This is a genomic window from Arthrobacter sp. Y3221048 (assembly GCF_059092685.1).
Window position 1 is genome coordinate 402422 of the sequence record NZ_JBNHHX010000003.1, and the last position, 57671, is coordinate 460092.

Here is a 57671-nt window from a genome sequence, read left to right on the forward strand (position 1 = left end):
CGGGGGAACCGCCACTGGTGTAGTCGGTTCCGGAATATCCGGCGCCTCGGCCTTGGACTGCACCGGAGCCTGTGACTGGGGCGCAGCGACTTCACCGCGGCGGTGCACCGTAATCCATTGCGCGATGGAGCCGAGCGGGTTGGCGGCGACCTCCGGCACGTCGGCGTTCACGGCTGCCTCCGCGTCGAGTACGCCGTAGCCGTAAATCGGATCATGGCCCGGGACACCGGCTTCCTTGGCCGTGCTGATGATGCGGTTGATGACCTGGGCCGCGCTCATGTCCGGGTATTTGGAGCGGATCAACGCCGCCACGCCCGAGACCAGCGGCGTGGCCCCCGATGTGCCGGACCAGTCGGCATAGAGGCCGCCGGGCAGTCCGCCGACGAGGTTCTCGGCCGGGGCCGCAACACCGATGACGATGCTCTGGGCCGAGGCCTCCTGGCTGGCCTCGCCATCGCGGTTCAATCCGGCCACGGTCAGCACGCCGGGGATGGTGGCCGGGGCGCCGGACTGTTCGGTGCCGCCGGCGCGGTTGCCCGCGGCGGCCACGACCACCACGTCATGCTGTTCGGCGTAGAGGAACGCCGCGTCCCAGCTCTCCGGCCAGGAGGTGCTGGAGCTGGTCAGTGACATGTTGATGACCTGTGCGCCATTGTCCACGGCCCAGCGGACGGCCGCCGGGATCTGCTCGTCGACGCCGATGCCCGAGGGGTTGGGTGTCCCGAGCCACGTTGAGGCCGTCAGGATCTGTGCCTTGGGCGCCACCCCGATCACGCCGTCCGTGCCGGCGCCGATGCCCTCGTCCTTGGGCTTCGACTTGGACTCTTTGTCGTTTTTCTTTTTGTCGTCCGTCTTGTCTTTTTCGGGTGCATGCCCGCGTCCGGCCAGCAGGGTCGCAACCAGAGTTCCGTGCTCAGGTGTTTGCCCGATGCCGCGCTGGCCGTCGGGGTCCCCGGAGCCGGAGACGTCCGTACCGCCAACCACGGCCCCCTTGAGGTCGGGGTGCGTTGCGTCTACGCCGCTGTCGATCACTGCTACCTTGACGCCCTCGCCCTGCGACTCGTCCCAGGCGGCCCGGATCCCGTAGGCGTCCAGCCAGTATTCCTTGCCGCGGGTGTCGTCTGCCTGGGCCGGGCCGGCGAGCACCAGCGAGGCGAGTACCGCGATCGCCGAACCCAGCGCGAAGACTTTCGACGCGCCCGCGCGTCCGGCCGGCCGTTCACTGTCGCGCTGGCGCATGGATGTCCCTTCGGTTGGCAAAGCGGTCTGATCCCCGAACCCGGGAAGCTCAGTGCGGCAGCCGGGTGGCCGCACTCAGGGCGATTCCGTCAAGAATATCGTGTTCGCTGGCGGTCGCGCCGTTCACGCGGCCACCGGTCAGTGCGGCCAGCCGTCGGGAAACGGTCCGCCAGATGAGTGCGCCGGCGCCAATGACATCCACCCGTCCCGGATGCATGTAGGGCAACGCAGCCCGCTGGTGCCGCGTCATCTCCAGAAGGGAGGAGCAGGCTGAATCCAACCGGGCACCGTCCAGGTGCGCCCCGTGGATGGCTTCCGGACGATACCGTGCCAGTTGCAGGGCGTGGGCCGTAACGGTGGTGACGGAACCCGCGACTCCGACCAACCGGTCGACGTCGGCCAGCGGCACCTCGGCGAGCACCCGTGCCAGATGTTCCTCGGCGTCCGCCACGGCGTGGGCAACCTCGGCGGCGGTCGGCGGATCCGAGAGCAGGTGCCGCTCGGTAAAGCGGACGCAGCCCATGTCGGTGCTGAGGGCAGCCAGCACCCCGTCGGCGGTTCCCAGCACGAACTCCGTGCTGCCACCGCCCAAGTCCATCACCAGCACTTTCTCCCCCGGCTCCGGCGCCAGGACGCTGGCGGCACCGGTGAAGGACAGCTCGGCCTCTTCCCGGCCGCTGATCACTTCCGGTTCCACGCCGAGGCGCTCGCGGATGCCATCGACGAAGACCTGGCGGTTGGCGGCGTCGCGGGTGGCGGAGGTGGCGACAAACCGCAGGGTCTCGGCGCCTTGGCTGCGCAGCTGGCCCGCATATTCCTCCGCCGCCGCGAAGGTCCGGTCCAACGCTTCCGGCGCCAGCGCCCCGGTTGCGTCGACGCCCTGCCCCAGCCGCACGACCTTCATCTCGCGGACTACGTCGGTGAGCCCGCCGTCCCGGACATCGGCAATCAGCAGGCGGATCGAGTTGGTCCCGCAGTCGATGGCTCCGACGCGTGCCACTAGGACTTCCCTCCGTCGGCGTGGCCGGAGGCGGAACCGCTGACGGTGCCGCCGTCGTCGTCCGCCGCATCCTTGCCGCCGGCACGCCGGGCCTTCTTCGCCGCCAGCTCTTCGGCCGTCAGCCCCTGGGTCCGGGTATGGCGGCTCAGGTCCCGGGCCGGAGCGGTGCCGTCAACATCCCAGGCTCCGGAGCAGTAGCAGCGGTCCACGGTCCACCATTCCGCGATCCGCTCAAGCGCTTCGTCGCCCAGCGGATTCACGCCCGGACCTGCGGCCAGCGAATGGCCCACCAGGACGTGCAGGCATTTGACCCGCGTGGGCATTCCGCCGGCCGAGACTCCCGCGATCTCGGGCACGTCGCCGATACCGGCCCGGCGGCCGACCCCGTCGCGGGCCGCCAGGTACTCCTCGTGGGCGCGGCGGTAGGCCGCGGCCAATTCCTGATCCCCCTCCAGCCGTTCGGTCATCTCCGTCATGACCCCTGCCGCTTCCAGCCGGGATACCGCGGACGTGATGACCGGGTGGGTCAGGTAGTACGTGGTCGGGAAGGGGATTCCATTCCCGAGCCGCGGCGCCGTGGTGGCGACCAGCGGATTTCCGCACACGCACCGTGCACCGATTTCCACGACATCGCGCACCGGCCTGCCGAGCTGGCGGCTCAGGGTGTCGAGATCGTCGGGGGTGGGGGTGCGCTGAGCGTCGTTCACGGCTCAGTCCTTTCCTGGTGCTGCGGCCCGTGGGGCAGGGCCGTGTAATCCGGCAGGCTGCCGGGAGGTCAGTCCGCTGCGGGCGGGTCTGTTGCCGCGCGGGTCACCGAGTTCCACAGGGCGTCGACCCACGGCAGGTCCTCGGGTGCGGTGGCGGAGGCATGTTTGTTGGACTCGCGCAGTCCTTCCGCGCCGGTGACCATGTACCGCTTCTCCCCCGGCATTACATAGAATATGCGATCCCGGGCCTGCTGCTTGATGTAGGCAGGATCGTCCCAGCGGGCCAGTTCCTTGGTCAACTGTTCGTTGGAGTCTTTCTTGGCGGCGATGTCCGCCTGAAGCGCGGAGAGTTCCGCCCGCTGTTCAATGAAAATCCGTACCGACGGGGCCAGCAGTACGGTGATCGATACCAGCACCACGGCCAGCGCCAGCAGGCGGCCGGAGAACGCTTTGGCCGGGACCGGCACGGCGTCGGCCGGGGTTTCCCTGGCCGGTGGCCGGGGCCTTGGATCCGCAGCCGGTGCGGCCGGCTGCCTGATGGCCTCGGACAGCTGCCGGCGTTCCGCCGCGCGGACTTCCGACGGCGAGGGCTTGGGTTTCACCGGCGGCTTCGGCTTTCGCGCGTGGCCTGCGTCCGGCACGCGGCGGGTGCGGGCATCCGGCTGGGGAGCCGAGCCGGACGGCGTCCGGCCGAAGTCGGCGCGAATCACCTGTCCGGTCTCCGGTTCCCGAGCGTCGGTGTCCTTCCCGTCCACGCCGCCCGACGCAGGCCCGCTGCCGGGCGGGCGGCCGGCCCGCGGCATGTTGGGGCGTCGGGTGGACATTCAGGCTCCTCACCGTGGAAGTCGTGCGGGGCCCGGCATCGGCTTTGCCGCCGGGCCCCGCTTAAGACATTACCGAGGGTCGGGCCGAACTACGCCGTGAAACGCGGGAAGGCGGCGCGACCGGCGTAGCGGGCCGCGTCGTCGAGCTCCTCTTCGATGCGCAGCAGTTGGTTGTACTTGGCCACGCGCTCCGAACGGGCCGGGGCGCCGGTCTTGATCTGGCCGGCGTTGGTGGCCACGGCGATGTCGGCGATGGTGGTGTCCTCGGTTTCGCCGGAGCGGTGCGAGGTGATCGTGGTGTAGCCGTTGCGCTGGGCCAGCGCCACGGCCTCCAGGGTTTCAGTCAGGGAACCGATCTGGTTGACCTTGACCAACAGGGAGTTGGCGGTCTTGGCATCGATGCCCTGCTGCAAACGCTCGGGGTTGGTGACGAACAGGTCGTCGCCCACCAGCTGCACCTTGTCGCCCAACTCGGCCGTCAGGGCGGCCCAGCCCTCCCAGTCGGATTCGTCCAGCGGATCCTCGATGGAGACCAGCGGGAAGTCGGCGACCAGCTGGGCGTAGTAGGCGCTCATCTCCGCCGCCGTCAGGGACTTGCCCTCGAACAGGTAGGCGCCGTCCTGGTAGAACTCGGAGGACGCCACGTCCAAGGCCAAGGCAATGTCCTTGCCCGGGGTGTAGCCGGCACGGGTGATCGCCTCGGTGATCAAATCCAGCGCCGCCCGGTTGCTGGGCAGGTTCGGGGCGAAGCCGCCCTCGTCGCCCAGGCCGGTGGAGAGGCCCTTCTCCTTCAGCACGGCCTTGAGGCTGTGGTAGACCTCCACGCCCCAGCGCAGCCCCTCGGAGAACGTGGCGGCGCCCAGCGGCACCACCATGAACTCCTGGATGTCCACGTCGGAATCGGCGTGCGAGCCGCCATTGAGGATATTCATCAGCGGGACCGGCAGCACGTGGGCATTCGGGCCGCCCAGGTACTTGTACAGCGGGAGGTTGGCGGATTCTGCGGCGGCCGAGGCCACGGCCAGCGAAACGCCGAGGATGGCGTTGGCGCCGAGGTCGGATTTATTGGAGGTGCCGTCCAGGTCCAGCATGGTCTGGTCGATCAGCCGCTGGTCGGTGGCGTCGAGGCCGGCCAGTGCCGGCTGGATGGTGTCCACCACGGCGGCCACGGCCTGGCCGACGCCCTTGCCCAGGTAGCGGTCCTGCTCGCCGTCGCGGCGTTCCACGGCCTCGAAGGCCCCGGTGGAGGCACCGGACGGAACCGCGGCCCGGCCCATCGAGCCGTCGGACAGCAGCACCTCAACTTCAACGGTGGGGTTGCCGCGGGAATCAAGGATTTCGCGCGCGTGGATGGCATCGATCAGCGCCATGGAGTAGCTCCTGTTCGTTGGAACGAAAAGTTGGAATGTCTGCAGGCGAGGCCGGAGCCGGCTGCAAGGTCCGGCTTAAGACTAATCGAGATCACCCGCTGCAGTTTTCTTCCGTTACGCGCTGCTGGAATCTGCGGACGGCGGTCCGCAGCGCCTGCTCGGGATCCACGCCGGCCTCCACTGCGCGGCGGACGACGGCGAACAGTTCCTCGCCGACGTCGTCTTCCGCCCGGCCTGCACCGCCGGCCGCAGTGCGCCCGGCCGTGCCGTCCTGGCTTAGGACCGCCGCCGACGGGCTGCCAGCCCGGCGGGCGCGGTCCAAAGATTTCGCCGCCAACGTCAGGGCCGGCAGCGAGTGCGGCAGGCCGTCGAACGGCGTGGTCCGCTCCGGTTTCTCCGCCGCCTTGACCGCGTCGTAACCGGCCACGATCTCTGCGATGGTGTCCGGAAACTTCTCCTGCAGGGACCCGTCCGGCCGGAAGACATGCCGGTTCCGCCGGATGAGCTTGGCTGTCAGTTCGGCGGCCACGGCGTCGAAATCAAAGTGTCCCCGTTCTTCCTGCAAACGGGCATGCAGCACCACCTGGTAGAGCACATCGGCCAGTTCGCCCTTGAGTTCGGCCACGTCGGCCCGGCCGGTGTGGCCGGTTTCGATGGCTTCGGCCAGTTCGTGGGCTTCCTCCACCAGGTACTCGACCAGCGACTCGTGGGTCAGCGCGGCCGTCCACAAGCAGTGCTCGCGCAGTTGAGCCACGACGTCCAGCAGCCTGGCAACGGCCCGGCCTCGGTCGGGCTCCGCCGTTGCGGCGTCCGGGAGCCGCCCCGGTTCGAAGGAGTGTCCCGCGTGGGGCATGGCCGCCGTCAGCCCGCCTGGCTGTTAAAGGCCTCGCCGATGAACTCGATGAGCGCCTCACGCTCTTCCAGCGGCAGGAAAGCGGCTTCGGCTGCGTTGAGCGTGATCTCCAGCAGGTCATCCAGGTCGTAGTCGAAGGTTTCCACCAGCAACTCGTATTCGTCGGAGAGCGTCACCCCGCTCATCAGCCGGTTGTCCGTGTTGATCGTGACCTTGAAACCGGTCTGGTAGAGCAGGTCGAACGGGTGTGAGTGGATGCCTTCGCCGAAGACGGCGATTGCGCCGGTCTGCAGGTTGGATGAGGGGCTGCACTCGAGCGGGATGCCGCGGTCGCGGACCCACGCGGCAACCCGGCCGAGGGTGACCATGCCAACCTCGTCGCCGTCGTCGCCGTCCGGGCCGAAGTCCACCTGGATGTCCTCGGCGATCCGCACGCCGTGGCCCAGCCGCAGCGCACGGCCGCTGACCAGCGCATCCACGATGCTGTCCACTCCGGCTGCCTCGCCGGCGTGGACCGTTACCGGGAACTGCTGTTCGGCCAGGTAGGTGAAGGCGTCCTTGAAGCGCGAGGGCGGGAAGCCGTCCTCCGCTCCGGCAATGTCGAATCCGACGACGCCCCGGTCACGGTGGCGGACAGCGAGCTCAGCGATCTCCTGCGAGCGGTCGGCATGCCGCATTGCGGTGATCAGTTGGCCCACCTGGATGGGGCGGCCACTGGCTTCCACGGCGGTCACGCCGGCTTCCAGGCCTGCCTGGACGGCTTCGACCGCCTCGTCCAAGGTCAGTCCCTTGGACAGGTGCTGTTCCGGCGCCCACCGGACCTCGCCGTAGACCACGCCGTCGTCGGCCAGATCCTCCACGAATTCCTGGGCCACGCGGAACAGGCCTTCCGTGGTTTGCATCACGGCGACGGTGTGGTCAAAGGTTTCCAGGTAGCGGACCAGCGAGCCGGAATCCGCCGACTCCCGGAACCACTCCCCGAGCGCCACCGGGTCGGTGGAGGGCAGCTCGTGGCCCTCGGCCGCGGCCAGCTCGATGATCGTGGCGGGACGCAGTCCGCCGTCCAGGTGGTCGTGCAGCGAAACCTTCGGCAGGCTGCGGATGTCGATGTCCAGGTCGGCTGCGGTGTTCTCGGAGTATTCAGGCTCAGTCACAGGCACCACCTTACGCGAGCACCCGGGCGGCAGGCGCGGAGGCCGGCGCCAGGTTCAGTCGTCGAGGCCCGCGGTGGAGTGGTTGCGGGAGGACACTGTCAGCGGGACGTACGGTTCGAAGCGGACCGTCCGCGAACCGGTTGGCGGCAGCTGGTCGGCGGGATCGCGGCGTGCAGCCGCTGCCGTGTCCGGGCTCTCGGCGGCGGCCGCGCCGCCGTTGCCTGCCGCCGTCGGCCCGGCCTCGGTTGCCGGCTCCGGGCCGCCGTGCCCGGCCGGGGCGGCGGCCCGCAGCCGCGCCGCGCGGCGCCGATTGGCCAGTTTCATGCCGTGGTCCAGCACGAGGCCCAGCAGCAGCGCCAGCACGATCGCCAGTCCCGCGGCCAGGAGGGTGTTGTCATGGAACCAGCGCCCGGCCAGTGCCCCGATGCCGACCGAGTACAAGGACCAGGAGATGCCGGCGACCACGGAAAACAGGACGAACTTGCGGTGGTTGTATCCGGTTGCGCCGGCGGTCATGTTGACGGCCACGCGGCCTACCGGAATGTAGCGTGCGCTCAGGATCAGCAGGGCGCCGCGCCGGTCCAGTTCCCGGCGGGCCCAGGCGAAGGCGGCGGCAACCCGGGGGCGCTGCATCCAGCGGAAGCGGTCTGCACCGATGCGGCGCCCGATCAGATACGCGATGTTGTCCCCCGCTATCGCGCCCGCTGCAGCAACTGCGGCCACCAGCCAGAGATTCGGAGCTCCGGCGGATACCGCGATGGCGGCCAAGGCCACGACCACCGATTCGCTGGGCACCGGCGGGAAAATCCCGTCGATCAGGCAGAGAGCCAGGAGCAGTGGGTATATCCACCATTGCGCTGCCGCGTCGATGATGAAGACGCTGAGCGCGTCCATAAAAGTCTGCACGAAGTGTTCCTGTCCGCTGGATATCTAGTCCAACGATGCCATGCCGCGTTTTGTGCCGCTATCGGGTAGATCCCTGACCGGGCCCCCATCGGTCAACACCGCAGACCCCGCGGTGCGCCGGGGCCTCCCCCGCTCCGGCCGCACCACATCATCGTAGCGGGGCCGCAGGAACGGCGGGAAGTGGTTGATCCGGGGATATATATCCGTGCTGCCCCAGTTGTTTACAGCTGGGGTCTTCCGTGCGTTACGCCACCCGGTCGATGATCAGCCGCCGGGTCGGCCGGCTGCCCTCCGGCGCAATGACGACGGCGTCGCGCAGCGCATCCCTGGCGCGGTCGAACCTCTCGGGGGTATCGGTCAAAAGTGTCATCAGCGGCTCGCCTGCGCGGACCACCGCCCCGGGCTTGGCGTGCATCCGCACGCCGGCCCCGGCCTGCACGGCGTCTTCCTTGCGGGCACGTCCGGCGCCCAGCCGCCAGGCGGCGACCCCGACAGCCAGGGCGTCCAGCTGCATCAGCACGCCGTCGGCCTCGGCGTAGACAATTTCGGACTCCCTGGCCACCGGCAGCTTGGCGTCGGGATCCCCGCCCTGGGCGCGGATCATGGATTTCCAGACGTCCATGGCGCGGCCGTCCCGCAGCGCGGCCGCGGGCTCGGCGTCCCTCACGCCGGCTGCCTGCAGCATCTCCTCGGCCAGCTTCACCGTCAGCTCCACGACATCCTCGGGGCCGCCGCCGGCCAGCACCTCCACCGATTCTTCGACCTCGATGGCGTTGCCGGCGGTCAGCCCGAGCGGCGTGCTCATATCGGTCAGCAGCGCCACCGTGTTCACGCCTGCGTCCTGGCCCAGGGCCACCATGGTTTCGGCCAGTTCCCGGGCGTTGCGCTCGTCCTTCATAAAGGCCCCGCTGCCGACCTTCACGTCCAGCACCAGCGAGCCGGTGCCTTCGGCGATCTTCTTGCTCATGATCGAGGAAGCAATCAGCGGGATCGCTTCCACGGTGCCGGTCACATCGCGCAGCGCGTAGAGCTTCTTGTCCGCAGGAGCCAAACCTGCCCCGGCCGCGCAGATGACGGCGCCGACGTCGGCCAACTGGCTCATCATCTCGTCATTGCTGAGCAGGGCACGCCAGCCCGGAATCGACTCGAGCTTGTCCAGGGTGCCGCCGGTGTGGCCCAGGCCGCGGCCGGAGAGCTGCGGCACCGCCACACCGAAGACGGCCACCAGCGGGGCCAGCGGGAGGGTGATCTTGTCCCCCACGCCGCCGGTGGAGTGCTTGTCCGCGGTCGGCTTGCCGAGCGAGGAGAAGTCCATCCGCTCGCCGGAGGCGATCATCGCCGTCGTCCAGTGCGCGATCTCCTCCCGGTCCATGCCGTTGAGCAGGATGGCCATGTTCAGCGCGGACATTTGCTCGTCGGCGATGGCCCCGCGGGTGTAGGCGTCGATGGTCCAGGCGATCTGCTCCGGGCTGAGCGTTCCCCTGTCCCGCTTGGTCCGGATGATGTCGACGGCGTCGAATGTTTCGGTCATGTCCTGCTCCTTACGTGTTGCGTTCCGGCCCTCAGGCCAGATGCTGCGGGCCGAAGGCGTCCGGCAGCACCTCGTCCATGGTCTTGAGGCCGGCCGGCGTCATCAGCAGCATGCCGGGCGCGCGGAACTCGTACAGCAGCTGCCGGCACCGGCCGCACGGCATCAGGGCGTTGCCCTCCCCGTCCACGCAGCTGAACGCGGCCAGTTTCCCCCCGCCCGTCATGTTCAGCTGGCTCACCAGCGAACATTCGGCGCACAGGGTCAGGCCGTAAGAGGCGTTTTCAACGTTGCAGCCGGAGACAATCCGGCCGTCGTCGGTGAGAGCGGCGGCGCCGACCGGGAAGCCCGAATACGGTACGTAGGCCAGCCGCATGGCGGCCTCCGCGGCCTGCTGGAGGGCGTGCCAGTCCACGGCTTGGGCCTTCGCTGGTTCCACGGTCAGCCCTTGATGTACGGCACGCCGCTGGCGGCCGGGGGTCGGGCGCGGCCCACCAGGCCGGCGACGGCGAAGATGGTCACCACGTAGGGCAGCATGGCCAGGAACTGGTTCGGCACCGTGGAGCCCAGGGCGCTGAGCACGTACTGGAGGTTGGTCGCGAAGCCGAAGAGCAGCGCCGCGAAGAACGCGTACAGCGGGTTCCAGCGGCCGAAGATCAGCGCCGCCAGGGCGATGTAGCCCTGGCCGGCGGTCATGTCGCGGCCGAAGCTGGAGACGCTGACCAGGGTGAAGAAGGCGCCGCCGAAACCGGCGACGACGCCGGCCAGCAGCACGTTCATGAACCGCATCCGGTTGACCTTCACGCCCAGGGTGTCCGCCGCCTTGGGGTGTTCCCCGACTGCACGGGTGCGCAGGCCCCACTTGGTGTGGAACAGGCCGAAGTAGATCACGGCCACCGCGACGTACATCAGGTAGCCGACCACCGACTGCTCGAACAGGATGGGGCCGATGATCGGGATGTCGGACAGCACCGGAATGCTGATGATCGGCAGCCGCGGCGGAGAGTTCCAGGTGGCCGAGTCGGCCGAGAGGACGGTGGAGAACAGGAAACCGGTCAGGCCGGAAACCAGCACGTTGAGCACCACCCCGACGATCACCTGGTTGACGATGTACTTGATGCTGAACACCGCCAGCACTGCCGAGACCAGCACGCCGCCGACGGCCGCGGCGGCCAGGCCGATGAACGCGTTGCCGGAGAGCGATCCGGCGACCGCGGCGGAGAAGGCACCGAACAGCAGCTGCCCTTCGATGGCGATGTTGACGACGCCGGAGCGTTCGCACAGCACGCCGGAGAGGGAACCGAAGATCAGCGGCACGGCCAGCGTGACCGAACCGGCCAGCAGGCCGTAGAGGGCCACGTTCGGGGTCCGGGCGCTGCCCACCACCCAGGTCAGGAATCCAACCACGAACAGTACGGCAAAGACGGCCACCAGCCAGCCGGGGACCTTTCGCCCGGACCGGACCAGCATGAACGACCAGACGGCGCCGGCCAGCATCAGGACGGCGGTGACCCAGCCGGTGACGACCGCCGAGAGCACCACCGAGGGCAGTACCACCGGGTCGTTGGGATCCGACAGCCGGAAGGTCACCGAGTTGTCCGGCGCCCCGATCGCGAAAACCAGGACGGACGCGAAAGCCAGGACGGCCAGGATGACCGGCGTCTTCCAGTTCCGCACGGTGTCCGCAGCGGTGGGGCTTTGCTGCGGGGCGGTGGCGGTAGCCGTGCTCATGCTGCACCTCCGGTGCTTGCGGTCTTACGGGGTTTTGCCGTCAGTTTGCCGGGCTCGGGGAGCCGGAAGATCGCGCGCACGAGCGGCGGAGCCGCGATGAACAGCACGATCATGGACTGGACCACCAGGACAATGTCAATGCCGGTGCCGGTGTTGGTCTGCATGGTCACCCCGCCGGCGCGGAAGGCGCCAAACAGCAGGCCGGCCGCAAACGTGCCCCACGGCGTCGAACGTCCCAGCAGTGCCACGGTGATGGCGTCGAACCCGAAACTGGCCGCGACGCCCGAGGTCAGCACGCGTTCGGTGCCGGCCACCTGCGCGACGCCGGCCAGGCCCGCCAGTGCGCCGGCCAGCACCATCACCACGACGTAGCCCTTGGTGACGCTGATGCCGGCGGTGCGGGCGGCGTGCGGATTGGAGCCGACCGCGCGCAGCTCGAAGCCGATGGTGGAGCGGTTGAGCAGCCACCAGCAAAAAACGGTGGCGAGGATGGCTACCACGAAGCCCCAGTGCAGCCGGAAGCTGTCGCCGAAGAGCGGCGGGTACATGGCCGTGGCGTCCAGCTGGGGGCTGATCGGGTTGGTGGAGCCGGGACGCTGGAACGCGGGCATGGTCAGCAGGTACAGCACCAGGTTGATGGCCACGTAGTTGAGCATGATCGACAGGATCACTTCGTGGGCACCGGTCTTGGCCTTCAGCAGGCCGACGAGGCCGCCCCACAAGGCGCCGCCGAGGATGCCGGCCAGGATGACCAGGAGCAGGTGCAGGCCCACCGGAAGGTGCCAGCTGAAACCGACCCAGGCGGCCAAGGTGGCGCCGATGATGATCTGGCCCTGCGCGCCGATGTTGAACAGTCCCGCGCGGAACGCCAGCGCTACGCCCAGGCCGGCGCAGATGAGCGGCGTTGCCACGGTCAGCGTCTGGGTCAGCGGGTAGATCATCCGGGAGAACGTGGAGCCCTCGAAGTTGAAGATCGAGCCCTGGAACAGCGCGGCGTAGGCGTTGGCGGCGGCCGTCCATCCGGCGGTCAGCATGTCCTGCGGCCGGGCGAAGAAGTAGCTGGAGGTCCGGGCCACTTCCTCATTCGTCAACGCGATCAGGATGCCGCCGGCAATCAGGGACAGCACAATGGCCAGGACAGCCACCAGCGCGTTTCCGGAGACGATCCGCTGCATGATGGTCTGATGCGCGCGCAACTCGGGGTGCAGGCTCTCCCCCGTGGGCAGGACGGCCGGCGGCGCCTGGGTGCCGTCGCCGAGGGCGGCAGCCGCCTCGAGCCGCTGCTCGTCGCCCTCCGCCGCGGGCTTGCCCGCGTGTTTCGACCGCTTCCCGTGCTTGCCGGACTCGTCCGCGCTCATTCCTCGCCTCCTTCGGCGTCTGTCTGCTGCACTTCGGCGTCCGTCCGGTGTGCCAGCGCTTCCTCGGCGCTCATGCCGGCCATCATCAGGCCCAGCTCGCCGCGCGAGGTACCGGCGGGGACGATGCCCATCAGCCGGCCCTGGTAGAGCACGGCAATCCGGTCGGCAAGTTCCAGCACCTCGTCCAGTTCGGTGGAAACGATCATCACCGGCGTGCCGACGTCGCGCTCGGCGACGATCCGCTTGTGCAGGAATTCGATGGAGCCTACGTCCACGCCGCGGGTCGGCTGCGAAGCGATGAAGAGCTTCAACGGCCTGGACAGCTCCCGGGCCATGACCACCTTTTGCTGGTTCCCGCCGGAGAGCGTACCGGCCGCCGCCGCCGCAGACTGGGTGCGGACGTCGAACTCCGAGATGTATTGCTCGGCGTTCTGGGCGACCAAGGCGGGCTTCATGGCCAGGCCGCGGGCAAAGGGCGGCTGGTCGTAGCGGTTGAGGATGAGGTTTTCGGCCACGGAGAAGGTCCCCACCAGGCCCTCGACGCTGCGGTCCTCCGGCACGAAGCCGACGCCGGCCTCGATGATGTCCTTGACCTTGCGCCCCACCAGTTCGCGGCCTTCGAGCCTGATGGAGCCGGACACATGGTCCTGCAGCCCCAGGATTGCCTCAGTCAGTTCCGTCTGCCCGTTGCCCTGGACGCCGGCCACCGCAAGGATCTCGCCGCGCGCGATGGCGAAACTGATGCCGTCCACCACGCGCTGGCCCGTCGCCGAACGCACCGTGAGGTTCTCGACGACGAATGTTTCCTCCCCCGGACGGGCCGGTTCCTTGTCCAGGGTCAGGCTGACGGCGCGGCCCACCATCATTTCGGCCAATTCGGTCGTGGAGGCCGAGGGCGGTGCGTCGCCGATGACCTTGCCACGGCGAATGACGGTGATGATGTCGGAAACTGCCTTGACTTCGCGCAGCTTGTGCGAGATGAACACGATGGCCTTGCCGTCGGCCTTGAGCTGGCCCATGATGCCCAGCAGCTCATCCGTTTCCTTGGGCGTCAGGACGGCAGTAGGCTCGTCCAGGATCAGCACCTGGGCGTCACGGACCAAGGCCTTGATGATCTCGACGCGCTGCTGCACCCCGACCGGCAGGTCCTCGACCACCGCATCGGGATCCACTTCGAAGCCGTACTGGTCGGAGATCTCCCTAATCCGGGCCCGGGTCTCATCCAGGTTGAGTTGGCCGCCGGCCTTGGTCGCTTCATTGCCCAGCGCCACGTTCTCTGCCACGGTGAACACCGGGACGAGCATGAAGTGCTGGTGCACCATGCCGATGCCGGCCGCCATGGCGTCCCCGGGGCCGTTGAACGTCACGGGCTTGTCGTCGACCAGGATCTGGCCTTCGCTCGGCTCATAGAGCCCGTAGAGGACGTTCATCAGCGTCGATTTCCCGGCGCCGTTTTCACCCAGCAGGCTGTGCACCTGTCCCGGCTGCACCACCAGGTCAATGTGGTCGTTGGCGATCAGGGAGCCGAATCGCTTGGTGATTCCCTTGAGCTCGAGTTTCAAACCCCAACCCACCTGTTCTTTGTCCGTAGGTACGACGGTCCTCATCCAGCGGCGCGGTGCCGGACGGTGTCGCTGCCCGGACGCTGTGCCTAGCCTAAACCGGTTCGGCCGCTTACAGCGCGAACCGCCACCCTCGGCACCGGGGTCCGGTACGGAGAGCGGCGGTCCGCTGCGTGCTTACTGCTGCGGGCTGGCCTTGGATTCGACCTTGATCTCGCCCGAGATGATCGACTCCTTGATGGTTTCCAGCTCGGCCTTGGTCTCATCGGAAACCGCTGCGTCGAGGTCGTGGAACGGGGCCAGTGCCACGCCGCCGTTCTCCAGGGTTCCGACGTACGGGGTGCTGTCGAAGTTGCCCTCGGCGTCGGTCCTGACGACTTCCTCGACCGCGTTGCCCATCAGCTTCATCACCGAGGTGAGGATGAATTCCTCAGCCTTGCCGGCGGTCTCGTAGCCGTCGGAGTCAACCCAGACAACCTTGGCATCCTTGCCGTCGGCGTTGGCTTCGAGCACGGCGTCCAACGTGCCCAGGCCCACCGGGCCGGCCACCGGCATGATGATGTCGGCGCCCTCATTGATGAAGTTCAGGGTGTTGGTCTTGCCCTTGCCCTGATCCTCGAAGTTGCCCACAAAGGTGCCGTTCTGGGCTTCCTTGTTCCAGCCCAGCAGTTCGACGTTGGCGTCCTTCTGCTCATTGTAGTAGTCCACACCGTCGGCGAAGCCGTCCATGAAGATGGTGACGGTGGGGATGTTCATGCCGCCGTAGGTGGCCACCTTGCCGGTCTCGCTGGTTGCGGCCGCAACGTAGCCGGCCAGGAACGCCGCCTGCGCCGTGTCGTAGATGATCGGCTTGACGTTGTCGGTGAACTCCGGGTCGTTGTAGTCGACGATCGCGAAGTTGGTCTCGGGATTGTTCGCCGCTGCTTCCTTGGTCACGTCGCCCAGCAGGAAGCCGACCGTGAGGACCATGTCGCAGTTGGCCTGCACCATGGCATCCACGTTGGGACCGAAGTCGGTCTCGGCCTGGGACTCGGCCTCGCGGATCTTGATGCCCAGCTCTTCTTCGGCCATCTTCAGGCCTTCGTAGCTCGACTGGTTGAACGAACGGTCGTCGAATCCACCGGAGTCGGAGACGATGCAGCCCAGGTAGTCGGTGCCTTCGGCTGCCGGGCTGCCGGTGGCACCGCCCTCTTGGGCCGGCGGAGCGCCGCAACCGGCCAGAACCAGTGCGGACGCGCCCAGCACCGCGGCGGAGAGGCCGGTGCCGCGCTTAATCTTGCGCAGTGAAGTCTTCAATGTTCCTCCATAAAAGAATGTCTGCCCCGCCACAGTTCAATGGTCGCTTCACAGGAAGTGCGGCGTTGGCTTGTACTCCGCGTGGCACAGCACCTGTCCTGCAGGTGCACAGTTGATGACCCTACAGTAGTTCCCGCGCGCCCCACCGGCGAAGCAATCGCGACACGCGCGCGAAGATTGTTGAAAAGTTGTTACTTTTCGGTAGCAACCGCTGCCGTGTCCCGGTGACGCCGAGCGGCCAGCAGGGCCGCCTTGGCCATGACGCGCACGCCCACGCCGATGGCGTGCTCGTCCGGAACGTAGTCTCCGCGGTGCAGATCGAAGGTTTCGCCGCCCGGGGTCCGGGTGCCCAGCCGCATCATGGCGCCGGGCACCTCCTGGGTCATCCAGGCGAAGTCTTCCCCGCCCATCGACTGCGGTGTCAGGGTCACCGCGTCCTCCCCCAACTCGCTCCGGGCCGCAGCTTCGAGCAGCGTGGTTTCCCGTTCGGTGTTGATGACAGGAGGCACGCCGCGGATGTGTTCGAGTTTGACGTCCACGCCGAACGGCGCGGCCACCTGGTTGACGACCTCGTCCACCAGCTCACCGGCGGCCTGCCAGGCTTCCCCGTCCAGGCAGCGCATGGTTCCGGCCATGTAACCGACAGCCGGGATGGCATTGGGGGCGGCGCCCGCCTGGATTTGCCCCCACACGAGGGAGACGGCGCTGCGGACATCGATCCGCCGGTTGATGACGGCCGGGACACTGACGGCAATCTCGGCCAGCGCGAACACCAGGTCCTCCGTCAGGTGCGGGCGCGAAGTGTGCCCGCCGCGCCCGCGCAGTTCAATACGTATGGTGTCCGAGGCGGAGGTTATGGCTCCGATCCGCGTGCCGACCAGTCCGACGTCGATCCGCGGATCGCAGTGCAGGGCCAGGATCCGCGGCAGCCCTTCCAGCACGCCCTGCTCGATGACGGCCAGCGCGCCGCCGGGCATGGTTTCCTCGGCCGGCTGGAAGATGACCCGCACGCGGGCGGACAGTTCGCCCTCCAGATCCAGTTTGCGCAGGACCAGCGCGACGCCGAGCATCACCGTGGTGTGGATGTCGTGTCCGCAGGCATGGCTGATGCCGGTGTTGACCGAAGCGTAGTCGAGGCCGGTTTCTTCCATGATCGGCAAGGCGTCGATGTCGGCGCGCAGGCCGATGGCCAGCGGGCCCTCCCCGATGTCGACGAACAGCCCGGTGCCGTCCAGCAGCTGCGGTTCCAGTCCTGCCGCCGTCAGCCGCTCGGCCAGCTTCCGGGTGGTGAGGAATTCCTTGTGCGACAGCTCGGGATGCTGGTGCAGGTCCTGCCGGAACCGCCGCAGCTCGTCCAGCAGTGGCGATGCCCAGACGCCGATATTGAGATTGGCCAGCGGTGTTTCTGAAATCTTCTGCACACCTGCACTCTATCGACTTGAGCGGCGGCCCACCGAGGACGGTCGCCGGCGGTTGCGCAGCACCGGGGTTCCGCCGGCGGCCCCGCGCCGGGTACGGTGCGCCTCAGAGGACGTCGGTGTCGCCGCTGGCCCTGAGGTGTTCCACGGTGGACTTCACCTTCTGCGCGTGTTCCTTGGTGGTCACCAGCAGCGCGTCCGGGGTGTCGACCACGACGACGTCGTCGATGCCGATCAGCGCGATCACGCGCTTGGTGTCGGAGACCACGACGCCGGTGGCCGACTCCGCGAAGACCCTCGCCCCTTCGCCGAGCACCGTGAGCCCGGAGGTTTCGCTGGCGGTGTTCAGCCGTCCGATGGCGGCGAAGTCGCCAACGTCGTCCCAGGAGAAGGAACCGGGGATCATCGCCACGTCACCGGCGGCCGCCGCGGGTTCGGCCACCGCGTAGTCGATCGCCGTCTTGGGCAGGTCCGGCCAGATCCTGCGCATCACCGCTCCGCGGGCCGGGGTGTCCCAGGCCTCGGCGATCTCGGTGAGTCCGGCAAAGAGTTCGGGTTCGTTGGTCTCCAGGTGCTTCAGCAGCAGGTCCACCGGCGCCACGAACATGCCGGCGTTCCAGGAATACTCCCCCGTCTCCAGGTACCCGCGGGCCACCTCCTCGTCAGGTTTCTCCACGAACTCGGCCACCGCCTGCGCGGAGGGCGCCCCGGGGATTTGCAGCGCCCCGGCGGAGCGGATGTACCCGAACCCGGTGGCCGGATGGGTCGGCGTGATCCCGATCGTGACGATGTAGCCTTCGGCCGCGGTGTGCACCGCCTCGCGGACCGCCTGCTGGAAGTCCTCCACGGGGGTGATCACCTGGTCAGCGGCGAAGGAGCCCATGATGATCCGCGGGTCCCGCCGGTACAGGATAGCCGCGGCCAGACCGATCGCCGCGGCCGAGTCCTTCGGCTCCGGCTCCAGCACCAGGTTCGCATCCTGCAGCTCGGGCAACTGTGCGCAGACCGCCTGTCGGTGCACCTTGCCGGTTACCACCAGGGTCCGCCCCTGGCACAACGGCTCCAGGCGGGCGTAAGTGGCGCGGATCAACGTGGACCCGGAACCGGTCAGGTCGTGCAGGAACTTCGGCGCCGCCGCACGGGACAACGGCCACAACCGCGTTCCGGTCCCGCCCGCCGGAATCACGGCATGAAAACGGTCCAGCACGGCGTCATCGTCGGCCGCGTCCCGGCCTGCTGCTTGAGTGTTCACGCTCTCCACGGTAATCCAGCAACGCGGGTGGCGCCTTCATCCTGCGGGCCGATTTTTGCAGCCGGGGGTGGTTTGCCGGTGCCGGAACACCGAAATCTGCCGCGGGGTCACGGTCCAGCAGCCTGTGTGGCTGCGGGCCCGCGCAATCCGCCCCGCGGCGACCGATGTGCCCGGGCTGTTAAGAAGGTCACACCCTGCTGTACCTAAATTGAATAAGCCCTCAGCGAAGCCTAGATTAGTCTTGAGCTATAGAGCGCTCTCGCACCGGCGTCAACTCTTGCGTGGAAGCCACGCTGCGCCTCTGCGATGCAGGGAGGGTAATTCAGTGTCGAAGACACCAGCTGGGACCTTATACCGCGGCCGTGAAGGCATGTGGTCTTGGGTAGGACACCGCATCACGGGCGTCGCAATCTTTTTCTTTCTCTTGGTACACGTGCTGGATACCGCACTGGTCCGGGTATCCCCCGGCGCCTATGACGCAGTCATGGCAACGTACAAGAACCCGATCATGGCCATCTTGGAAGCCGGCCTGGTAGCGGCCATCGTCTACCACGCCTTTAACGGGCTTCGCGTCATCCTCATCGACTTCTGGAAGAAGGGGCCCAAGTACCAGGCCAAGCTTCTGTGGGGCGTCGTCGGCCTGTGGGTCGTCGTCATGGTTCCGTTCCTCATCCGCCACCTCACGCTCGCTTTCACCGGGGGTCACTAACTCATGTCGGTCAACTCTGAAATCCAGGCTCCCCGCAGCGCCCGCATCGCTCCCGAGTACCTGCGCAACAAGGGCCGCAAGGGCAACTTCGAACTGTACGCATGGCTGTTCATGCGGCTCTCCGGCCTCATTCTGGTCGTGCTGGTCTTTGGCCACCTCTTCGTCAACCTGATGGTGGGCGAAGGCGTCCACGGCATCAACTTCGGCTTCGTGGCCGGCAAGTGGGCCGATCCGTTCTGGCAGATCTGGGACCTGGCCATGCTGTGGCTGGCCATGCTGCACGGCACCAACGGCGTGCGCACCATCATTGAGGACTACGCGGAGAAGGACAGCACCCGCTTCTGGTTCAAGATGGTCCTGTACGTAGCCTCTGCCGTCATCATCGTGCTCGGCACCCTGGTGATCTTCACCTTCGATCCGTGCCCGGCCAACGCCACCGCCGAGCTGCTGCCGTCGTTCTGCCCGGCACCCTAACCGTCCCCGCGACAGACCGCGGCGCCGTTGCCCCGTCGTGAACCCCACGCGGCGAAGAAATCCCAGTTTCAACAGAAAGAGCATCCAGTATGCAGGTCCATAAGTACGACGTCGTCATTGTCGGTGCCGGTGGCGCCGGTATGCGCGCCGCGATCGAATCAGGCCAGCGCGCGCACACCGCAGTACTGACCAAGCTGTACCCCACCCGTTCCCACACCGGTGCGGCCCAGGGCGGCATGTGCGCCGCACTGGCGAACGTCGAAGAGGACAACTGGGAATGGCACACCTTTGACACGATCAAGGGCGGCGACTACCTGGTTGACCAGGATGCCGCCGAAGTGATGGCCAAGGAAGCCATCGACGCGGTGCTGGACCTGGAAAAGATGGGCCTGCCGTTCAACCGGACGCCCGAGGGCAAGATCGACCAGCGCCGCTTCGGCGGGCACACCCGCGACCACGGCAAGGCCCCGGTTCGCCGCGCCTGCTACGCCGCGGACCGCACCGGACACATGATCCTGCAGACCCTCTACCAAAACTGCGTCAAGCACAACGTCGAGTTCTACAACGAGTACTACGTGCTGGACCTGCTGCTGGTCGAGGAAGACGCCACCCGCGCCGACGGCACCCCCTACAAGCAGAAGCGCGTCGCCGGCGTCGTCAGCTATGACCTGGCCTCCGGCGAGCTCCACGTCTTCCAGGCCAAGTCCGTCATCTTCGCCTCGGGCGGCGTGGGCAAGGTCTTCAAGACCACCTCCAACGCGCACACCCTCACCGGCGACGGCATGGGCATCGCGTTCCGCCGCGGCCTCCCGCTGGAAGACATGGAGTTCGTCCAGTTCCACCCGACCGGCCTGGCCGGGCTGGGCATCCTGCTCTCCGAGGCCGCCCGCGGCGAAGGCGGAATCCTCCGCAACGCCGACGGTGAGCGCTTCATGGAGCGCTACGCCCCCACTATCAAGGACCTGGCGCCGCGCGACATTGTGGCCCGCTCCATGGCCCTTGAGGTCCGTGAGGGCCGCGGCTGCGGTCCGAACAAGGACTACGTGCTGCTGGACCTGACCCACCTGGAGCCGGCGCACATCGACGCGAAGCTGCCGGACATCACGGAGTTTGCGCGCACCTACCTCGGCGTCGAGCCCTACACCGAGCCGGTGCCCGTGTTCCCCACCGCCCACTACGCCATGGGTGGCATCCCCACCAACATCAAGGCCGAGGTGCTGCAGGACAACGACACCGTTGTGCCGGGCCTGTACGCCGCTGGCGAGGTAGCCTGCGTCTCCGTCCACGGCTCCAACCGGCTGGGAACCAACTCCCTGCTGGACATCAACGTCTTCGGCAAGCGCTCCGGCATCAACGCCGCCGAGTACGCCAAGACCGCGGACTTTGTCGAGCTGCCGGAGAACCCGGAGCTGTACACGATGGAGCTGCTCGAGACGGTGCGCGGCGGCACCGGTACCGAGCGGGTCGCCCAGATCCGCAAGGAACTGCAGGACATCATGGATGCCAACGTGCAGGTGTTCCGCGACGAGAAGTCCCTGACCGAGGCGCTGAACGTGATCGCTTCGCTGCGCGAGCGCTACAAGAACATCAGCGTCCAGGACAAGGGCAAGCGCTTTAACCTGGACCTGCTGGAGGCCGTGGAACTCGGCTTCCTGCTGGACATGGCCCAGGTGATGACCGTGGCGGCCCTGCACCGCACGGAGTCCCGCGGCGGACACTTCCGCGAGGACTACCCGGACCGCGACGACGAGAACTTCATGAAGCACTCGATGTGCTACCTGGACGTCGACGCCGTGACCGATCAGACGGCCGGCATCCGCATGGATACCAAACCCGTAGTATTCACGCGCTACGAACCGATGGTGAGGAAGTACTAATGAGCACCGCGACCGAAATTCCCGAAGGACCGTCCAAGGTCGAGCTGGCTCCCGGGGTCGGCGGCGGCGGCGAAATCCCCAGCTTCGACATCACGCTGAAGGTTCGCCGCTACGATCCGGAAGTCTCCGAGGAGGCCCGCTGGGACGAGTTCAAGCTCACCATGTACGGCACGGACCGTGTGCTGGATGCCCTGCACAAGGTCAAGTGGGAGCATGACGGTTCCGTATCCTTCCGCCGGTCCTGCGCCCACGGCGTCTGCGGCTCAGATGCGATGCGCATCAACGGCCGCAACCGCCTGGCCTGCAAGACGCTGCTGAAGGACCTGGACACGGCCAAGCCCATCACGGTGGAGCCGATCAAGGGCCTGCCGGTGGAGAAAGACCTGATCGTGGACATGGAGCCGTTCTTCCAGTCATACCGCGAGATCATGCCGTTCCTGATCAACAACGGCCACGCGCCGACCCGCGAGCGGCTGCAGTCGCAGGAGGACCGGGAACGGTTCGACGACACCACCAAGTGCATCCTCTGCGCCGCCTGCACCTCCTCCTGCCCGGTGTTCTGGACCGACGGCCAGTACTTCGGACCGGCAGCGATCGTGAACGCGCACCGCTTCATCTTCGACTCCCGCGACGATGCCGGCGACATGCGCCTGGAGGTCCTCAACGACAAGGAAGGCGTGTGGCGCTGCCGCACTACCTTCAACTGCACCGAGGCCTGCCCCCGCGGCATCCAGGTGACCAAGGCGATCACCGAGGTCCGCCAGGCCATCCTGCAGCGCTCCGTCTAGCCAACCCGGGCGGTCCTTTCGGGACTGCGCGGGCCAGATGGCGCCGATTCCTTCCGGGAGTCGGCGCCATCGGCGTTTAAGGTTCCTGCAGGGTCCTTCGCCGGCGCAGCCCCCATGCCCGCTGCCGCAGCGATCGACCTCCCCCGGCGGCCTGCCTGGCCAGCGCGTCCGCCTTACCGACCGCTCCCCAGGCGGTGGCGACCAGGTAGACCTGGCTGAGCAGGTAGAACCACACGAACAGGCCCAGGATGACGGCGAAAGGAGCCAGCAGCGGGTTGCTGCCCACGTTGCCCAGGAGGGTCGAAGAGAAGTACCTGAGCACGGTACTGCCGGCGCCTGCGAGCAAGGCGGACTGGAGCATCACCCAGCGTGGCATCCGGATCCCCGACGCCACGCGGAAAAGGACCACGGCAACCGCCGTATCCAGCAACAGCATGACCACGATGCCGGCGATCCTGGTCAGCGGAACCACGGCATCGCCTTCGATACGGAGTAATTCCACGATCAGGTCCAGCGCGGTATTGGCTATGGCCGCAACGAGCGACGTCACGATCAAGGCCACGGCCACGATCAGCAGCGTGCCGCTGTCCTTGATCTTGACCAGGACGATGTTCGTGGCCAGCGGCGGCAGGTCAAAGATGCCCCGCATCCCCGTGCGCAGCCCGGCGATCCAGCCCAGCGAGGTCCAGATCATGACGGCGGTGGAGATGATCAGGCTGACCCCGAAAGCCTCGCCCTGCGAGAAAAGCTCTTGGGGTGAGGCCAGGCCTCCGTCCCCGGTGTCGATCAGTCCCGGGATGAAATCGTTTACCACCTGAATGATGGCCATCTGCAGGTCGCGATTGCCGGCGGCCACCAAGCCGAGGATGGAGAAACCGGCCACCAGCATTGCCGCTACGGAGAAGAACATCTTGTAGGCACACCCGGCCGCCAGCAACGGCCCATGCCTCAGGGCGTAGAGATTCATGACCCGCATCAGGCGCCAGGAGTTGATCCTCGCGAGCCTGTACTTGGCCGCGGCCATCAGGCTTTTCAGGGTGCCTTCTTCGCGCTTGGCGCGGCCAGCCTCCCGGCGCTGTCTTAGCGCGGCGAGTAACAGTTGCTGCCGTTCCAGCGGATCCGGCGCTGCCTCAGTGTGCTCCTGCGGGTCCGGCGCCAAAGGTCAACTCTTCCCGTAGTATCCACACACCGGTCTCGTCGTGCTCGTAAAGCCCCATGCTACTGACCCGGAATGCGGCGTCATAATCCGCAAGCTTGGTTTCGGCCGAGTCCATGCTGGCTTCGCTGACGTCGTGGGCCACGGTCACGTGCGGGTGGAAGCCGAACTCAAGTTCGCGGTCCAGCGGCCCGGACTGTAGTTTCCGGTGCAGCTCGACGCACTCGTCAAAGCCCTCGTCGATGCTCAGGTAGACCACGGGCGAAACCGGGCGGAAACTGCCCGTGCCGCGCAGGGAGAGGGTGAACGGGGACTGCGAACGGGCCACGGCGCGGACGTGATGGACGGCTTCGTCCCAATCCAGCACCGGAGTGGTGGTGACCAGGGTGATGTGCGGCGGTATCACCGAGGCCAACGGGTCACCGAACGACGCCCGCCAGCCTTCCAGCTCACTGGCCATGGGCTCCGGGACCCCGATGACCACGCCGACGCAACCGACCGCCGTCCGGGCAGCCCGGCCGGCATCGCCGTCGTGTTCCACACGGGCGATGCTGTCCTGGTGCTGCTGGTGCATGGCTAGCGTCCGCCTCCGGCGGACAAAAACCCTACCTTGGAGTACACATCAGCGAGTGTAGCCGATGCGATTGAACGGGCCTTGTGGGCTCCGCGGGCCAGCAGCCGGTCCAGTTCGGCCGGATCGTCCAGCAGCTCCTGGGCGCGGGCCTGGACCGGGGCGAGCGTCTCGACGACGACCTCGGCCAGATCGACCTTCAGGTGACCGTACATCTTGCCCTCGTACTCCTGCTCCAGCTGCGCGACAGTCTTGCCCGTGAGCGTGGAGTAGATGGTGAGCAGATTGGAAATGCCCGGCTTGGCCTCGCGGTCGAAGCGGATCTCCGTACCGTCGTCGGTGACGGCCGACTTGATCTTCTTGGCAGCCTGCTTCGGGTTGTCGAGAATGTTGATCAGGCCGGCGGTCGACTCGGCCGACTTGGACATTTTCGCGGTGGGGTGCTGGAGATCGTAGATCTTCGCCCCCTCCTTGGGGATCACGGCTTCGGGAACCACGAAAGTTTCCCCGAACCGGTGGTTGAACCGCTGGGCCAGGTTCCGCGCCAGCTCCAGGTGCTGGCGCTGGTCCTCGCCCACGGGCACGCCGTAGGGGCGGTACAGCAGAATGTCCGCGGCCATCAGCACCGGATAGGCGAACAGCCCCACGGTTGCCGCGTCGGTGCCGTTCTTCTGCGTCTTGTCCTTGAACTGGGTCATCCGGGATGCCTCGCCGAAGCCGGTCACGCAGTTCAGGACCCAGGCCAGCTCGGCGTGCTCCGGCACGTGGGACTGGACGAAAAGCGCGGTCCGGTCGACGTCGATGCCGCCGGCGATGTACTGCGCGCAGGTGACCCTGGTGCGCTGGGCCAGATCCTTCGGATCGTAGTCCACCGTGATGGCGTGCAGGTCGGGGATGAAGTAGAACGCTTCGTACTCGTCCTGCAGCTTGACCCAATTGACGAGTGCGCCCAGATAGTTGCCCAGATGCAGCGAGTCGGCGGAGGGCTGCATGCCGGAGAGAAGCCTGGGACGCTCGGCCTGCGGCCGGTCCGTCTGCCCGGCGGCCGGCATGGCGGTTTCTGTGGGTTCTGTGGTTCCTGTGCTCATCGGTGTGCTTCCTAGAACTGGTAGTCGACGACCAGCGGTGCGTGGTCGGAGAATCGGGCGTCGTAGGTGGCGGCACGGTCGACCGCCGCGGCCGTCGCCAGATCGGCCAGTGACGGGGTGGCCACCTGATAATCGATCCGCCAGCCGGAGTCGTTGTCGAAGGCCTGGCCGCGCCAGGACCACCACGTGTAGGGCCCGCTGACGTCCCCGGCCAGTGACCGGTGCACATCCCGCCAACCGATCTCCTCGCCAAAGAAGCGGTCGAAGTAGGCCCGTTCCTCGGGCAGGAAGCCGGCGCGCTTGACGTTGCCCTTCCAGTTCTTGATGTCCAGCTCGGTGTGGCCCACGTTCAGGTCGCCGACGACCAGCGCGTAGTCCCGCTCGGCCTTCAACTGCGGCAGCCGGCGGCACATGGCATCCAGGAAACGGTACTTGTCCACCTGCTTGGGCGTGTCGACCTCGCCTGAATGGACGTACGCGCTCACCACGGTCAGGGTCTTTTCGCCGTCGGCGCCGTCCACCGCAAAGTCGGCCTCAACCCAGCGGCCGGCGGAGAGGAAGTATTCATCGCCTATATGGCTGCGGGTGGCGGTGGGCTCAACACGGGAAGCGATGGCAACACCGGCGCGGCCCTTGGCCTCCGCTTCCGCATGGAGGATGTGCCAGTCGCTGCCCAGCAGCTCACGTACGACGGCGTCCGGCGCCCGCACCTCCTGCAGGCACAGGATGTCCACGTCCCTGACCGCCAGCCACTCGGCCATGCCGCGCTTGTAGGCGGCGCGGATGCCGTTGACGTTGACGCTGGCGATCCGCAGTGTCTTGCCTGCCTGGATCAGTCCGCCTGCTGCGTCGCGGGAGGTGGTCGGTGCGGGGGAAACGGTTGCCAAAGTCACCCGACTACCTTACCCAACCCTTCAGTTCAGCCAACAACCGTGCCGCTGACGGTTTCGCCGCCGTCTTCCTTCCGGATCATGCCGCGGCCGTTGTGGGCGGTGATCTCTACCGTCTCCAGCGCCCGGTCAACCATACCCTCGTCTTTGCCGCGGTAGTCGCGGATCACTTTGGCCTGCACCTGGATGATCTTGAAGCTGTGGTCCAGCTTTTCGTCCCGCACGGCGTTCGCCTTGGAAATCTCTTCCTCGACGACGGCGGTGCCGCCGCCGGGCGCGGGGTTGACCCTCCCGGCGTAATCGGCCTGCACATTGGCCAGCTTCTCCTTCGCCTTGCGGGTGGCGCCGCGGACGCTGAACACCACGAAGGCGGCCAAGGCCAGCCATGCCAGCGACACGGCGACGACGATCCAGCCGATGACGTCGTTCTCATTGGCGGCAAAGATCACCGCGACCAGGAAGACAAGCACCAGCACGGCCAGGCTGATGTTGCCGGCCTTGAACGGCAGCTGGCGGGCGGCGGACGAAACGGAAGCAGACTCGGGACCAATTGATCGCATGGGCCTATTCTCTCAAATCCATGCGCTCCCGCGCGCCGTGTCCGCCCACGGCTCAGCGCGCTACCACTGCACCAGGCAGAATGGGTGTCCGGCCGGGTCGAGGTACACCCTGAAGGTCTCGCTGCCCGAGTCCATGCTGGTGGCTCCAAGCTGGAGCACCAGCTCCTCGGCGATGTCCAAATCCCTGACCCTGACGTCCACATGCATCTGCTGGGGATGCTCCTGGCCCGGCCACTGGGGTGGTTCGTAATCCTGGACCTGTTGGAAGGCGATGGCCGGCCGGTCCGGGGCGTCCCCGATGCTGATCCAGCCGTCGTCGTCCTGTTGGACCCGGATCATGCCCAGCAGCTCCTCGTAAAAAGTGGCCAGTGCATCGCTGTCCGGACAATCGATCACCAGTGCCTGCCACTTGCCGATCATGTGCCAGCTCCTTCGTTGGTTCAAGGCCTTTGGACGGTCGTTCCATCATTGACGCCACCTAAGCGTGTGGCAACCCCGGCAGGACAAGGCGGCGCCCGGCCGGCACACGTCGGCCCGCGATCAGTTCAGGAAGAGCTTGCGCAGCCTGCCCGTGGTCAAGATCAGCCCGAGCACAATCATGACCAGGAAGTACAGGATGTGGATCCACGTGGCGGCAGTGAAGGCGCCGACGCTGAGCTGGCGCAGCAGTTCCACGCCGTGCCAGAGCGGAAAGGCCTGGATCAGCCACTGGATCGGCTCCGGGTAGACGCTGAGCGGGTAGAAAGTCGCGGAGAACAGGAACATCGGCAGCATGATGAAGTTGATCCAGTCCATCTGCTGGAACGTCTTCATGTAGCTGGTGATCGCCATGCCGAACGATGCGAAGCCAAAGGCGACCACCACGGCTGCGGGGATCATCAGCAGCGCCCAGGGCGAGGTGATCAGCCCCATGGCGCCCATCACCGCGGTGAAGCCGGTGGCGTAGAGCGCTCCCCGCATCAGCGCCAGCAGGATTTCGCCGAGCGCCACGTCCAGCGGTCCCAGGGACGTGTACAACATGCCTTCGTAGAGCTTGGCGAAGTTCAGTTTGAAGAAGACGTTCCAGGTGGAGTCGTACACCGCGCCGTTCATCGCCGAGACGGCCAGCAGCGCCGGCGCTATGTAGTTCGCGTAGCCGATTTCGGTTCCGCCGGGCCCGCTGATGGTGCCGATCAGCGAGCCCAAACCGATGCCCATGGCCACCAGGTAGAGGACCGGCTCGACGAAGCCGCTGACCATGATCGCCCAGTTGGTTCCCCAGGTGGCCTTGACGCCGCGTGCGAAGACCGCGCGGACGTTGCCGGCATAGAGGGAGCCTAACGGGCGGCGCGCCGGCTCGAGCCGAGGCGGATGCGGGAGAACGTGCTGGCTCATTTGCCCAGCCTCCTGATATAGATTCGGCGCGCGAGGAGCCAGCCGGCCGCGCAGAGGACGGCCAGGTAGGCGACATGCAGCACGGTCAGCCATGCCGGTTCAACATAGCCGTAGCTGAGCACCCTGCCCAGTTCCGTCGAATGCCACAGGGGCGAGATCCAGCCGATCCAGCGGACCAGCAGCGGCATGGCCTCCAGCGGGAAGAACGTGCCGGAGAAGAGGAACAGCGGCATCACGATGAACCGCTGCACCAGCGCGAATTGCCCGCGGTCTTCTTCGATGCTGGCCGAGTACGCCATCAGCGGCAGTCCGAAGGCCATCCCACCCAGGGCCGCTGTGATGACCATCAGCCAGGCGGTGGCCTCGGTCACCGCGCCGAAGATGACCAGGCAGAGGAAATACAATCCGGTGGTCAGCAGCAGCCGGGCCAGCACTCCCATCGAGTGCCCGTTGACCAGTTGGTGGCTCTGCAGGGGCGAGGCGTTGGGGCCGTAGTAGGTCTTGCGCCATCTGAACCCCGACATCACCGAGTACGTGTTCTCTTCGCTGGCCACCATGATCGCGGCGGTCGCCAGGAGGGCAGGCGCCACGAAGACCAGGTACGGTACGGACTGGCCGTTTCCGGCGTCGAGCGAGGCGTTGGTGTTGGCGTCCACCAACGTGGCCAGCCCGACGCCCATGGCAAACAGGTAAACCAGCGGCGTGCCGACCGCCGTCATCAGGACCGTCCAGCCGTAGCCGCGCAACTGCCGCAGCCAATGCTCCAGAAAGTAGACCGAGCCGAAGTTCCGGGCGCGTTCGGCCGACTGCAGCGGGGTCAGCGGCGAGCGCAGGCCGGTGACGGGCCGTGTCAGGGCATCGACTTCGCGCAGCGACAACTCCTCCGGGGCGCGCGTATCGACCGCGCCCGCGGGGGCCGCGGCGTCCGGCGCGGCGGCCGGAGCGGCTCCGGCTCCCCCGGACTCCTGGACCGGCGCCGGTGGTACTTCGGCCGGGCGCGCGGTGATCTCCTTGTCCTGCCCGCCCGGCACCTGCGTGGGCTGTTGCTCAGTCAATGAGGCTCCTGCCGGTCAGCCGGAGGAAGACGTCCTCCAGGCTGGAGCGCCGTACCAGGGACGTGATCGGGCGCAGGCCGCGGTTGGACACCTGCTCGAGCGCCGCCTCGCCGTCGTCGGCATAGACGAGGACACGGTCCGGCAGCGTTTCAAGCCGCTCCCCGATGCCGGCCAGCTCCGGCGCCACGGTGGTATTTCGCTCGGAACCGAACCGAAGCTCCAGGACCTCACGGGTGGAATGTTCGCGGATCAGGGCGGCCGGCGACCCTTCCGCCATGATCTTGCCCTTGTCCACCACGATCAGGCGGTCGCACAGCTGCTCGGCCTCGTCCATGTAGTGCGTGGTCAGGATCAGGGTCACCCCCGCTTCCTTGAGCCGGAAGAGCCGGTCCCACAGGATGTGGCGCGCCTGCGGATCGAGTCCGGTGGTGGGCTCGTCGAGCAGCAGCACCTTCGGGTCGTTCATCAGCGAACGGGCGATGGTCAGCCGCCGTTTCATGCCGCCCGAGAGGGCATCGACCTTCGCCTTGGCCTTGTCCGTCAGCTGCGCGAACTCCAGCAGTTCGTCCGCTTTGGGCCGCAGGTAGGAGTACGGCAGGCCGAAGTAGCGGCCGTAGACAATCAGGTTGTCGCGGACCTTCAGCTCTTCATCCAGGTTGTCCTGCTGCGGCACGACGCCCAAGTGGGCCCGCACCTCCGGTCCGTGTCGGTCCGGGTCCAGACCCATGATGCTCAGATCGCCGGACGTCCGCTGCGAAACGCCGCCGATCATCCGCATGGTCGTGGACTTGCCCGCACCGTTCGGCCCGAGCAACCCGAACGACTCCCCCGCCGGGACTTCGAAGGAGATGCCGTCAACGGCGTTGAAATCGCCGTAAGTCTTCACGACGTTCCGGGCGGAAATGACGGGTGCGGACGTTTGCTGAGGCAACCGGTGTGAAAGGGATGTTTGAGGCACTGCTATAGCCTAGATCACATCAGCGATTGAAGAAAGCCAATCGGGGTCTCCCTTTTGGCGGTGCGGGGTGCATCAGCGGCCGGACCCACCGGGGCGGGGCGCATGGGCCTCGACCGCATACCGGACCATCTCGGCGGCCCGGTCGGTCAGCCTGATCCCTTCGGGCCAGACGACCTTCACGCCGACAGGGCGGACCGCCGGCTCGATCGGCAACGCGGTGAAGCTCCGGCCCTCATACGTGGCATCGCCGGACGGGCGCTGCACCAGAACCGAGTAGCCGATACCGCGCCCGACCAGCGAGCGGGTCAGTTCGAAGTCGGTGGTGCGGTATCGGATTCTCGGCACCACGGAAGCGTCGCGGAACACCGACATCGTGTGATGGCTGCTCGGCGGGGCATCAAGCAGGATCATCGGCTCCTCGGCCAACTCGGCCAGGTTTACGGCTTTTTGGCCGGCCAACCGATGGTCGGCCGGCATCAGGGCGTAGGCATGCATGGCGTCGATCTGCGCCGACTCCAGCCCGGGCCGCAGATCCATGTCGTAGACGATGGCCAGGTCCAGCTCCCCGGCGAACAGCTTGTCTTGCACGGCATCCTGGGTGCCTTCGACGAAGTCCAGCTGTACCTTCGGATGCTCGGCGGCAAAGCGCTCCAGCAGCTCGGGCAGGACGGTCGGCGCCAGGGTCAGGTAGCAGCCCACCACCAGCGGACCGGCCAGCTCTCCCCCGCCGCTGCTGGTGCTTAGCTCCAGCTCCTCGGCTTCGCGCAGGAAGGCCGCCGCGCGGGCATGCAGTTGCCGCCCCGCCGGCGTCAGGCTGACACCGTGCGCCTTACGGCGGACCGTCAGCTGCGTGCCAAAGATACGTTCCAGTTCCTTCACTGCCGCAGCCACTGCAGTCTGCGAAACATGCAGTTCGTCGGCAGCGGCCGCGATGGTGCCGGCGTCGGCCACTGCTACGAAGTACGCCAATTGCCGCAGCGTGTACCGGACCAAAAGCTCCTCCTGCCTTGCGAAAACAAAATCAAAGTTTTTCGGGGGATATTTCCCCTATTTATGAACTTTACCGGCGGATATGTCTGCTGTCACACTTTGAGGAGACAGACCTCACGCCCGGTAAGGGCGCGAAGCCGCCGGCAAGGATCCGGGACACCGTCCCCGGACCAGCCACGACGAGGAGAGCGAGTATGACCGCCGCTACCGAAGCCCGCCCGGTCCCCACCGCGGATTGGGTCACCATCCCGGATCTCTATCGGAACCCGTATCCGATCTATCAACAGCTGCGTGCCGAAGCGCCGGTGCATTGGGTTCCCGCGGTCAACCGGTACATGGTCACCAGCTACCAGGCCTGCCATGTGATCGAGCAGGACCAGGAGCGTTTTTCCGCCGACGAGACCAATTCGCTCATGAAGCGGGCCATGGGCCACTCGATGCTGCGCAAGGACGACCCGGAGCACGACGTGGACCGGAAATCCTACGGGAACGTGCTGCGGCCCAAAGCCATCAAGGAGCACTGGAACGCCATTTTCCAGGCCAACAGCGACAAGTACCTGGCGCAGCTGAAGGCGGCAGGCCCGGGCGCCGACTTCATCTGGGAGTATGCCGCTCCGTACGCTGCGGAAAACCTGCGGCTGATCATGGGTTTCCACAATGCCACGCAGGAAGACCTGCAGCGTTGGTCGCAGACGATGATCGACGGCACCGGCAACTACGCCGACGACCCGGACGTCTGGAGCAAGTCGGAAAAGTCGTACAACGAGGTCGACGACGCGATCGATGAAATTTTGCCCTACCTGCGCAAGAACCCGGATTCCAGCCTGCTGTCCGGCCTGACCTCCATGCCGATCCCGCTTGAGGCCATCCGGGCGAACATGAAGATGACCATCGGCGGCGGCCTGAACGAACCGCGTGACGTCCTGGGCACCACCGTGTGGGCGCTGCTGGCCAATCCGGACCAGTTGGCCCAGGTGCTGTCGGACGAGTCCCTGTACGCGCGCGCCTTCGAGGAATCCGTGCGCTGGGTGGCACCCATCGGCATGTACCCGCGGGAGGTCACCCGTGACACCGTGGTGGAGGGCATGCAACTGCCGGCCGGCGCCCGGCTGGGCATCGTCGTCGGCGCCGCCAACCGTGACCCGGCGGTGTTCGAGGACCCCGAATCCTTCAACATCAACCGGGAGAAGAAACCGCATCTGGCTTTCGGCGGCGGCAACCACTTCTGCGCCGGCGCCTGGGTGGCACGCGCTTCGGTGGCGCAGATCGCCATGCCGCAGGTTTTCCGCGAACTGCCCAACCTCCGCCTGGATCCGGACAACCCTCCGGTCGACGCCGGCTGGGTCTTCCGCGGCATGACTAAATTCCCGGTGCTCTGGGGATAAGGGTCGGCCCGCAGGGCGCCCCTCCCGCGACTCCCTTAAACCAACGCCTACAGCAAGGACGATTCCCCCATGGCAAAGATCAGCTTCCACCACTCCGACGGCAACGTGGACGTGCTCGACGTCGACCCCGGCACCTCCCTGATGCGCGCCGCCGTCACCAACGGCGTCGACGGCATCGTCGGCGAATGCGGCGGCCAGGCCATGTGCGCCACCTGCCACGTCTACGTCCGCCCCGAATACCTCGACGGCCTGCCCGAGATCGGCGACGACGAGGATGAAATGCTCGACTGCACCGCCGGCCCCCGCGACGAAACGCGCAGCCGGCTCGGCTGCCAGATCACGGTCGGCGACGGCCTCGAGCAAATCGAGGTCGACGTCCCCGACGACCAGATCTGAGTGTTTCCGCAGGCGGTGGCCCGGTGCAGCGACGCCAGTGGGGTGCGGCCGGCGGCCGTCTGGGCGAACCGCAATCAATGCTGACCGAAGCCGCCACGGCGCATTCCGGCCGCTGGGCCGGGCTGCTGGCCTACGATCAAGGTTCAGGCCCGAATCGAGGAGACGAACCTTGGCGAAAATCCGCTATCACCACTCCGACGGCAACGTCGACAGGCTGGACGCCGAACCCGGCATGACGGTCATGATGGCGGCGGTGATCAACGGTGTGGACGGCATCATTGGCGAGTGCGGCGGCCAGGCAATCTGCGCCACCTGCCACGTCTACGTCCGGCCCGAATACGCGGACGGGCTGCCGGAGATCGGCTCCGCCGAAGAGGAAATGCTCGAAACCACCGCGTCTCCCCGCGACGCAGCCCGCAGCCGGCTGGGCTGCCAACTCACCGCCGGCGACCACTTCGACGAACTCGAGGTCGACCTCCCCGACGTGCAGGCTTGACCGGGCCGTTTGCGCCCGACTGCGCGTCCCCTACCGAAAGGCCCTCCATGAACAGCCCGGAAAACATCGTCATCGTTGGCAACGGCCAGGCCGGCATCCAGCTGGTGGATTCGCTGCGCAAGGAAGGCTACACCGGTGCCATCACCCTGCTCGGCGACGAGCGGCACCACCCCTACCAGCGGCCCCCGCTGTCCAAGGACTACCTGGCCGCCGGGAAGACCCCGGCCCCGCTCCCGCTTCGCCCGGAGAAATTCTTCACCACCAACGACGTCGACTCCCGCCTGGGCGTGCTCGCCACCTCGATCGACCGGGCGGCCAGGACCGTCACCCTCGATGACGGCACCACCCTGCCATATACGAAGCTGGTGCTCGCCACCGGGGCAGCCAACCGCGAACTGAGCGTGCCCGGCGCCGACCTGGCCGGCATCCACGGCCTGCGCACCCTCACCGACGCCGAGGCCCTGCAGGCCCGCCTCGAGACGGTGGGCTCCGTCGTCGTCATCGGTGCCGGTTTTATCGGCCTGGAGTTCGCCGCCGCCGCCCGCGCCCGCGGGCTGGATGTCACAGTCCTCGAATACGCCGACCGGCCCATGGGCCGGGCCCTGACCCCCACGATGAGCGCGTTCTTCGCCGCCGCCCACCAGCGCCTCGGCGTGACCCTGCGCCTGGGCGAAGGCATCGCCTCCTTCGACGCCGACGACGACGGGCACGTCACCGCCGCGGTCAGCGCCACCGGTGATCGCTACCCCGCCGACCTGGTCCTGGTCGGTGTCGGCGTCGTCCCGCGCACCGAGCTCGCTTCGGCCGCCGGACTCGCGGTGGACAACGGCATCACCGTGGACGCCACCCTGCGCACCTCCGACCCGGACATCTACGCCATCGGCGACTGCGCGTCCTTCCCCAACGCCCACGCCGGCGCCCGCACCCGGCTCGAATCCGTGCAGAACGCCACCGACCAGGCCCGGCATGCCGCCCGCGCCATTCTCGGCGCCGAGCCCGGCGGCTACGCGGATCTGCCCTGGTTCTGGTCCAACCAGGGGCCGCTGCGCCTGCAGATCGCCGGCCTGGTCGCTCCCGGCGACGACGTCGTGCTCCGCGGCGACCCCGCCGACGAAAAGTTCTCCGTGTTCTGCTTCCGCAACGGCACCCTGGCCGCGGTGGAATCCGTCAACCAGCCCGCCGACCACATGGCCGCCCGCCGCCTCCTCGCCGCCGGCTGCACCCTCACCCCCGAACAGGCCGCCGACCCCGGTTTCGACTTCAAGGGCTACTCCAAACTGCAGCCGGCAGCGCTATAGCATCGCCGCCGGATGAGGCAGGCGGCGGCGGGGTAATGTTCCTTCGCCGCTGCCCAGTGCCTGCACTGCATGTCCCAGCACCGCCTCGGCCCTGGGACTGAGCACCATGGTGTCCGGCCAGATCGCACACATCGTGGTCTGCGACACGGGCGGCGACAACGGCCGCACCGCGACCGGAAGGCCTTCGACTGTCACGGCGGGGGCAGCCGGCCGGGACATCAGCAGCGCGTACCCCAGCCCCCGCCCGACCAAGGCCTGCACCAGCACGACCTGCGGCATGGACGTGGCAATGTACGGGCGCAGGCCGCGTTCCTCAAAGACGCGATACGTGTTGGCCGTGCTCGGACTCGACTCGTACATGATCAGGGGTTCGGCGGCGAGATCGGCCAAGTCCACCGTTGGCTGCGCGGCCAACGGATGTTCCGGCGGCAGCACCGCCTGCAACTCGGTCTGATAGATGGTGCGCTGGCTGTACCCGGCCGGGAGTTCCATGTCGTAAACCATGGCCAGGTCCAGCAGCCCGGCGTCCAGTGCGGGCAGCAGGTCGTCGTGGGAACCGACCGTGACGTCCACGCTGATACCCGGATACTGTTCGGGCAGGCGATCGAGCACGGAGGGCAGGACGGTGCTGGCAAAGCTCGCAAAGCACCCCAACCGCACGGGTCCCTTGAGCTCGCCGGCTGCGCCTGACAGGTCGTTGATCAGCGCTTCCGCATCGCGCAACAGCAGTCGAGCCCGTTGCGCGAAGAACTGGCCCGACGGGGTTAGTTGGAGGCCGCGCGCCTTTCGCCGCACGCAGAGCTGCTCACCCGCGGCCCGTTCCAAAGCCGTGATTGCCTGCGACAGCGCGGATTCCGAGATGTTCAGGCTGGCGGCAGCCGAGCTCAAGGTCGGATGGTCCGGGAGGGCAGCGAAGAGTTGAAGCTGGCGCAAGGTGAAATCGACCACAGTACTTCAGTCCAATCAAAGAAGTTCGCCGGTTATCTGAAGTTTACCGACGATTGCGAGGCGTGTCACAATGGTTGTCACGTTCAACGTTCTGCCCCGAACGGTGGCTGATCCCAACCGGCGGGCATCGCCGGGCTGCTGAGCAGACCCGGTGGCGGAACCACACGACCCGGGCCGAACAACCCGGCCTCGTCGTTCCCGCCCGCCTTAGCTCCACCCATCTGGTCACGCCGGTCTCCTCGACGTGACCGACCCAAGAGGACAACTATGAGCACTACAGTTTCCGGGCAATCGTCCGCCGCGAACCAGCGTCGCGTCGCGTTTGCCACCATCATCGGCACCACCATCGAGTGGTACGACTTCTTCATCTACGCCACGGCCGCGGGCCTGGTCTTCGCGCACCTGTTCTTCGAGCCGGCCGGCGAATCCATCGGGCTGCTTCTTGCCTTCGCCTCCGTTGGCATCAGCTTCCTGTTCCGGCCGCTGGGCGCCTTCCTGGCCGGCCACTACGGCGACAAGCTCGGCCGCCGCGCCATGCTGGTCATCACGTTGATGATGATGGGTGCAGCGACGACGCTGATCGGCGTCCTGCCCACCTATGAGACGGCCGGAATCCTGGCCCCGGTGCTGCTGCTCTCGCTGCGCATCCTGCAGGGCATCTCCGCCGGCGGTGAATGGGGCGGAGCCGTCCTGATGGCCGTGGAGCACGCCCCGCGTGACCGCCGCGGCCGCGCAGGCTCCTTCCCCCAGCTGGGTGTTCCGCTGGGCATGCTGCTCGCTTCGGGCGTCATGACTTTGATGACCGGCGTAATCTCCCCCGGCGAGGCCTTCCTTGAATGGGGCTGGCGCGTTCCGTTCCTGCTCAGCGTCGTGTTGATCGCCGTCGGCTACATGGTTCGCCGCTCGGTGGACGAGTCCCCGGTGTTCAAGGAAATCGCCGACAAGAAACAGCAGCAGAAGGTCCCCATCGTCGAACTGTTCCGCAAGCACTGGCTGCTGGTCATCCTGGCCGCACTGGTCTTCGCCGGCAACAACGCCGCCGGCTACATGGCCACCGGCGGGTTCATCCCCAGCTACGCCACCAGCGAAGCGGTAGGCATGGAGCGCACTGACGTGCTGCTGGCCATCACGTTCGCCTCGGCCATGTGGTTCATCTTCACCGGCCTGGCTGGCATACTGGCCGACAAGATTGGCCGCAAGCGCACCTACCTGATTGGTTTCGGCGCGCAGCTGCTGACGGTCTTCCCGCTGTTCTGGCTGATCGACACCGGCTCGCTGGGGATGCTGTACTTCGCGCTGGCAATCTTCAGCGTCGGCCTGGGCTTGAGCTATGGCCCGCAGGCGGCCTGGTACAGCGAGATCTTCCCGGCCTCGGTGCGCTACTCGGGTGTCTCGATCGCCTACGCACTGGGCGCGATTCTTGGCGGCGCGTTCGCTCCGACCATCGCCCAGGCACTGATCAATTCCACCGGCACCAGCAGCTCCGTCTCGGCGTACTTGTTCGGCATGACGATCATCTCCATCATCGCCGTGCTGATCCTGCGCGACCGCCCGGGGATCGATCTGTCGATCAACAACCAGGCCGAACAGGAAGTCGGGGCTACTGTCTTCGACAAGCGGCGCGGTGTCTCCACCGATGACGCAGTCAAGGTCGGCGTCTAAACCAGCCAGGCTGTGCTGTAGTAACGCCAGCTGACTCAATACCGAGGCGGGTGTCCTGCCGGAGCAATTCCGGCAGGACACCCGCCTCGTGCGTCGTGCCTCGTCGCCTGTTTCGTCGGCCTCTCCATCGGGTTCGCTGCCTAAAGACTTGCAGCCGTTGCCGCGGTCACATGTCGCCACGTGCGAATCCTCGTGCAGAATGCCCTCGGTGCCACAACCGGCGTCGTACTGGTGCCACCAGAACACCCTGCGGGAGGGCCGGTTGTGAGCTCAGGCAGCTTGCTCCGCGGACCAACCACGCCGCTGCAGCGCCGCGGTGATTTTTTCGATCGCACGCTCTGCGCCGTTGGCCATGTGCCGTCTGGAGATCCGGACTTCGTCCCAGTCTGCTGACCGGGCCCGTTCCGCCCGCTCAATGTCTCGCGCGATTTGATCTGCCTCGCCGTGGCCTTCGCCCTCGTATTCAATGGCGATCCGGTATTCAGGCAGGGACAGGTCCGGGCTGTGCAGCATGGCGCCGTCGTCGTCCCTGATCGGCTTGTTCACATCGGGTTCCGGCAATCCCGCGCTCAGCATGGCCAGCCGGAGCCTGGTTTCGGGCGGAGAGTCGGCTCCGACCCGGGCCAAAGCCAAGGCTGCACGAGCCTTGCGCAGCCCCCGCTTTCCCGGGTGGCGGCTCAGCATGGCCCCAAGTTCCTCCCGGGTGCTGAATGGGGCCAAGCGCCCTTCGAACTCCGGCCGCGGAATGCGGAGGAGGTAGTCGGCTATCACCACCAAGTCACCCAGATCGAGGGCCTCGGCCAGGTCCAGCCATGTCCGCGTGCGCGTCGTGATGCGCAGTCCATCCACGTAAACCACTTCATCCGGAACGAGCCCGGATCGGTGACCCACCACGCCGGGGCGTTGCATCCATGCGCCGGTGCTTGGGCGCGAGATATGAAACCGCCGATCGAAGCCGGCGGCAGCAGGTTCGGGAAAGCCCCACAGGCGTGCCGCGGTGCCATGTGAGGCGGCGCTGGAATCGCTGACCCGCGTGAACGGCCGCACGCGGGCTGCGAGATCGAGGCCAGCCGGCTGGACGGCGCAGATGCCTCGGCTTATCCGGATGAAGCGGTGATGACGCAACTGGCTCTTGCTCAGCCCCGATTTCAAGCCGTCCTCGATCGTGAAGGCGGAAGCCTGCAGGTGTGGCGGGAGCGGCCGCAGCCGTGGCAGGCGCTGTTCGGGTCCCGGTCGACGTGCTGGGTTCATTCGGACATTATCTACAGCCGGCGCAATGGCGGGCGGAAGTTATTCACAGGCAGGGTTATCGAGTGGAGAAAAGGTGCAGCGAACGTCGGCGTGTCGCTGCACCTTTTCGCCAGTCCATTGTCACCAAAGTTGTCGCAGGCTCGGTTTCGGTGGCGGCCCAGGATTTGGCTAGCGGATCAGCCCGGCGGCCGCTCGCGAGTTGGTAGGGATCAGCCCGGCGGGCCGCGCGTGAGGCCCAGCCCCCGGCCGCAGGCCTTACGAGGTGAGGACAAGGCCAGCCGGAACCAAGCAACGTGGCCGGAAACGACGAGAGGGCGGCGTCCGGAATCCAGACACCGCCCTCTTGACGCTCAGCACATGGTTCAGCCGGCCTGGCGCTCGGCGGCTCCCACGACGTTGGCCAGCAGCATGGCACGCGTCATCGGACCGACGCCGCCGGGATTGGGCGAGAGCCAGCTCGCCACGTTGCGGGCCTCAGGCTCCACGTCGCCGGTCACCCGGGCCTTGCCGTCCTCGTCCTCGACGCGGCTGACGCCAACGTCCAGCACGACGGCGCCCGGCTTGAGGTCGGAGGCCTTAATCATGTGCGGCATCCCCGCGGCGGCAATCACGACGTCGGCCTCGCGCAGTTCCGCTGCGAGGTCCAACGTTCCGGTGTGGGCGAGGGTCACGGTGGCGTTGATTTCCTTGCGCGTCAGCAGCAGGCCCAGGGGCCGCCCTACGGTAACGCCACGGCCGACGACGAGCACGCGTTTGCCCGCAAGCTCGATGTCGTGGCGCAGCAGCAGCTCCACACAGCCGTGCGGGGTGCAGGGCAGCGGCGAGTCCAGCGGCTCGCCCACGTTGAGCACCAGCCGGCCCAGGTTCATCGGGTGCAGGCCGTCGGCGTCCTTGGCCGGGTCGATCTTCTCCAGGATGCGGTTCGTGTCGATGTGCTTGGGCAGCGGCAGCTGCACAATGTAACCGGTGCAGGTTGGGTCGGCGTTGAGCTCATCGAGGACCGCTTCGAGTTCCTCCTGCGAGACGGAATCAGGCAGGTCGCGACGGATCGACTCTATGCCCACTTCGGCGCAGTCTTTGTGCTTGCCGCCGACGTACCATTTACTGCCCGGGTCCTCACCGACCAGCACGGTACCCAGGCCGGGCACGATGCCCCTGGCCTTGAGCGCCGATACCCGTTCCGTGAGCTCGGTCTTGATCTGCGCCGCGGTGGCCGTGCCGTCCAAAACGCGGGCGGCCGGCGGGGTCGAGTTGAGGGTCATGTCACCACTCCTCGTGGCCGGGGTAGAGCGGGAAGTCGTCGGCGAGCTTCTTCACGCGGGCCCGCAAGGCGGCAGTATCGGCGCCGCCCTTGAGCGCGGTGGCGATGATGTCTGCAACCTCGGTGAATTCGGCAGCCCCGAAACCGCGGGTGGCCAGCGCCGGAGTGCCGATGCGCAGCCCCGACGTGACCATCGGCGGGCGCGGGTCGAACGGCACGGCGTTGCGGTTGACCGTAATACCTGCCTCGTGGAGCAGGTCTTCGGCCTGCTTGCCGTCCAGCTCGGAATTGCGCAGGTCCACCAGGACCAGGTGGACGTCGGTGCCGCCGGTCAGCACGGACACGCCGGCCTCGGCCACATCGGCGGCGGCCAAACGCTCGGCCAGGATCCGGGCGCCTTCGAGCACGCGCTCCTGGCGCTGCTTGAACTCCTCGCCTGCGGCAATCTTGAAGGCTACGGCCTTGGCAGCAACCACATGCATCAGCGGCCCGCCCTGCTGGCCCGGGAACACGGCCGAGTTGACCTTCTTGGCGAAGGCTTCCTTGCCCAGGATCACGCCGGAGCGAGGGCCGGAGAGGGTCTTGTGGACCGTGGAGGTGACAATGTCCGAGTGCGGCACCGGGTTCGGATGCAGGCCGGCGGCAACCAGCCCGGCGAAGTGTGCCATGTCGGTCCAAAGGTAGGCCCCGACCTCGTCGGCGATGGAACGGAACGCCTCGAAGTCCAGCTGGCGGGGGTACGCGGACCAGCCGGCCACCAGCACGTTCGGGCGCTCGGCCAGCGCCTGCTCGCGGACCTTGTCCATGTCCACCCGGAAGGTCTTCGGGTCGACCTCGTAGGCGGCGACCTGGTAGAGCTTGCCGGAAAAGTTCAGCTTCATGCCGTGCGTGAGGTGGCCGCCGTGCGCCAGGGACAGGCCCATCAGCTTGTCGCCCGGCTGGATCAGTGCGGAGAGGGCGGCCGCGTTGGCCTGGGCGCCGGCGTGCGGCTGCACGTTGGCGAATTCCGCGCCGAAAAGCGACTTGGCCCGCTCGATGGCCAGGTTCTCGGCGACGTCTACGTGCTCGCAGCCGCCGTAGTAGCGGCGTCCCGGGTACCCCTCGGCATATTTGTTGGTCAGGACCGAGCCCTGGACTTCGAGCACCGAACGCGGCGCGAAGTTCTCTGAGGCGATCATTTCGAGGGTGTCGCGCTGGCGGCCGAGTTCGGCGTCGATCACGGCGGCGATTTCAGGATCCACCTGGGACAACGGCAGATCGGTCACGGAGGGCGTAGAAGTCAAGGGAGAATCTCCTGGGTGGTGGGGCTTATCTCACTGCTACAGGCCAGATTACCGGCTGCAGGCACCCGCACGCATGGCGCATGACCTGCCCCGGACACACTCCGGCCCGAAGGTGACCTCACGTCCCAGGCGTGCGAACCGTGGTCGGTACATGCAGGAGCGGTAACCAACGGTCCCCGGTCCTGCTGCCACTTCCTGGTGGTGTCCCACCTAACGCCAGTCGCGGCGAGCCAATACTAGCAGCCGGTCACCTCGCCGGCCGGTCCGAGAGCGCGACCTGCACGCTCCGGGTTTCGCCGTCGCGCCGCACTTCCACGCTGACCGTATCGCCCGGATTATGCTGGCGGACGGCGGCCAGCAGGTCTTCGGCCGCCGCCAGCGCCTCGCCGTCCACGCTCAGCAGCACATCCCCGGCACGGATTCCCGCCTGGTCGGCCGGGCCGCCGTCGCCCACGGACAGCGCCAGGACGCCCTCCGCCTGGGGCACTCCAAGCTGCTCGGCGATCGCCGCCGTGATGCTGGCGGGAGTCAGACCCATAAAAGCGTGGTCGGCGGTTCCGTCTTCCAGCAGTTCCTCGGCGACTTCCCGGGCAGTGGCGGCGGGGATGGCGAAACCGAGCGACACCCCGCCAGCCTCCGGCGGGATGTAGGCCTCGCTGATGCCCACCACCTGGCTCCGCGCATTGACGACGGCGCCGCCCGAGTTGCCGGGGCTGATCGGCGCGTCGGTCTGGATCAGGTCCACCAGCGCCAGGCTCGACGAGGCGGAGCCCGGGATGGAACGGTGCAAACCGGAGATAATGCCTGCCGTGGCAGTATTCTCGAAGCCCAACGGGGAACCGATCACCACGGCAAGTTCGCCGATCGTCGGCAACGAGGTGTTGAATTCGGCGGCCGGGAGCCCGTCGCGCTCGGTCTGCACCAACGCCAGGTCGGACACGGGATCCGTCGCCAGAACCTTCCCGGGGCTGCGTTGCCCGTCGGCGAAGCCAACCTCCACGTTGGTGCTTGCGACGACCACATGTTCGTTGGTCAGGATCAGCCCGTCTTCGGAATAGACCACGCCGCTGCCCAGGCCGCTGTCGGTAAAAACCGTCACCACGGACGGCTGCACGTTCTCCACGATTTCCGGAATGCCGCCTGTAGGCTGCGCTCCCCCGGGCTGTACTACCGCGCCGCCCTGCGCCTGCGTGGTCCCGCCGCCGGTCGCGGTCGGCTCCGCGTCGCCGGTCCCGGCCGGCTCCCCGCCGCTCTCGCCGGTGCAGCCGGCCAGGCCCGCCAGAAGCGCGGCTGCGAGCAACACGCGCCCGGCACCCCGCAGGGATTTCTCCCGTTCCAGATGCGTCATGGCCCGGACCTTCCGTCGTCGCTGCTGCCACCCTAGACCCATCGGGATCCGCAGAAAACGCTTCCGCGGCAATCGGATGGATCCGGCCCGCAACCCTCTCTCCCCGGCAGGCCGCGGAATACTCGGCTCCCGGCCATCGTTGCACCGGACAGATGTTGAAGCGTCAACAATCGGAGGGAGCATCGTGACGGACCAGGCAATCGGCACCGGGCAACGGCCGCTGCAGGCGGTGGTGATCGGCGCAGGCCAGGCCGGGCTGAGCGCAGCCTACCAGCTGGCCCGCCGCAGCCTGGTCCCCGACCGGGACTTCGTGGTCCTCGACGCCAACGACGGCCCGGGCGGCGCCTGGCGCCACCGCTGGCCCTCGCTGACCTTCGACGCCGCACACGGACTGCACGACCTTCCCGGCCTGCCGCTCGGGGTTCCGGACCCGGGGGAGCCGTCCTCCGCCGTCGTCCGCCGTTATTACGGTGACTACGAGCAGCGGTTCCTCCTCCCTGTGCACCGTCCCGTGCGCGTAACCTCGGTGGACGACGACGGTGCCTTCCTGCGGGTGCGCAGCGACACCGGCGGCGAGTGGTTGGCCCGGACCGTCATCAGCGGCACCGGCACCTGGGACAAACCGCACTGGCCGCACTACCCCGGCCGGGAGACCTTCCGCGGCCGCCAGTTGCACACCCGGGACTTCTGGTCCGCCGACGACTTCCGCGGGCAGCGGGTCCTGGTGGTCGGCGGCGGGACGTCCGCGCTGCAGTTCCTGCTCCAGCTGGACGCGGCCGGCGCGGACACGGTCTGGTCCACCCGCCGCGACCCCGACTTCACCTCTGCCCCGTTCGACATGGAATGGGGCGTCGACGTGGAGCGCCGGGTCAGCGAGCGCACCCGCGCTGGCCTGCCGACCCTCAGCGTGGTCGCCGCCACGGGGCTGCCGCTGACCGAGACGTACCGGAAGGGCATCGACGACGGCGTGCTCGTCTCGCGCGGAAAGCTGGCCCGCATCACCGAGCACGGCGTCGAATTCGTCGACGGCTCGGCCGAAGACGTGGACGTCATCCTCTGGGCCACCGGATTCCGGCCATCGCTGGACCACCTGGTGCCGCTGCGGCTGCGTGAACCGGGCGGCGGGATCATGATGGGTGAAGACGGCGTTACGGTCGTGAAGGAGCCGCGCCTGTTCCTGGTCGGATACGGCGCATCCGCATCCACGGTCGGGGCCACCCGCGCCGGCCGGGCGGCCGCCGTGGCCGCCGTCAAGTACCTTGCCGCAGAAGCCGAACCCCAGCCGGTACCCTAGGACTCGTGACTGAAGCTCCCGCCGCCACCGCCTACACCCTCACTCTCTCCTGCCCGGACCGCCCCGGCATCGTGCATGCCGTCGCCGGCGCCCTGGCCGGGGCCGGCGGAAACATCACCGACTCGCAGCAGTACGGCAGCCCGCAGTCCGGCCGGTTCTTCATGCGGGTGGCCGTCGCCACGGACCAGTCCTACACCGAACTCCACGACCGGTTGCAGCCGGTCGCGCAGGAGTTCGGCATGGACTGGAAGCTGCGCCGCGAGGGCGTGAAGATGCGCACCCTGCTGATGGCCTCCAAGTCGGCGCACTGCCTGAACCACCTGCTGTTCCTGCAGCGCTCCGGCACGCTGCCGGTCGAGATTCCCGCCATCGTCTCCAACCATCAGGACCTGGCCGACCTGGCCGCGTTCTACGGCATCCCCTTCCACCACATCCCCGTCACCCCGGACACCAAACCGCAGGCCGAACAAGCCCTGCTGGACCTGGCCGCGCAGCACGACGTGGAACTGGTGGTGCTGGCCCGCTACATGCAGGTGCTCAGCAACGAACTCTGCACCGAACTGGCCGGCAAGGCCATCAACATCCACCACTCCTTCCTGCCCAGCTTCAAGGGCGCCAGGCCGTACCACCAGGCGCACGCCCGCGGGGTGAAGCTGATCGGCGCCACGGCGCACTACGTCACCGGGGACCTGGACGAGGGCCCGATCATCGACCAGGAAGTCATTCCGGTCCGTCATGCCCACACGGCCGAGCAGTTCGTGGCGCTGGGCCGCGACGGGGAGGCGCGCACCCTGGCCCGCGCCGTGCAGTGGCACGCCGAACACCGCGTGCTGCTCGACGGCGCCCGCACCGTCGTCTTTAACTAATCGGAGGCCGTCGTCGGCTCGCCGGACGTCGCCTTCACTAGTCGGACGCCCGTCGTCGACCCGTCGGTCGCCTTCAACCAGCGCCGGCCCCACCTCCCCTCGCCGGCGCGGTTCGGCTGCGCCGCACGCCCGGTCCGTCGTCCATCGCGACGGCGGAGTGTCCGCCCCTGTGCCCCGCCGGACTCAAGGCGTACTCTCGTCGGATGGGCAACCATGAGCCTGAGATAAAGGCGTTCTACGACCGGCAGGCGCCCGACCGCGACCGGCGCGGGACGGATCCCCAGAGGGACGCAGCCCGGCAGGAATTCATTGCCTCCCTGGTCGCCGCCCGGCGGCACAGCGTGTTGGAGATCGGCTGTGGCACCGGTACGGACGGGCTCGCGTTCAAGGCCGCGGGCATCCATTACACCGGCGTCGATCTCTCCGAGGAAAACGTCCGGCTGGCCCGGGCGAAGCACCTGGAGGCGGTGGTCGGCTCGGCCCGGGAGTTGCCGTTTGCCGGGGGGACGTTTTCGGCCGGCTGGACCATGAGCACGCTGCTGCACGTACCCGACCAGGACCTGCCGGATGTTCTCGCCGAGACCATGCGGGTGCTCGTCTCAGGCGCTCCGCTGGCGGTCGGGCTCTGGTCCGGCGATGACGAGGAGGGCATCGTTGCCGACGACGACTTTGAACCGCACCGCTTCTACAGCCGCCGCAGCGACGCAACCGTCCGCCGGCTCTTCGCCGAGCACGGCCTGATCTCGGGTTTCACCACGTGGGAGCGGCCCGAGTTCGGCCGGCACTACCAGTTCTTCATCCTGACCAAACCGTGACCGGCCGGATCCAGGGCGGCACGTCCGCCACGAAGCTCCTGCAGCACGTCCGGTATGGCTAGGCTGATGGGATGGCCCACATCATCACCATCTCCGGCATGCTGCCCGCCGTCGATCCGTCCGCCTTCGTCGCCCCCACGGCGACGCTCAGCGGGGACGTGGCGCTGGCAGCCGATTCCAGCGCCTTCTACGGCGTCAGCGTCCGCGGCGACACCGCTCCCATCCGCGTCGGCGAGCGCAGCAACCTGCAGGACAACGTGGTCCTGCACGCAGACCCAGGCTTCCCCTGCACCGTCGGTGCCGGCGTCAGCGTCGGCCACGCCGCCGTGATTCACGGGTGCACGGTCGAGGACAACTGCCTGATCGGCATGAGCGCCACGATCATGAACGGTGCAGTGGTCGGTGAAGGTTCGCTGGTCGCAGCCGGCGCCGTCGTCCTGGAGGGCACGCGCATTCCCCCTCGTTCGCTCGTCGCCGGCGTCCCCGCCAAGGTCCGCCGCGAGCTGAGCGAGGACGAGTACCAGTCGGTGCTGGACAATGCCGCCCGCTACGTGGAATTCGCCGCCGTGCACCGCGACGCGATCGACGACGCCGCCGAGGCGTAGCCGGCCGGGGTGGTGCCGTCCGGGGTGGGTGCCGTGGCCGCGGCGCAGCCGGTTCCGGCCGGGGCGGGTGCCCAGCCTACGCTCGCGACGCCCGCACGGATCCATGCCACCCCGCCCACCGGCCGACGCATTGCGGGAGTTTGCGTTAACTTCTTGACTACAACTCGGCGCTGCCGCACGCTTTTGTGTATGCCAGCCGATCCGCCGTCCACCCTCGAGGCCCCGCAGCGGCCCGCGCCGCGCGGTGCCCAGAACCGGCCGGGGTCCCAGAGCGCCTTGCGGCGGCGGAACAGCCAACGGGTCCTGCGGGCGCTGATGTCCCGCGGCCCGCTCACGCAGGCCGAGCTGTCCCGGCAAACGGGGCTGTCCACCGCCACGGTCTCCAACATCGTCAAGGCCATGGCCGACGACGGACTGGTCAGCACCGCGCCGACCACGAGTTCCGGCCGCCGCGCCCTGTCGGTCATGATCGACGGCCGAGGCGCCGTTGCCGTCGGAGTGGATTTCGGCCGCCGGCACGTGCACGTTGTACTGGTCAGCCTCGACCACCAGGTGCTTGCCGAAGGTGCCGTCGAATTGCCGCTAGGCCACGGGGCCGAGCAGGGCATCGACACCGCCGCCCGGCTGGCGCAGCGGTTGTTGGATGAAAACTCGGTCCTTCCCCGGGCCGTGATCGGCGTGGGCGCCGGCATACCCGGCCCGATCGACCGGCGGACCGGCACCGTGATCCACGGTGCCATCCTGCCCGAATGGGTGGGCATCAATCTGCTGGCCAGGCTGCAGGAAAGGTTCGGCACCGACGTCTTCGTGGACAACGACGCAAATTTGGGCGCGCTGGCGCAAGTGAGCTGGGGCCCTTACCAGCACGCGCAGAACCTGGTCTTCCTGAAGATCGGATCCGGCATCGGGGCCGGCCTGGTCCTCAACGGCAAGCTCTATTACGGCCATGTCGGCGTCACGGGCGAGGTCGGCCATGCCACGGTCGCCGAGCACGGCATCATCTGCCGCTGCGGCAACCGGGGGTGCCTGGAGACGGTCGCCTCCACCTCCACCATGATCGACCTGCTCAGCCGCGGCCGGGGCGAGCCGATCGGAACCGAGGACATCGTCCGGATCGCCCTGGAGGGTGACCCGGCCGTCTTGCGCGTGATAGATGATGCCGGCCTTGCGGTGGGACGTGCCCTCGCCAACGTCTGCAACCTGCTCAATCCCGAAGTCATCGTGGTGGGCGGCCCGCTGACGGGCCTCGGCAGCATCCTGCTGGACCCGGTACGTCGCGGGCTGCTGCGCCATGCGGTGCCGGTCGTGGGCGAATCCACGGACCTGGCGATGTCCACCTTGGGCAGCCGCGCGGAGGCGTTGGGCGCCGCGACGCTGGTGCTTCAGCAAGCCGAACTCCCCGTCGCCTGAGCACCGCCAGGGCTGCCCGGGGAGCGTCTTTGCGTTCAACTCTTGACGACAAGCGGTGTGACGGAGTTAACTTCCGTACTAAGCCACACATCCGTGTGCGGGTCTTGCTGACCCCGTGGCCACAGACTGCTGATTGATGGAGGCTTTATGCGACGCAAATCTTTGCTCGCCGGCGTTGCGGCCGCAGGTTTGCTCCTGTCCGCGTGCGGCGGCGGAAGCGCGGTGGAAGAAGCAAACCCTGAGGAAGCGTCGGGTTCGGTAGGAGTCTTCACCTGGTGGGCGGACGGTTCCGAGAAGGTCGGGCTGGATGCGCTGGTGGAGATCTTCACCGAACAGTATCCGGAACTAAAGTTCGACAACCTTGCCGTCGCCGGCGGTGCCGGCAGCCAGGCCAAGAGCGTGCTGGCGGCCAACCTGAAGTCGGGCAATCCGCCGGACTCGTTCCAAGCGCATGCCGGAGCCGAGCTGCAGGACTACATCGCCGCCGACCAGCTCGAGGACCTCACCTCCTTCTACGAGGACGCGCAGCTCAACGAGGCGTTTCCCCAGGACCTGCTGGACCGGCTGACCGTTGACGGCAAGATCTACTCCGTCCCGTCGAATATCCATCGGGCAAACGTGGTGTGGGCCAACGTGGACGTGCTGGAGGAAGCCGGCCTGGATCCGAACAGTCCGCCAGCCGATCTCGACGCCTGGTTTGCGGACATGGACAAGATCAAGGAGACGGGGAAGACCCCGCTGGCCGTGGCCGGCACCTGGACCCAGGTACAGCTGTTCGAGAACATCCTGCTCGCCACCCTCGGCGCCGAGGGCTACAACGGGCTCTGGGACGGCACCACCGATTGGTCCGGCCCCGACGTGACCGAAGCCATCGAGAACTACAAGAAGACCCTCAGCTACACCAACTCCGACCGCGACACCCTCAGCGACTGGGGTCCGGCCACCCAGTTGGTGGAGGACGGCGCCGCCGCCTACAACGTGATGGGCGACTGGGCCGAAGCCAAGTTCGCGCAGGACGGCAAGAAGCCCGGTGAGGACTACGTCTACTTCCCCACCCCGGGCACCGACGGCATCTTCGACTTCCTGGCCGATTCGTTCACGCTGCCCAAGGGTGCTCCCAATCCGGCCGGTTCCGAGGCCTGGCTGACCACCATCTCCAGCGTTGAGGGCCAGCAGGCATTCAACGCGGCGAAGGGCTCCATCCCGGCCCGCACGGACGTGCCGTCCGACGAGTTCGGCGAATACCAGCAGAGCGCCATCGAGGACTTCTCGTCCGACACCATCGTGTCCTCGCTGGCCCACGGTGCCGCCGTCCCGGTGGCCTGGCTGAACGAACTGAGCACCGCCGTCAGCAAGTTCGGCGGCCCGCAGGACGTGGCTGCCCTGCAGGAATCCTTGGCGTCCATCGCCGAGAAGTTCATGCAGTAAGCCAGGAGGCCCGGAAGGGCGGGCGCGGCACCACCGCGCCCGCCCTTCCATGTCACACCGGCGTGCACGGCTGCACTAGGAGAAGTCCATGTTCAAGAAAGTGAAGACCTGGGGACCGGGGCTGGCCCTTATCGCCCCTACCCTCATCCTGCTGGCAGTCTTCGTCTATGCGTTGATCGCGGAAAACGTCCGCATCTCGATGACCAACCAGCACACGGCCCGACCGTCGTCCGAATTCGTCGGCGTGGAGAACTACCTCCGGTTGTTCGGGGACGCGGATTTCCAGCACGCACTGCGCAACCTGCTCCTGCTGACGGTGGTGTTCCTGGCCGGCACGCTGATCTTCGGCTTCCTCTGGGCCTGGATACTGGAGCGGCCCGGCGCCGGCGAGGGGCTGTTCCGCTCGGTCTACCTCTTCCCGATGGCGGTGTCCTTCATCGCCTCGGGCGTGGTCTGGCGCTGGCTGCTCTCGAGCCTGCAGACCAACGAGCCCGGCGGTGATCGTGCCACCGGCCTGAACCGGCTACTGGACAGCGTGGGGCTCGGCTTCCTGCAGAACAGCTGGTGGTCCGATCCCAACTGGGGCATTGCCGCCATCGCCGTGCCGGCCATCTGGCAGCTCTCCGGCTACGTGATGGCCCTGTTCCTGGCCGGATTCCGCGGCATCCCGGAAGAACTGCGTGAAGCCGCGCGGATCGACGGCTGCAGCGAATGGAAGCTCTATCGTCACGTGATCTTTCCGCAGCTGAGCCCGGTGATGCTCTCGGCGGTCATCATCATCGGCCACATGTCCTTGAAGCTGTTCGACCTGATCCGGGCGATCGTTCCCGACGCCAATACCTACGACATCCAGGTCCCGGCGACCATGATGTGGGTCAAGTACATCGGCAGCGACTACGCCGACTCGGCCGCCATCGGCACCATCATGCTGGTGCTGGTCGCGCTGGTGGTCGTCCCGTACCTCGTCTACACCTCGCGGCAGGAGAAGCGCTGATGGCCACTGCAACCGTGCCGCCGCCCGTCGAGGTTGCCCGACCCCGGCCCGCGGCTCCCCGCACCGGCCGGCAGAAGATGAACCGCACGCTCAAGTACGCCATGCTGTTGGTGTTCATGATCGTGGTGCTGATTCCGGCCTACGTCCTGTTCATTACCAGCTTCAAGGGCCCCACCGACGCCGATCCCTCCAACGCGTGGCTCTTCCCGACAACGTGGGAAACCGCGGGCTGGGCCAAGGCGTGGGACAGCCTGGGCCCCGCGCTGGGCCGCACCTTCGCCATGGTGATCCCGGCGTCGATCATCTCCGCCCTGCTCGGATCGATGAACGGGTTCGTGCTCTCGCGCTGGCGCTTCCCCTACGCCAACGTGGTCTTCACCCTCATCCTGTTCGGCATGTTCATCCCGTACCAGGCCGTGATGATCCCGCTGACCCAGCTGATGCAGGGTCTCGAGGTGCCCAACGGAATCCCCTCGCTGCTGGTCCTGCACATCGTCTACGGCCTGCCCATCTGCACGCTGATCTTCCGCAACTACTACGAATCCGTGCCGTCCGAGCTGATCGAAGCGGCACGCATGGACGGAGCCGGCCTGCTGCGGACCTACGCCTCGGTGATCCTGCCGGTCTCCGCCCCGGGCTTCGTGGTGGTGCTCATCTGGCAGTTCACCTCGGCCTGGAACGACTACCTCTTCGCGGCGTTCTTCTCCTCCGGCTCCAACGGCCCGGTCACCATCGCGCTGAGCTTCCTCGCCGGCGGGCAGCTGACCGATTACGCCGCGTCGATGGCCGGCGCACTGATCGCCTCGCTGCCCACGCTGCTGGTCTACATCATCCTGGGCAAGTACTTCGTCGGCGGCCTCATGAGCGGTTCGGTTAAGGGCTGACCCGGCTCCCACACAACAGCGGCGCCCGCTTCCCAGTGGGGAAGCAGGCGCCGCCGCTGTTGTGGTCCGTTTAGATGTTGTGGCTGCCGCCCTCGCCGCGGCGGGGGTCGTCGGCAGTCCGTGCGCCGTCATTCCGGGCGTCATCGGCATGCCGGCCGCCCTCGTCTCCGTACGACGCAGCGGTGTCCGAACCGCGGTCGGGGACGGAGTCGCCGCGGTGGGCACCGCCGTCGTGCTTGCGGTCCTTCCGGGAGTCCCGGTCCTTGGTGTTGACGTCCGGGTCCAAGTCATCGGCGCGGCGCAGCTGCTCTTCGCTCTCCTGCTGGATTCCCTGCGCGTCGGCCTGCCGCCGGTCGGCAGCCTGGCGAAGGCGGTCGGCTTCAATCTTGGCCCGCTCGGCTTCGATGTCCGCCCGCTGGGCTTCGGCCTGCGCCTGGGTGGCGTCCGCCTGGCGCTCCCGCGCCTCCACCGAGGACACCTGCGCTCCTTGCCGCAACTCCGCTGCCTCCCTGCGGTTCTCTTCCTGCTTCTCGAACTTCCGCTTGGTGTTCCGCTTCTGCGCAAAGAAGACAATGACTCCGATGATGATCAGGAGTACAACTATCGCGATGACGATTCCGACGATCGTGCCTGTATCCATGGTGCGGGCTCCTCCTCGTTGTTGCGAAATTACTGAGCCTGCTTACTTTGTACCATTGATAGGTCCGCACCGGTAGGGCCGCCGGACCCATGCGGGAGGGATGAGACAAAGGGCAATCGGTTCCCATGGACGTTCCAGCCGCCGGCGGCCAAGATGGAGCCATGGCCCAACTGCCGTGGATCGTGACCCCACCCTGCGCCCGGCCCGGCGCGCCGGATCCGCTCGAAGCCACCGGGCGGACGCTGCGCTGGGGCGTGGTTTCCACCGGGGCCGTCGCCACCCGCGTGACCGAGGACATCGCCCGGCTGGAGGATGCCGTGCTGCAGGCGGTCAGTTCCCGCAACCAGGCCAATGCGGTCGCCTTCCAGCGGCGTTTCGGCTTCGGCACTGCCTATTTCGACGGCGGTGCAGGCAAGGGCTACGACCAGCTTTTCGCCGACCCGGATGTCGATGTGGTCTACGTGGCCACCCCGCACGGCCAGCACTACGAGATCGCGGGACGCGCGCTGCGGGCCGGCAAGCATGTGCTGTGCGAAAAGTCCCTGACCATCAACGCCCGGGAAGCCCTGGAGCTGACGGAACTGGCGGCCGCGCGGGGGCTGTTCCTGATGGAGGCGGTGTGGACGCGCTTTTTGCCGATCATCAACCGTGCGTGGGAGATCCTCGCGTCCGGCGAACTCGGCGAGGTGCGGTGGGTGCAGGCCGACGTGGGGTTCCCGGCCCTCTACGATCCGGCCGCCCGGCTTTGGAATCCGGCGGCCGGCGGTGGTGCCCTGTTGGATCTGGCGGTCTATCCCCTGACCTGGGCGCTCGGGGCGCTGGGCTTCCCGCAGACGGTCTCGGCCACTGGCTTCGTCAACGACGATGGCGTGGACGCCCAGAACGCCATGACGCTCAGCTATGGCTCGGGCGCCCAGGCGCAGCTGGCGTGTTCCCTGCAGGCCGCCTCGCCCCGCACTGCCACGGTGGCCTGCACCGGCGGCTGGCTCAGGAGCAACGCGCCGCTGCACCACCCCACCGAACTGGCGGTCGAGCCGCATTTGGGACAGCCGCGGGTGGAAACCTTCCCGAAGGTCGGCCACGGCTACGTCTTCGAGCTGCGCGAAGTCACCCGCTGCGTCCAGTCCGGCCTGCAGCAGAGTCCCACCATGCCCTGGGCGGACACTGTGGACACCATGCGGTTGTTCGACGGGGTCCGCGCCCAGCTGGGCGTCAGCTACGCCAATGACCGTGCAGTGCCGGTGACGGACTGACCCGGACAGCACGACGGCGGCCGGCGCACCTTCCCGCAGGAGGTGCGCCGGCCGCCGTCGCCGTCGCAACCGGGCGTGGCTGCTGCCGGACGGGTGCCCGCCGCCGCCTACTTCTCTTCGGTCAGGGTGGCCACGACGCGGTTCAGCGTGGCCGAGGGGCGCATGACCTCGGCTGCCTTGGCGGCGTCCGGCCGGTAGTAGCCGCCCAGGTCGACCGGGGACCCCTGCACGGCGTTGAGCTCGCCCACGATGGCGTCTTCGTTCTTGGCCAGCTCGGAGGCGACACCGGAGAAGGCCGCAGCAAGCTGGGCGTCCTCGCGCTGGTTGGCCAGTTCCTGCGCCCAGTACAGGGACAGGTAGAAGTGGCTGCCGCGGTTGTCCAGCTCGCCGGCCTTGCGCTTGGGCGACTTGTTTTCCAGCAGGAACGTGCCCGTGGCGGCGTCCAGCGTGTCGGCCAGGATCTGGGCGCGGGCGTTGCCCGTGCTGGTGGCCAGGTGCTCGAAGGACACGGCCAGGGCCAGGAACTCGCCGAGCGAATCCCAGCGCAGGTGGTTCTCGGCCAGCAGCTGCTGGACGTGCTTCGGAGCGGAGCCGCCGGCACCGGTCTCGAACAGGCCGCCGCCGTTGATCAGCGGGACGATCGAGAGCATCTTGGCGCTGGTGCCGAGCTCCAGGATCGGGAACAGGTCCGTCAGGTAGTCGCGGAGCACGTTGCCGGTCACCGAGATGGTGTCCTCGCCCTTGCGGAGGCGCTCCAGGGTGAAGGCGGTGGCCTTCTCCGGGGCCATGATCTCAATCTGCAGGCCTTCGGTGTCGTGGTCCTTGAGGTACTCGTTCACCTTGGCGATCAGGTTGGCGTCGTGGGCGCGGGTTTCGTCCAGCCAGAACACGGCCGGGGTCTGGCTGGCGCGGGCGCGGGTCACGGCCAGTTTCACCCAGTCGCGGATCGGCAGGTCCTTGGTCTGGCAGGCGCGCCAGATATCGTTCGGGAACACCTGGTGCTCGATCAGCACGCTGCCGGCCCCGTCCACCACCTGCACGGTGCCGGCGGTCTGGATCTCGAACGTCTTGTCGTGGCTGCCGTATTCTTCCGCCGCCTGGGCCATCAGGCCGACGTTGGGGACGGTGCCCATGGTGGTCGGGTCGTAGGCGCCGTTGGCGCGGCAGTCGTCGATGACCACCTGGTAGATCCCGGCGTAGGAGCTGTCCGGCAGCACGGCCAGCGTGTCCGCTTCCTGGCCGTCCGGCCCCCACATGTGGCCGGAGCTGCGGATCATGGCCGGCATCGAGGCGTCCACGATCACGTCGGAGGGGACGTGGAGGTTGGTGATGCCCTTGTCGGAGTCCACCATGGCGATGGCCGGGCCCTCGTCCAGGCCCTTGTCGATCAGCTCCTGGACGCCCTTGCGGTCTTCGGCGTCCAGCGCCGCCAGTCCGTTCAGGATGGCGGCCAGGCCGTTGTTCGGGCTGAGGCCGGCAGCGGCCAGCTTGTCGCCGTAGGCAGCGAACAGCTCGGAGAAGTAGGCCTTGACCACGTGGCCGAAGATGATCGGGTCGGAGACCTTCATCATGGTGGCCTTCAGGTGCGCGGAGAAGAGCACGCCTTCTTCCTTGGCCCGTGCCACCTGGGCGGCCAGGAATTCGTCCAGGGCAGCGGCGCGCATGACGGTGCCGTCGATGACCTCGCCGGCCAGCACCGGGAAGGCGTCCTTCAGGATTGTGACGGTACCGTCCTCGGCCACCAGCTGGATCTTGATCTTGTCGTCGGCCGGCATGACCACCGACTTCTCGTTGGAGCGGAAGTCGTCGGCGCCCATGGTGGCCACGTTCGTCTTGGAGTCGGCCGTCCAGGCGCCCATGCTGTGCGGGTTCTGGCGCGCGTAGTTCTTCACCGACAGGGGCGCGCGGCGGTCCGAGTTGCCCTCGCGCAGCACCGGGTTGACCGCGGAGCCCTTGATCTTGTCATAGCGGGCGCGGATGTCCTTCTCCTCGTCGGAGGACGGATCGTCCGGGTAGTCCGGCAGTGCGTAGCCGTGGCCCTGCAGCTCCTTGATGGCAGCCTTCAGCTGCGGTACTGAGGCGCTGATGTTCGGCAGTTTGATGATGTTGGCTTCCGGCTGCTTGGCCAGCTCGCCCAGCTCGGCCAAGGCGTCGCCGATGCGCTGCTCAGGGGTGAGGTAGTCGCCGAAGACGGCGATGATACGGCCGGCGAGCGAGATGTCGCGGGTTTCCACTTCCACACCAGCCGTGGAGGCGTAGGCCTCAACGATCGGCAAGAACGAATAGGTGGCCAGCATCGGCGCTTCGTCGGTGTGGGTATAGATAATCTTGGCCATGGGTGAGGCGTCTCCCTGCAAAAGTGGGTCTCTTTGGTTACTCAACTCCTCCAATTTACCCGAGGAGGGCCGCAGGGCGCCGGTTGAAGACGCCCACGCTGCACTGGCTGGCGCGCCCTAGAGGCCGGTGCCGGGGCCGAAAACCTGCGAGCGATGGGCCGCGTTGCCCTGTTCCAGGTGCGTGTCCTTCAGGCCGCCGGGCCGGGCGGCCTCGGCTTCGCGGGCCGCAGCATGCCGTTCGGCGGCTTCATAGGACCGGGTCTTGCGTAGCCGGGAGGCTACAAAGTACGCCACTGCACCGGCCACGATCACCGCAACGATCAGCACGCCCAGCCAGATGTCGGCCGTTCCCGACGCCGGGGTAACCTGCATCGCCAGCATGGCTGCTTCCTTTAATCGACGGTGCCGGGCGCACCGGTTCCCTTGAACCTATGTGCCCGGCACCCTGCTGGCAAGGATTCGCCCGATAACGGTCTCCGCTGCCCAGCGTGAGGAGCTGTCAGTGGAAGAAGTGGCGCGCTCCCGTGACGTACATGGTGATGCCGGCGGCGTCGGCCGCTGCCACTACTTCTTCATCCCGGACCGAACCGCCGGGCTGTACCACCGCGCGCACGCCGGCGTCGATAAGGATCTGCAGGCCGTCGGCGAACGGAAAGAACGCGTCCGATGCCGCCACGGCCCCGCGGGCGCGCTCGGGCGCCCCGGAGCCCTGCACATTGGCCGCTCCCCCGGCCGCGTCGGCCCCGCCGTCGACCGCCACGCCGAGCGTATTAGCCCGCTCTACGGCCAGGCGGCAGGAATCCAGCCGGTTGACCTGGCCCATGCCGATGCCCACCGCAGCGCGATTGGCCGCGACCAGGATGGCGTTGGACTTCGCCGCCCGCACAGCACGCCAAGCGAAGGCCAGATCCGCCAGTGTCGCCTCGTCGGCGGCCTCGCCGGCGGCCAGCGTCCAGTTGGCCGGGTCGTCGCCGTCGGCGTCAACCCGGTCCGAGGCCTGCAGCAGCATGCCGCCGGAGACCTGCTTGTACTCGACCGTGTCCCGGGCAAAGCCGTCAGGCAGGACCAGCAGCCGGATGTTCTTCTTCTTCGACAGAATCTCGACGGCCTCCGGTTCGAAGCCCGGGGCGACAACTACCTCGGTGAAGATGTCCTTGACGGTGTCGGCCATCCCTGCAGTTACCGTTCGGTTCGCGGCGATGACACCGCCGAACGCGGACACGGGGTCGGTCGCATGGGCCTTGGCATGCGCATCCGCGATCGGATCCGCGGCGCCCGGGGAGGCGACGGCGATGCCGCAGGGATTCGCGTGCTTGACCACCGCGACGGCGGGCTCGGCGAAGTCGAAGGCCGCGCGCACGGCTGCGTCGGCGTCGACGTAGTTGTTGAAGCTCATGGCCTTGCCGTGCAACTGCTCGGCCTGCGCGATGCCCGGCTCGGCGCCGGTTTCCACATACAGCGCAGCGGCCTGGTGCGGGTTCTCGCCGTAGCGCAGCGGCTCGGAGCGCTCCAGTGCCAGGCCGGCGTACGGCGGGAACTTCGGCGCCGCCTCGACGGCTTCGGCGTCATCGCCGAACTGCTCGGCGGTCCATTTGGCCACGGCGGTGTCATAGGCTGCCGTGTGGGCGAAGGCCAAGGACGCCAGCCGGCGGCGGGTCTTCAGGTCGAATCCGCCGGAGTTAGCCGCCTCCACCACGTCCCCGTACTTGGCGGGATCCACCACGACCGCCACGGACGGGTGGTTCTTCGCGGCGGCCCGCACCATCGAGGGTCCGCCGATGTCGATTTGTTCGACGACGTCGTCCTGGCTGGCGCCGGACTTCACGGTCTTCACGAACGGGTAGAGGTTGACCACTACCAGGTCGAACGGCTCGACGTCGAGTTCCTGGAGCTGCCGAACGTGGTCGTCCAGCCGGCGGTCGGCCAGGATGCCGGCGTGAACGCGCGGATGCAGGGTCTTGACCCGGCCGTCCAGGCATTCGGGGAAACCGGTGACCTCGGAGACCTCGGTGACCGGAACGCCCGCTGCGGCAATCTTCTTCGCCGTCGAGCCGGTGGAAACGATGCCGACCCCGGCGGCGTGCAGGCCCTGCGCCAGCTCCTCCAGCCCGGTCTTGTCGTACACCGAGATCAACGCACGGCGGATGGGAACACGGTCAAGCTGCTTCAGGCTCACACAAATCTCCAAGGAAGAATGGATTCGGGGATGGTCCAAGTCTAGCGTCGGGCTTATGCCGGCCACCGAGTGTGAAGCGGATCCGCGGTGTGGGTAACCTCATGGGGACAGGCAAAGGAGAACAGCACGACATGTCGGCACCGATGACTGAGGACGCGGCCCTGCGGATCGGCCGTTTTTCGCTCGCGGTCTGGTTGCTGGGTCTCCTGGTTCTGGGCGGCGCCCTCGGCTTCGCCGTCCCCCGGCTGCTGCCGCACCTTTTCACCGCCGCGGCGGCCACGGGTGCCGACCCCGGTCCGGCGGCCGAACCCGCAGCAGGGACCGGTGCGGATCCGGCACCCGGCGCCGGGGAAGCGACCGGCACGGGCTCGACGGCGGCCGGGGAGGGAACCGTGGCGGAATCCGGCGGCCCCGGCAGTTACGCAGGATCCCGCAACGCGGTCATCGGCTACCAGCGCCCGGCCGGCTACGCCGGTCCGTTCGAAATCGTCATCGACAGCGGCGCCGACGCCAGCGTAGCGGTGGACGACCCGGAGAACCCCGACTGGCCGGTTCACTTCCTCTTCAACTCCGGCGACCGGAACGAACCCTCAGCCGGGCTCCTGGCCACCGCGCGGGAAGAATTCAGGCTGCATGTCGAGGCGGACGGCGACTGGCAGCTTGAGGTCCGCCCGGTCGCCTACGCCGAACCGGAAGACGGTACGGTCGCCGGCTCCGGCCCTGCCCTGGTGCGCTATGCAGGCGACGAGGTACTGGCCGAATTCACCTACACCGGTGAGGCCAACGTCGCCGTCTACACCTGGCAGGAGTCACGTCGGAACCTGGTGGTCAACAAGATCGGCAGCAGCACCACGAGGTTCTCCTGGCAGCCGTACCCGGTGACGTATTTCCTGGTGGACACCAGCGAGGGCCGCTGGAGTTTGGACGTCGGCCGCTGAGGACTGCAACGAACCT

The 57671-nt window shown here is 67.4% G+C and carries 54 protein-coding genes (1 of these 54 cut by a window edge); 19 read left to right on the plus strand and 35 right to left on the minus strand.

What is annotated here, in order from left to right; translation table 11 throughout:
• The 16 genes from AC5RVS_RS10655 to AC5RVS_RS10730 all read right to left on the minus strand — a co-directional run.
• A protein-coding gene (locus AC5RVS_RS10655; protein ID WP_494108101.1) for a S8 family serine peptidase crosses the window boundary here: on the minus strand, nt 1–1239 show its 5' portion. It extends 198 nt beyond the left edge of the window; only the first 1239 of its 1437 coding nucleotides appear in the window; the start codon lies at nt 1237–1239; the stop codon falls past the left edge of the window.
• A gap of 49 nt (nt 1240–1288) precedes the next feature.
• Nucleotides 1289–2239: a Ppx/GppA phosphatase family protein gene (locus tag AC5RVS_RS10660; RefSeq protein WP_494108102.1), complete on the minus strand. Its 951-nt coding sequence runs from the start codon at nt 2237–2239 to the stop codon at nt 1289–1291.
• Complete coding sequence (locus AC5RVS_RS10665; RefSeq protein ID WP_494108103.1) at nt 2239–2946, minus strand: DUF501 domain-containing protein; 708 nt, start codon at nt 2944–2946, stop codon at nt 2239–2241. Before AC5RVS_RS10665 ends, AC5RVS_RS10660 begins: the two co-directional genes overlap by 1 nt.
• Before the next feature lie 68 nt (nt 2947–3014).
• Complete coding sequence (locus AC5RVS_RS10670) at nt 3015–3770, minus strand: FtsB family cell division protein (protein ID WP_494108104.1); 756 nt, start codon at nt 3768–3770, stop codon at nt 3015–3017.
• 89 nt (nt 3771–3859) lie between these two features.
• Nucleotides 3860–5140: a phosphopyruvate hydratase gene (gene eno / locus AC5RVS_RS10675; RefSeq protein WP_493987900.1), complete on the minus strand. Its 1281-nt coding sequence runs from the start codon at nt 5138–5140 to the stop codon at nt 3860–3862.
• Nucleotides 5141–5231: 91 nt separating this feature from the next.
• On the minus strand, nt 5232–5993 hold the full coding sequence (locus tag AC5RVS_RS10680) for a MazG nucleotide pyrophosphohydrolase domain-containing protein (protein WP_494108105.1): 762 nt from the start codon (nt 5991–5993) through the stop codon (nt 5232–5234).
• A gap of 8 nt (nt 5994–6001) precedes the next feature.
• Nucleotides 6002–7147 carry an adenosine deaminase gene (locus AC5RVS_RS10685; RefSeq protein WP_494108106.1) on the minus strand — a complete coding sequence of 382 codons (1146 nt, stop codon included), beginning with the start codon at nt 7145–7147 and terminating at the stop codon, nt 6002–6004.
• A gap of 54 nt (nt 7148–7201) precedes the next feature.
• Nucleotides 7202–8053, minus strand: a complete 852-nt coding sequence (locus AC5RVS_RS10690) for a DedA family protein (protein ID WP_493987897.1) — start codon at nt 8051–8053, stop codon at nt 7202–7204.
• 244 nt (nt 8054–8297) lie between these two features.
• Complete coding sequence (locus AC5RVS_RS10695; protein WP_494108107.1) at nt 8298–9584, minus strand: thymidine phosphorylase; 1287 nt, start codon at nt 9582–9584, stop codon at nt 8298–8300.
• 31 nt (nt 9585–9615) lie between these two features.
• Nucleotides 9616–10020, minus strand: coding sequence for a cytidine deaminase (locus AC5RVS_RS10700; protein WP_493987895.1), 405 nt, complete (start codon nt 10018–10020; stop codon nt 9616–9618).
• Between the two features lie 2 nt (nt 10021–10022).
• Nucleotides 10023–11312: an ABC transporter permease gene (locus AC5RVS_RS10705; RefSeq protein WP_493987894.1), complete on the minus strand. Its 1290-nt coding sequence runs from the start codon at nt 11310–11312 to the stop codon at nt 10023–10025.
• Nucleotides 11309–12670 (minus strand): ABC transporter permease, encoded by a 1362-nt coding sequence (locus tag AC5RVS_RS10710; RefSeq protein ID WP_493987893.1) that lies wholly within the window; start codon nt 12668–12670, stop codon nt 11309–11311. The genes AC5RVS_RS10705 and AC5RVS_RS10710 overlap by 4 nt, the downstream gene beginning before the upstream one ends.
• Nucleotides 12667–14232 (minus strand): ABC transporter ATP-binding protein, encoded by a 1566-nt coding sequence (locus tag AC5RVS_RS10715; protein WP_494108388.1) that lies wholly within the window; start codon nt 14230–14232, stop codon nt 12667–12669. Before AC5RVS_RS10715 ends, AC5RVS_RS10710 begins: the two co-directional genes overlap by 4 nt.
• A 177-nt stretch (nt 14233–14409) precedes the next feature.
• Nucleotides 14410–15528: a BMP family lipoprotein gene (locus AC5RVS_RS10720; RefSeq protein ID WP_493987892.1), complete on the minus strand. Its 1119-nt coding sequence runs from the start codon at nt 15526–15528 to the stop codon at nt 14410–14412.
• A gap of 191 nt (nt 15529–15719) precedes the next feature.
• A complete protein-coding gene (locus AC5RVS_RS10725) occupies nt 15720–16949 on the minus strand; it encodes an amidohydrolase (RefSeq protein ID WP_494108108.1) in 1230 nt (409 codons plus the stop codon).
• Nucleotides 16950–17052: 103 nt separating this feature from the next.
• Nucleotides 17053–18198 carry a mannose-1-phosphate guanylyltransferase gene (locus AC5RVS_RS10730; RefSeq protein ID WP_493987890.1) on the minus strand — a complete coding sequence of 382 codons (1146 nt, stop codon included), beginning with the start codon at nt 18196–18198 and terminating at the stop codon, nt 17053–17055.
• Between the two features lie 325 nt (nt 18199–18523).
• Between AC5RVS_RS10730 and sdhC the strand changes: the two genes are divergently transcribed.
• The 4 genes from sdhC to AC5RVS_RS10750 all read left to right on the plus strand — a co-directional run bounded on the left by sdhC (nt 18524) and on the right by AC5RVS_RS10750 (nt 22046).
• A complete protein-coding gene (sdhC, locus tag AC5RVS_RS10735; protein ID WP_493987889.1) occupies nt 18524–18907 on the plus strand; it encodes a succinate dehydrogenase, cytochrome b556 subunit in 384 nt (127 codons plus the stop codon).
• Nucleotides 18908–18910: 3 nt separating this feature from the next.
• Nucleotides 18911–19381, plus strand: coding sequence for a succinate dehydrogenase hydrophobic membrane anchor subunit (locus tag AC5RVS_RS10740; protein WP_493987888.1), 471 nt, complete (start codon nt 18911–18913; stop codon nt 19379–19381).
• 89 nt (nt 19382–19470) lie between these two features.
• The gene (sdhA, locus tag AC5RVS_RS10745; protein WP_493978599.1) at nt 19471–21258 is read left to right on the plus strand and encodes a succinate dehydrogenase flavoprotein subunit; all 1788 of its coding nucleotides are present in this window, start codon (nt 19471–19473) and stop codon (nt 21256–21258) included.
• Nucleotides 21258–22046, plus strand: coding sequence for a succinate dehydrogenase iron-sulfur subunit (locus AC5RVS_RS10750; RefSeq protein ID WP_493987887.1), 789 nt, complete (start codon nt 21258–21260; stop codon nt 22044–22046). The genes sdhA and AC5RVS_RS10750 overlap by 1 nt, the downstream gene beginning before the upstream one ends.
• A 76-nt stretch (nt 22047–22122) precedes the next feature.
• On the opposite strand, the gene AC5RVS_RS10755 is transcribed toward AC5RVS_RS10750, so the two are convergent.
• The 10 genes from AC5RVS_RS10755 to AC5RVS_RS10800 all read right to left on the minus strand — a co-directional run bounded on the left by AC5RVS_RS10755 (nt 22123) and on the right by AC5RVS_RS10800 (nt 30691).
• Nucleotides 22123–23205 carry a YihY/virulence factor BrkB family protein gene (locus tag AC5RVS_RS10755; protein ID WP_494108109.1) on the minus strand — a complete coding sequence of 361 codons (1083 nt, stop codon included), beginning with the start codon at nt 23203–23205 and terminating at the stop codon, nt 22123–22125.
• Nucleotides 23177–23776 carry a 2'-5' RNA ligase family protein gene (locus tag AC5RVS_RS10760; RefSeq protein WP_494108110.1) on the minus strand — a complete coding sequence of 200 codons (600 nt, stop codon included), beginning with the start codon at nt 23774–23776 and terminating at the stop codon, nt 23177–23179. Before AC5RVS_RS10760 ends, AC5RVS_RS10755 begins: the two co-directional genes overlap by 29 nt.
• Before the next feature lie 2 nt (nt 23777–23778).
• A complete protein-coding gene (trpS, locus tag AC5RVS_RS10765) occupies nt 23779–24825 on the minus strand; it encodes a tryptophan--tRNA ligase (RefSeq protein ID WP_494108389.1) in 1047 nt (348 codons plus the stop codon).
• 47 nt (nt 24826–24872) lie between these two features.
• The gene (locus AC5RVS_RS10770) at nt 24873–25697 is read right to left on the minus strand and encodes an exodeoxyribonuclease III (protein WP_494108390.1); all 825 of its coding nucleotides are present in this window, start codon (nt 25695–25697) and stop codon (nt 24873–24875) included.
• A gap of 83 nt (nt 25698–25780) precedes the next feature.
• Nucleotides 25781–26311, minus strand: coding sequence for a hypothetical protein (locus tag AC5RVS_RS10775; protein WP_494108111.1), 531 nt, complete (start codon nt 26309–26311; stop codon nt 25781–25783).
• Nucleotides 26312–26371: 60 nt separating this feature from the next.
• Nucleotides 26372–26731, minus strand: coding sequence for a VOC family protein (locus AC5RVS_RS10780; RefSeq protein ID WP_493987883.1), 360 nt, complete (start codon nt 26729–26731; stop codon nt 26372–26374).
• A gap of 120 nt (nt 26732–26851) precedes the next feature.
• Nucleotides 26852–27685: an ABC transporter permease gene (locus tag AC5RVS_RS10785; protein ID WP_493987882.1), complete on the minus strand. Its 834-nt coding sequence runs from the start codon at nt 27683–27685 to the stop codon at nt 26852–26854.
• The gene (locus AC5RVS_RS10790) at nt 27682–28740 is read right to left on the minus strand and encodes an ABC transporter permease (RefSeq protein WP_494108112.1); all 1059 of its coding nucleotides are present in this window, start codon (nt 28738–28740) and stop codon (nt 27682–27684) included. Before AC5RVS_RS10790 ends, AC5RVS_RS10785 begins: the two co-directional genes overlap by 4 nt.
• Nucleotides 28733–29671 carry an ABC transporter ATP-binding protein gene (locus tag AC5RVS_RS10795; RefSeq protein ID WP_494108391.1) on the minus strand — a complete coding sequence of 313 codons (939 nt, stop codon included), beginning with the start codon at nt 29669–29671 and terminating at the stop codon, nt 28733–28735. The genes AC5RVS_RS10790 and AC5RVS_RS10795 overlap by 8 nt, the downstream gene beginning before the upstream one ends.
• Before the next feature lie 99 nt (nt 29672–29770).
• The gene (locus AC5RVS_RS10800; RefSeq protein ID WP_494108113.1) at nt 29771–30691 is read right to left on the minus strand and encodes a LysR substrate-binding domain-containing protein; all 921 of its coding nucleotides are present in this window, start codon (nt 30689–30691) and stop codon (nt 29771–29773) included.
• A 191-nt stretch (nt 30692–30882) separates the two neighbouring features.
• Between AC5RVS_RS10800 and AC5RVS_RS10805 the strand changes: the two genes are divergently transcribed.
• From AC5RVS_RS10805 to AC5RVS_RS10820, 4 genes are all read left to right on the plus strand, one after another.
• Nucleotides 30883–32073 carry a cytochrome P450 gene (locus tag AC5RVS_RS10805; protein WP_494108114.1) on the plus strand — a complete coding sequence of 397 codons (1191 nt, stop codon included), beginning with the start codon at nt 30883–30885 and terminating at the stop codon, nt 32071–32073.
• 69 nt (nt 32074–32142) lie between these two features.
• Entirely contained in the window at nt 32143–32469 is a 327-nt protein-coding gene (locus AC5RVS_RS10810) for a 2Fe-2S iron-sulfur cluster-binding protein (RefSeq protein ID WP_494068255.1), read from the plus strand.
• Between the two features lie 169 nt (nt 32470–32638).
• Nucleotides 32639–32965, plus strand: a complete 327-nt coding sequence (locus tag AC5RVS_RS10815) for a 2Fe-2S iron-sulfur cluster-binding protein (protein ID WP_494108115.1) — start codon at nt 32639–32641, stop codon at nt 32963–32965.
• 47 nt (nt 32966–33012) lie between these two features.
• Nucleotides 33013–34263 (plus strand): NAD(P)/FAD-dependent oxidoreductase, encoded by a 1251-nt coding sequence (locus tag AC5RVS_RS10820; protein WP_494108116.1) that lies wholly within the window; start codon nt 33013–33015, stop codon nt 34261–34263.
• On the opposite strand, the gene AC5RVS_RS10825 is transcribed toward AC5RVS_RS10820, so the two are convergent.
• Nucleotides 34258–35211 (minus strand): LysR substrate-binding domain-containing protein, encoded by a 954-nt coding sequence (locus AC5RVS_RS10825; RefSeq protein WP_494108117.1) that lies wholly within the window; start codon nt 35209–35211, stop codon nt 34258–34260. The genes AC5RVS_RS10820 and AC5RVS_RS10825 overlap by 6 nt on opposite strands.
• Nucleotides 35212–35478: 267 nt before the next feature.
• On the opposite strand from AC5RVS_RS10825, the gene AC5RVS_RS10830 reads away from it, so the two are divergent.
• On the plus strand, nt 35479–36873 hold the full coding sequence (locus AC5RVS_RS10830; RefSeq protein ID WP_493987873.1) for an MFS transporter: 1395 nt from the start codon (nt 35479–35481) through the stop codon (nt 36871–36873).
• A gap of 270 nt (nt 36874–37143) precedes the next feature.
• Here the strand turns inward: AC5RVS_RS10830 and AC5RVS_RS10835 are convergent, their stop codons facing one another.
• From AC5RVS_RS10835 to AC5RVS_RS10850, 4 genes are all read right to left on the minus strand, one after another.
• A complete protein-coding gene (locus AC5RVS_RS10835; protein ID WP_494108118.1) occupies nt 37144–38124 on the minus strand; it encodes a putative endonuclease domain-containing protein in 981 nt (326 codons plus the stop codon).
• Between the two features lie 362 nt (nt 38125–38486).
• Nucleotides 38487–39386, minus strand: a complete 900-nt coding sequence (locus tag AC5RVS_RS10840; protein ID WP_493987871.1) for a bifunctional methylenetetrahydrofolate dehydrogenase/methenyltetrahydrofolate cyclohydrolase — start codon at nt 39384–39386, stop codon at nt 38487–38489.
• A 1-nt stretch (nt 39387) separates the two neighbouring features.
• Nucleotides 39388–40668: a serine hydroxymethyltransferase gene (gene glyA / locus AC5RVS_RS10845; RefSeq protein WP_494108119.1), complete on the minus strand. Its 1281-nt coding sequence runs from the start codon at nt 40666–40668 to the stop codon at nt 39388–39390.
• A 247-nt stretch (nt 40669–40915) separates the two neighbouring features.
• Nucleotides 40916–42016 carry a S1C family serine protease gene (locus AC5RVS_RS10850; RefSeq protein WP_494108120.1) on the minus strand — a complete coding sequence of 367 codons (1101 nt, stop codon included), beginning with the start codon at nt 42014–42016 and terminating at the stop codon, nt 40916–40918.
• Nucleotides 42017–42200: 184 nt separating this feature from the next.
• Between AC5RVS_RS10850 and AC5RVS_RS10855 the strand changes: the two genes are divergently transcribed.
• The 8 genes from AC5RVS_RS10855 (at nt 42201) to AC5RVS_RS10890 (ending at nt 50312) form a co-directional block, all read left to right on the plus strand.
• Nucleotides 42201–43310, plus strand: a complete 1110-nt coding sequence (locus AC5RVS_RS10855) for an NAD(P)-binding domain-containing protein (RefSeq protein ID WP_494108121.1) — start codon at nt 42201–42203, stop codon at nt 43308–43310.
• A 5-nt stretch (nt 43311–43315) separates the two neighbouring features.
• Nucleotides 43316–44176 (plus strand): formyltetrahydrofolate deformylase, encoded by an 861-nt coding sequence (gene purU, locus AC5RVS_RS10860; RefSeq protein WP_493987867.1) that lies wholly within the window; start codon nt 43316–43318, stop codon nt 44174–44176.
• Between the two features lie 203 nt (nt 44177–44379).
• Nucleotides 44380–44991 (plus strand): class I SAM-dependent methyltransferase, encoded by a 612-nt coding sequence (locus AC5RVS_RS10865; protein WP_494108122.1) that lies wholly within the window; start codon nt 44380–44382, stop codon nt 44989–44991.
• Nucleotides 44992–45062: 71 nt separating this feature from the next.
• Nucleotides 45063–45596, plus strand: coding sequence for a gamma carbonic anhydrase family protein (locus tag AC5RVS_RS10870; RefSeq protein ID WP_494108123.1), 534 nt, complete (start codon nt 45063–45065; stop codon nt 45594–45596).
• Nucleotides 45597–45785: 189 nt separating this feature from the next.
• A complete protein-coding gene (locus AC5RVS_RS10875) occupies nt 45786–47006 on the plus strand; it encodes an ROK family transcriptional regulator (protein WP_494108124.1) in 1221 nt (406 codons plus the stop codon).
• Nucleotides 47007–47153: 147 nt separating this feature from the next.
• Complete coding sequence (locus AC5RVS_RS10880; protein WP_493987863.1) at nt 47154–48434, plus strand: ABC transporter substrate-binding protein; 1281 nt, start codon at nt 47154–47156, stop codon at nt 48432–48434.
• Nucleotides 48435–48522: 88 nt separating this feature from the next.
• Nucleotides 48523–49428 (plus strand): carbohydrate ABC transporter permease, encoded by a 906-nt coding sequence (locus AC5RVS_RS10885; protein WP_493987862.1) that lies wholly within the window; start codon nt 48523–48525, stop codon nt 49426–49428.
• Nucleotides 49428–50312 carry a carbohydrate ABC transporter permease gene (locus tag AC5RVS_RS10890; protein ID WP_494108125.1) on the plus strand — a complete coding sequence of 295 codons (885 nt, stop codon included), beginning with the start codon at nt 49428–49430 and terminating at the stop codon, nt 50310–50312. The genes AC5RVS_RS10885 and AC5RVS_RS10890 overlap by 1 nt, the downstream gene beginning before the upstream one ends.
• A gap of 70 nt (nt 50313–50382) precedes the next feature.
• Here the strand turns inward: AC5RVS_RS10890 and AC5RVS_RS10895 are convergent, their stop codons facing one another.
• Nucleotides 50383–50952, minus strand: a complete 570-nt coding sequence (locus AC5RVS_RS10895; protein ID WP_494108126.1) for a hypothetical protein — start codon at nt 50950–50952, stop codon at nt 50383–50385.
• A gap of 161 nt (nt 50953–51113) precedes the next feature.
• On the opposite strand from AC5RVS_RS10895, the gene AC5RVS_RS10900 reads away from it, so the two are divergent.
• Nucleotides 51114–52205, plus strand: a complete 1092-nt coding sequence (locus AC5RVS_RS10900; protein WP_494108127.1) for a Gfo/Idh/MocA family protein — start codon at nt 51114–51116, stop codon at nt 52203–52205.
• 107 nt (nt 52206–52312) lie between these two features.
• On the opposite strand, the gene AC5RVS_RS10905 is transcribed toward AC5RVS_RS10900, so the two are convergent.
• The 3 genes from AC5RVS_RS10905 to purH all read right to left on the minus strand — a co-directional run bounded on the left by AC5RVS_RS10905 (nt 52313) and on the right by purH (nt 56717).
• Entirely contained in the window at nt 52313–54541 is a 2229-nt protein-coding gene (locus tag AC5RVS_RS10905; protein WP_494108128.1) for an NADP-dependent isocitrate dehydrogenase, read from the minus strand.
• Nucleotides 54542–54658: 117 nt separating this feature from the next.
• Nucleotides 54659–54922 carry a hypothetical protein gene (locus tag AC5RVS_RS10910; protein WP_494108129.1) on the minus strand — a complete coding sequence of 88 codons (264 nt, stop codon included), beginning with the start codon at nt 54920–54922 and terminating at the stop codon, nt 54659–54661.
• 118 nt (nt 54923–55040) lie between these two features.
• The gene (gene purH, locus AC5RVS_RS10915; RefSeq protein ID WP_494108130.1) at nt 55041–56717 is read right to left on the minus strand and encodes a bifunctional phosphoribosylaminoimidazolecarboxamide formyltransferase/IMP cyclohydrolase; all 1677 of its coding nucleotides are present in this window, start codon (nt 56715–56717) and stop codon (nt 55041–55043) included.
• 131 nt (nt 56718–56848) lie between these two features.
• Between purH and AC5RVS_RS10920 the strand changes: the two genes are divergently transcribed.
• A complete protein-coding gene (locus tag AC5RVS_RS10920; protein WP_494108131.1) occupies nt 56849–57655 on the plus strand; it encodes a hypothetical protein in 807 nt (268 codons plus the stop codon).
• The last annotated feature ends 16 nt before the right edge of the window (nt 57656–57671 follow it).

Coding starts and splice junctions, on each gene's coding strand:
- eno (WP_493987900.1), bottom strand. CDS start 5,140: ATGGCGCTGATCGATGCCATCCACGCGCGCGAAATCCTTGATTCCCGC.
- AC5RVS_RS10705 (WP_493987894.1), bottom strand. CDS start 11,312: ATGAGCACGGCTACCGCCACCGCCCCGCAGCAAAGCCCCACCGCTGCG.
- AC5RVS_RS10865 (WP_494108122.1), top strand. CDS start 44,380: ATGGGCAACCATGAGCCTGAGATAAAGGCGTTCTACGACCGGCAGGCG.
- AC5RVS_RS10840 (WP_493987871.1), bottom strand. CDS start 39,386: ATGACCCTCAACTCGACCCCGCCGGCCGCCCGCGTTTTGGACGGCACG.
- AC5RVS_RS10760 (WP_494108110.1), bottom strand. CDS start 23,776: ATGCACCAGCAGCACCAGGACAGCATCGCCCGTGTGGAACACGACGGC.
- AC5RVS_RS10885 (WP_493987862.1), top strand. CDS start 48,523: ATGTTCAAGAAAGTGAAGACCTGGGGACCGGGGCTGGCCCTTATCGCC.
- AC5RVS_RS10900 (WP_494108127.1), top strand. CDS start 51,114: ATGGCCCAACTGCCGTGGATCGTGACCCCACCCTGCGCCCGGCCCGGC.
- AC5RVS_RS10805 (WP_494108114.1), top strand. CDS start 30,883: ATGACCGCCGCTACCGAAGCCCGCCCGGTCCCCACCGCGGATTGGGTC.
- AC5RVS_RS10835 (WP_494108118.1), bottom strand. CDS start 38,124: ATGAACCCAGCACGTCGACCGGGACCCGAACAGCGCCTGCCACGGCTG.
- sdhA (WP_493978599.1), top strand. CDS start 19,471: ATGCAGGTCCATAAGTACGACGTCGTCATTGTCGGTGCCGGTGGCGCC.
- AC5RVS_RS10875 (WP_494108124.1), top strand. CDS start 45,786: ATGCCAGCCGATCCGCCGTCCACCCTCGAGGCCCCGCAGCGGCCCGCG.
- trpS (WP_494108389.1), bottom strand. CDS start 24,825: ATGCCGGCCGCCGGGCAGACGGACCGGCCGCAGGCCGAGCGTCCCAGG.
- AC5RVS_RS10775 (WP_494108111.1), bottom strand. CDS start 26,311: ATGCGATCAATTGGTCCCGAGTCTGCTTCCGTTTCGTCCGCCGCCCGC.
- AC5RVS_RS10750 (WP_493987887.1), top strand. CDS start 21,258: ATGAGCACCGCGACCGAAATTCCCGAAGGACCGTCCAAGGTCGAGCTG.
- AC5RVS_RS10920 (WP_494108131.1), top strand. CDS start 56,849: ATGTCGGCACCGATGACTGAGGACGCGGCCCTGCGGATCGGCCGTTTT.
- AC5RVS_RS10890 (WP_494108125.1), top strand. CDS start 49,428: ATGGCCACTGCAACCGTGCCGCCGCCCGTCGAGGTTGCCCGACCCCGG.
- AC5RVS_RS10820 (WP_494108116.1), top strand. CDS start 33,013: ATGAACAGCCCGGAAAACATCGTCATCGTTGGCAACGGCCAGGCCGGC.
- AC5RVS_RS10880 (WP_493987863.1), top strand. CDS start 47,154: ATGCGACGCAAATCTTTGCTCGCCGGCGTTGCGGCCGCAGGTTTGCTC.
- AC5RVS_RS10870 (WP_494108123.1), top strand. CDS start 45,063: ATGGCCCACATCATCACCATCTCCGGCATGCTGCCCGCCGTCGATCCG.
- AC5RVS_RS10710 (WP_493987893.1), bottom strand. CDS start 12,670: ATGAGCGCGGACGAGTCCGGCAAGCACGGGAAGCGGTCGAAACACGCG.
- AC5RVS_RS10740 (WP_493987888.1), top strand. CDS start 18,911: ATGTCGGTCAACTCTGAAATCCAGGCTCCCCGCAGCGCCCGCATCGCT.
- AC5RVS_RS10670 (WP_494108104.1), bottom strand. CDS start 3,770: ATGTCCACCCGACGCCCCAACATGCCGCGGGCCGGCCGCCCGCCCGGC.
- AC5RVS_RS10830 (WP_493987873.1), top strand. CDS start 35,479: ATGAGCACTACAGTTTCCGGGCAATCGTCCGCCGCGAACCAGCGTCGC.
- AC5RVS_RS10680 (WP_494108105.1), bottom strand. CDS start 5,993: ATGCCCCACGCGGGACACTCCTTCGAACCGGGGCGGCTCCCGGACGCC.
- AC5RVS_RS10785 (WP_493987882.1), bottom strand. CDS start 27,685: ATGAGCCAGCACGTTCTCCCGCATCCGCCTCGGCTCGAGCCGGCGCGC.
- AC5RVS_RS10910 (WP_494108129.1), bottom strand. CDS start 54,922: ATGCTGGCGATGCAGGTTACCCCGGCGTCGGGAACGGCCGACATCTGG.
- AC5RVS_RS10810 (WP_494068255.1), top strand. CDS start 32,143: ATGGCAAAGATCAGCTTCCACCACTCCGACGGCAACGTGGACGTGCTC.
- AC5RVS_RS10905 (WP_494108128.1), bottom strand. CDS start 54,541: ATGGCCAAGATTATCTATACCCACACCGACGAAGCGCCGATGCTGGCC.
- AC5RVS_RS10780 (WP_493987883.1), bottom strand. CDS start 26,731: ATGATCGGCAAGTGGCAGGCACTGGTGATCGATTGTCCGGACAGCGAT.
- AC5RVS_RS10695 (WP_494108107.1), bottom strand. CDS start 9,584: ATGACCGAAACATTCGACGCCGTCGACATCATCCGGACCAAGCGGGAC.
- AC5RVS_RS10895 (WP_494108126.1), bottom strand. CDS start 50,952: ATGGATACAGGCACGATCGTCGGAATCGTCATCGCGATAGTTGTACTC.
- AC5RVS_RS10850 (WP_494108120.1), bottom strand. CDS start 42,016: ATGACGCATCTGGAACGGGAGAAATCCCTGCGGGGTGCCGGGCGCGTG.